32 protein-coding genes and 1 pseudogene are annotated in these 48,155 nt (G+C 36.2%); 21 read left to right on the top strand and 12 right to left on the bottom strand.

The genetic code is table 11. The features are described from left to right. Positions 1-323, bottom strand: a pseudogene (pyrH, locus tag ACJAT0_RS04580) (UMP kinase); the annotation flags it as partial. Between the two features lie 483 nt (positions 324-806). Between pyrH and ACJAT0_RS04585 the strand changes: the two are divergent. The 10 genes from ACJAT0_RS04585 to ACJAT0_RS04630 all read left to right on the top strand — a co-directional run bounded on the left by ACJAT0_RS04585 (position 807) and on the right by ACJAT0_RS04630 (position 16,684). Further along, positions 807-1,370, top strand: a complete 564-nt coding sequence (locus ACJAT0_RS04585; protein WP_415180707.1) for a DUF3109 family protein — start codon at positions 807-809, stop codon at positions 1,368-1,370. A gap of 1,419 nt (positions 1,371-2,789) precedes the next feature. Beyond that, complete coding sequence (locus ACJAT0_RS04590) at positions 2,790-3,782, top strand: ribonucleotide-diphosphate reductase subunit beta (RefSeq protein WP_374003444.1); 993 nt, start codon at positions 2,790-2,792, stop codon at positions 3,780-3,782. A gap of 144 nt (positions 3,783-3,926) precedes the next feature. After that, positions 3,927-6,536 (top strand): ribonucleoside-diphosphate reductase subunit alpha, encoded by a 2,610-nt coding sequence (locus tag ACJAT0_RS04595; protein WP_415180708.1) that lies wholly within the window; start codon positions 3,927-3,929, stop codon positions 6,534-6,536. Between the two features lie 488 nt (positions 6,537-7,024). Further along, positions 7,025-7,474 (top strand): ferritin-like domain-containing protein, encoded by a 450-nt coding sequence (locus ACJAT0_RS04600; RefSeq protein WP_415180709.1) that lies wholly within the window; start codon positions 7,025-7,027, stop codon positions 7,472-7,474. 251 nt (positions 7,475-7,725) lie between these two features. Beyond that, positions 7,726-12,078 (top strand): DNA polymerase III subunit alpha, encoded by a 4,353-nt coding sequence (gene dnaE, locus ACJAT0_RS04605; protein ID WP_415180710.1) that lies wholly within the window; start codon positions 7,726-7,728, stop codon positions 12,076-12,078. 166 nt (positions 12,079-12,244) lie between these two features. Continuing rightward, a complete protein-coding gene (gene mgtE, locus ACJAT0_RS04610; protein ID WP_374003440.1) occupies positions 12,245-13,594 on the top strand; it encodes a magnesium transporter in 1,350 nt (449 codons plus the stop codon). Between the two features lie 153 nt (positions 13,595-13,747). Next, positions 13,748-14,224: a hypothetical protein gene (locus ACJAT0_RS04615; RefSeq protein WP_374003439.1), complete on the top strand. Its 477-nt coding sequence runs from the start codon at positions 13,748-13,750 to the stop codon at positions 14,222-14,224. Positions 14,225-14,361: 137 nt separating this feature from the next. Beyond that, the gene (locus tag ACJAT0_RS04620; protein WP_415180711.1) at positions 14,362-15,345 is read left to right on the top strand and encodes a 2-hydroxyacid dehydrogenase; all 984 of its coding nucleotides are present in this window, start codon (positions 14,362-14,364) and stop codon (positions 15,343-15,345) included. 367 nt (positions 15,346-15,712) lie between these two features. After that, positions 15,713-16,123 carry a TM2 domain-containing protein gene (locus tag ACJAT0_RS04625; RefSeq protein ID WP_374003437.1) on the top strand — a complete coding sequence of 137 codons (411 nt, stop codon included), beginning with the start codon at positions 15,713-15,715 and terminating at the stop codon, positions 16,121-16,123. Positions 16,124-16,249: 126 nt separating this feature from the next. After that, positions 16,250-16,684, top strand: coding sequence for a low molecular weight phosphatase family protein (locus tag ACJAT0_RS04630; RefSeq protein WP_374003436.1), 435 nt, complete (start codon positions 16,250-16,252; stop codon positions 16,682-16,684). Here the strand turns inward: ACJAT0_RS04630 and ACJAT0_RS04635 are convergent. Further along, positions 16,681-17,727 (bottom strand): carboxypeptidase-like regulatory domain-containing protein, encoded by a 1,047-nt coding sequence (locus ACJAT0_RS04635; RefSeq protein WP_415180712.1) that lies wholly within the window; start codon positions 17,725-17,727, stop codon positions 16,681-16,683. The two genes, ACJAT0_RS04630 and ACJAT0_RS04635, sit on opposite strands and share 4 nt — an antisense overlap. A gap of 7 nt (positions 17,728-17,734) precedes the next feature. Then, positions 17,735-18,085 (bottom strand): hypothetical protein, encoded by a 351-nt coding sequence (locus ACJAT0_RS04640; RefSeq protein ID WP_415180713.1) that lies wholly within the window; start codon positions 18,083-18,085, stop codon positions 17,735-17,737. A 518-nt stretch (positions 18,086-18,603) separates the two neighbouring features. Here ACJAT0_RS04640 and ACJAT0_RS04645 point away from each other — a divergent pair. After that, complete coding sequence (locus ACJAT0_RS04645; protein WP_415180714.1) at positions 18,604-18,765, top strand: hypothetical protein; 162 nt, start codon at positions 18,604-18,606, stop codon at positions 18,763-18,765. 49 nt (positions 18,766-18,814) lie between these two features. Here ACJAT0_RS04645 and ACJAT0_RS04650 read toward each other — a convergent pair whose 3' ends face one another. From ACJAT0_RS04650 to ACJAT0_RS04660, 3 genes are read right to left on the bottom strand one after another with little or no spacing between them, the layout of a single operon-like run. Then, positions 18,815-20,644, bottom strand: a complete 1,830-nt coding sequence (locus tag ACJAT0_RS04650; protein WP_415180715.1) for a GNAT family N-acyltransferase — start codon at positions 20,642-20,644, stop codon at positions 18,815-18,817. A gap of 49 nt (positions 20,645-20,693) precedes the next feature. Continuing rightward, positions 20,694-21,980: an aspartate kinase gene (locus tag ACJAT0_RS04655; protein ID WP_415180716.1), complete on the bottom strand. Its 1,287-nt coding sequence runs from the start codon at positions 21,978-21,980 to the stop codon at positions 20,694-20,696. Next, a complete protein-coding gene (locus ACJAT0_RS04660; RefSeq protein WP_415180717.1) occupies positions 21,981-22,454 on the bottom strand; it encodes a GNAT family N-acetyltransferase in 474 nt (157 codons plus the stop codon). Positions 22,455-22,569: 115 nt separating this feature from the next. On the opposite strand from ACJAT0_RS04660, the gene fbp reads away from it, so the two are divergent. From fbp to ACJAT0_RS04675, 3 genes are all read left to right on the top strand, one after another. Further along, a complete protein-coding gene (gene fbp / locus ACJAT0_RS04665; protein WP_415180718.1) occupies positions 22,570-23,580 on the top strand; it encodes a class 1 fructose-bisphosphatase in 1,011 nt (336 codons plus the stop codon). Positions 23,581-24,671: 1,091 nt separating this feature from the next. Further along, positions 24,672-25,088 carry a Rab family GTPase gene (locus ACJAT0_RS04670; protein WP_415180719.1) on the top strand — a complete coding sequence of 139 codons (417 nt, stop codon included), beginning with the start codon at positions 24,672-24,674 and terminating at the stop codon, positions 25,086-25,088. A gap of 54 nt (positions 25,089-25,142) precedes the next feature. Further along, complete coding sequence (locus ACJAT0_RS04675) at positions 25,143-26,645, top strand: response regulator (RefSeq protein WP_415180720.1); 1,503 nt, start codon at positions 25,143-25,145, stop codon at positions 26,643-26,645. 186 nt (positions 26,646-26,831) lie between these two features. On the opposite strand, the gene ACJAT0_RS04680 is transcribed toward ACJAT0_RS04675, so the two are convergent. After that, positions 26,832-27,257, bottom strand: a complete 426-nt coding sequence (locus ACJAT0_RS04680) for a TerB family tellurite resistance protein (protein WP_374003426.1) — start codon at positions 27,255-27,257, stop codon at positions 26,832-26,834. Between the two features lie 53 nt (positions 27,258-27,310). Further along, positions 27,311-28,249 carry an NAD-dependent epimerase/dehydratase family protein gene (locus ACJAT0_RS04685; protein ID WP_374003425.1) on the bottom strand — a complete coding sequence of 313 codons (939 nt, stop codon included), beginning with the start codon at positions 28,247-28,249 and terminating at the stop codon, positions 27,311-27,313. Between the two features lie 501 nt (positions 28,250-28,750). On the opposite strand from ACJAT0_RS04685, the gene ACJAT0_RS04690 reads away from it, so the two are divergent. The 3 genes from ACJAT0_RS04690 to ACJAT0_RS04700 all read left to right on the top strand — a co-directional run bounded on the left by ACJAT0_RS04690 (position 28,751) and on the right by ACJAT0_RS04700 (position 32,284). Then, positions 28,751-29,254 carry a hypothetical protein gene (locus ACJAT0_RS04690; RefSeq protein ID WP_374003424.1) on the top strand — a complete coding sequence of 168 codons (504 nt, stop codon included), beginning with the start codon at positions 28,751-28,753 and terminating at the stop codon, positions 29,252-29,254. A 283-nt stretch (positions 29,255-29,537) separates the two neighbouring features. Further along, positions 29,538-30,677, top strand: a complete 1,140-nt coding sequence (locus ACJAT0_RS04695) for a ligase-associated DNA damage response exonuclease (RefSeq protein ID WP_415180721.1) — start codon at positions 29,538-29,540, stop codon at positions 30,675-30,677. Further along, positions 30,674-32,284 carry an ATP-dependent DNA ligase gene (locus ACJAT0_RS04700; protein ID WP_415180722.1) on the top strand — a complete coding sequence of 537 codons (1,611 nt, stop codon included), beginning with the start codon at positions 30,674-30,676 and terminating at the stop codon, positions 32,282-32,284. The genes ACJAT0_RS04695 and ACJAT0_RS04700 overlap by 4 nt, the downstream gene beginning before the upstream one ends. A gap of 486 nt (positions 32,285-32,770) precedes the next feature. On the opposite strand, the gene ACJAT0_RS04705 is transcribed toward ACJAT0_RS04700, so the two are convergent. Next, a complete protein-coding gene (locus ACJAT0_RS04705; protein ID WP_374003421.1) occupies positions 32,771-33,772 on the bottom strand; it encodes a polyprenyl synthetase family protein in 1,002 nt (333 codons plus the stop codon). Between the two features lie 116 nt (positions 33,773-33,888). On the opposite strand from ACJAT0_RS04705, the gene ACJAT0_RS04710 reads away from it, so the two are divergent. From ACJAT0_RS04710 to ACJAT0_RS04725, 4 genes are read left to right on the top strand one after another with little or no spacing between them, the layout of a single operon-like run. Further along, the gene (locus tag ACJAT0_RS04710; RefSeq protein ID WP_415180723.1) at positions 33,889-34,506 is read left to right on the top strand and encodes a TetR/AcrR family transcriptional regulator; all 618 of its coding nucleotides are present in this window, start codon (positions 33,889-33,891) and stop codon (positions 34,504-34,506) included. Beyond that, positions 34,507-35,880, top strand: a complete 1,374-nt coding sequence (locus ACJAT0_RS04715; protein WP_415180724.1) for a TolC family protein — start codon at positions 34,507-34,509, stop codon at positions 35,878-35,880. Between the two features lie 22 nt (positions 35,881-35,902). Further along, complete coding sequence (locus tag ACJAT0_RS04720) at positions 35,903-37,078, top strand: efflux RND transporter periplasmic adaptor subunit (RefSeq protein ID WP_415180725.1); 1,176 nt, start codon at positions 35,903-35,905, stop codon at positions 37,076-37,078. Between the two features lies 1 nt (position 37,079). After that, the gene (locus tag ACJAT0_RS04725; protein ID WP_415180726.1) at positions 37,080-40,640 is read left to right on the top strand and encodes an efflux RND transporter permease subunit; all 3,561 of its coding nucleotides are present in this window, start codon (positions 37,080-37,082) and stop codon (positions 40,638-40,640) included. A gap of 914 nt (positions 40,641-41,554) precedes the next feature. On the opposite strand, the gene ACJAT0_RS04730 is transcribed toward ACJAT0_RS04725, so the two are convergent. The 3 genes from ACJAT0_RS04730 to ACJAT0_RS04740 form a co-directional block, all read right to left on the bottom strand. After that, positions 41,555-43,816 (bottom strand): inorganic phosphate transporter, encoded by a 2,262-nt coding sequence (locus ACJAT0_RS04730; RefSeq protein ID WP_415180727.1) that lies wholly within the window; start codon positions 43,814-43,816, stop codon positions 41,555-41,557. Between the two features lie 226 nt (positions 43,817-44,042). Continuing rightward, positions 44,043-46,859, bottom strand: a complete 2,817-nt coding sequence (locus tag ACJAT0_RS04735) for a TonB-dependent receptor domain-containing protein (protein ID WP_415180728.1) — start codon at positions 46,857-46,859, stop codon at positions 44,043-44,045. Positions 46,860-46,940: 81 nt separating this feature from the next. Beyond that, on the bottom strand, positions 46,941-48,155 hold a 1,215-nt coding region (locus ACJAT0_RS04740; RefSeq protein WP_415180729.1), incomplete at its 5' end, for a hypothetical protein.

The following is a 48,155-nucleotide window of genomic DNA, read 5'->3' on the forward strand; positions in this document are numbered from 1 at the left end:
GCAACTTCATTGATTTTAATGGCACTTTGCAATCTAGTAGGCACTCCAGCGTCTTCTAGAGCACTTTGTAATGCCAGACCATTAATGACCGTAGCCAACATTCCCATGTGATCACCTTGGACCCGATCCATTCCATTACTAGCACCTGCAACTCCTCTAAAGATATTTCCTCCACCTATAACCACAGCAACTTCAACACCTAGATCAGTTACTTCTTTAATTTCCTGAGCATATTCTGCTAGGCGTTTTGGATCGATACCGTACTGTCGCTCACCCATTAAGGCTTCTCCAGATAATTTTAATAAGATGCGGTTGTATTTCATAAGATAATTGTGTGTTTTGCAAATATAAATGAATTAGAAATCCCATTAAATTTTTTATTTTGTTATCGCAGGAAGTTGTTTAAAGAAACCCGACGTTTCTACTGGAATTGATTCCGTTCGAAAAACAGTCGTTTTCGTGTTTCTAGATCCTTGTAAGGTTTCTGTATTTATTTTAAAGTTGATGGTCGCAGTTGCTCTAATGGGACGGTACACTGAAAATGGTCAACCCAGAATCTCCGTAAACTTTTGTTTTCAAGACCTTGTTTTTTCAAATTTGTCAACGACCAGTTGCTGTTTTATCCTTTTATGTTGTGAGCTTCATTCTGTTCCAAATGTTTCCTAGATCTCTTTACTATTCTCCAAGAATGATTGAATCATAATTTTTATCCAAAATTTGTTTGGAGTTTGCCCTTTATTAAGTGGTGTTATGTTGACTTTGTTTTCATTTTGGAAAGGTATCTTTGCATACTAACACCTATATATATGTTCCAGATTGGAAAAACCATTGTTTCTGATGATCTTCTTGAAAAAGACTTTGTATGCAATCTTACTGCCTGTAAAGGGGTTTGTTGTGTCGCTGGAGAAGCTGGCGCACCGCTAGAGCAAAAAGAACTCGATATACTGGATCGCGAGTTTGAAAATATAAAACCCTTTTTACGTCCAGAAGGTATCGCTGCAATCGAAAAACAAGGTACCTGGGTAGAACGTGAAAACGGCGATCTAGAGACACCTCTTGTAAACGATGCAGAATGTGCCTATACCACTTTCAAGGAAGATGGAACAGCACTTTGCGGTATAGAATCTGCTTATCGAGATGGTAAGACTGCTTTCTACAAACCTATTTCTTGTCATTTGTATCCAGCGCGTATTCAAGAATACACAGATTTTAAGGCGGTAAACTACCACAAATGGCAAATTTGTGATGACGCGTGTGCATTAGGGGAAGAATTAGGTGTTCCCGTGTATAAGTTTTTAAAGGAGCCCTTGATCAGAAAATTCGGTCAAGAATGGTATAAGGAACTCGAGGAAATTGCCAAGGACTTTTAATGGGACCTCCTATTACATCCTTTACGCTACTTCCAAACAATTTAAAAAATCCTTTGCTCATTCGTTTTTTTTATTTTAATATATTGCTAACCTAAAGCACTATAATTAGTAATCATAAAACATTACGTGTCAGTTTTATCGCGAGTTTTTTACTGTCAGATGTTTTGGATATGGATCTTTGTCCCCTGGGACTAAAAGAACGTATGCGGCAGCCGGAGAGGATTGTTGTAACAGCTCGATTGATAATGAATATAGCAGTCCTCTTTTATCTTGGGAACCTACAGGAAAAGAAGGGGTTTATAAGTTAACAGATGCTAGCGTACATCATCATGCTGCGAATCATCTTAACCTACATTTTTAAACTCAAAACAATAATCCTGTAAAAACTTATATGCCTATTGCTTATCGTTCTAGCCATTTCTTGCTCTGATGTGACAGAAAATAATCAGGTTACAAAAGAATCTAATATCTAATCTGCCACTATTATCGATACCAAGAGGGTAGATTTTAGGATTTTTGATCTTCTTGTAAACCAAAGGAACTATTCTTCTAATGAAGTTTTGATATTTATTAAGCTGTATCCTTTAATGACAATCATATAACACGGAATCACTCAAAGGCTATCGCTCTTCTACAATTAAATCAAAAAGGTTTTTTAAATAGTGCTGCTCCAAGTGACATAGATTATTTGATTATCCATCAGTCTAAACAAACCTATAACACCAGTACGATAGATATAAATTGTTTTTTAAAGCATAAAATAACAACCCCTCATTGAATTTAAATTCTATTCTGAATGAGTTTGCAACTAAAAATTCTTGGGAAATTAATTCCCTAAGAAAAAACATTCCAGAAGATAAGTCTGCAAGATTGATACGTGCGACTCAATTTTTTAATAGGACATTAGCAGGAATTTAAATTAACTTACTATTATTTTCCATAGCACTATTACGTCAAAAAGTCATTTAGAAATAGTTGCTGTTTTTAAATGACCTTTTTCACGTTTTGATGTATATTTTTTGATCCATCCATCGTGAATTTGGTGTGAAAAATTGGTATGAAAATGCAAAATATGCGTTTATAAAAATATTTTTGTGGTATTCCGCTTTCGCAAAAGCGTGGATAACTTCTAAAAAAAATAATGTAACTCTCTGTAGGAAAATATATCAAACACAAGCTGAGTAGTGATGGAAACTATGACTTCAAAACTCTAAGCCTATAAATAATACAAAAAAATCATTAAAACATCAACAACTTGTTTGCTAAGATATTAGAAATGATTTTGGCATTTTGTTAAGAATTTTCTTATGTTGAAAACTTGTGAAAAAGCCAAATGATAAATCCCCAAAATAGCATCAAACATTTGCCATCTTTGTTAACCAGAGTTTTAAAAACTAATAAATATAAAATAAACAACGCATGCAAACTACACAAGAACCTATATTACAGGACAACCCAAACCGATTTGTCATTTTCCCCATTCAACATGCTGATTTATGGGAATGGTATAAGAAACAGCAGGCATGCATCTGGACCGCTGAAGAAATAGACTTACAAGTAGATATAACAGATTGGGAACAATCTCTTAATTCGGACGAGCGTTATTTTATCAAACACATTCTTGCTTTTTTTGCTGCGAGTGACGGTATTGTAAATGAAAACCTTGCTGAGAACTTTGTAAATGAAGTTCAATACTCTGAAGCTAAGTTTTTCTATGGTTTTCAAATCATGATGGAAAATATACATTCAGAAACTTATTCTTTATTGATTGATACCTATGTAAAGGATGATAAAGAGAAAGATCAGCTTTTTAAAGCTATTGAAACTTTTCCTGCTATCAAATTAAAAGCTGATTGGGCAATGAAATGGATCGATAGTCCTTCTTTTGCTGAGCGACTTATTGCCTTTGCAGCAGTAGAAGGAATTTTCTTTTCTGGAGCATTTTGCTCTATCTATTGGTTAAAGAAACGTGGATTGATGCCAGGTCTTACATTTTCTAATGAATTGATTTCTCGTGACGAGGGAATGCATTGTGACTTTGCAGTGCACCTTCACAACCATCACTTAGTCAATAAAGTTCCCAAGGAACGTATTACAGAAATTATCGTAGACGCCTTAAATATTGAGCGTGTGTTCATTACAGAATCCTTACCTGCCAGTTTGATAGGTATGAACGCAAAATTAATGACACAATATCTTGAGTTTGTAACAGACCGTTTATTAGATGAATTAGAATGTGAAAAAGTTTACAATGTGACCAACCCATTTGATTTTATGGACCTTATCGGTATGGAAGGTAAAACCAACTTCTTTGAGAAAAGAGTGGCTGAATATCAAAAAGCAGGTGTAATGAATAGTACTAAAGAAGATAAGAGTACTATGGATTCTTTTGCCTTAGACGCTGACTTCTAAAAGGCAACCATTTAATTGCAACAGCATTATACGCTGTTTTTATAGAGTATTGAAAATATTTCAAGATGTTTTCACAAGTGTTTACCCAATTAGTTGAGATAGGGATGAAAATCCCTTTCTCTAAACCCAAAAACCCAGTTCAATATGTTTGTATTAAAAAGAGACGGCCACAAGGAGCCAGTAATGTTCGATAAGATCACAGCGAGAGTGCGTAAATTATGTTATGGTTTAAGTAATCATGTGGATCCTGTAAAAGTTGCTATGCGCGTTATTGACGGTCTTTATGATGGCGTGACTACAAGCGAATTGGATAATCTTGCTGCAGAGACAGCTGCTACTATGACAACAGCGCACCCAGATTATGCACGTCTAGCCGCTCGTATTTCTGTTTCTAATTTACATAAAAATACCAAAAAGACTTTTACTGATGTAGTAACAGACCTGTATGAGTATGTAAATCCTCGAACAGAGAAAAAAGCACCAATGATTTCTGATGAGGTGTATAAAGTAATACAAGATAATGCTGACCGCTTGAACTCGGCCATTATTTATAATCGTGATTTTGGGTACGATTACTTTGGGTTTAAAACATTAGAACGCAGCTATTTATTAAAAATTAACGGTCAGATTGCAGAGCGTCCACAGCATATGTTGATGCGTGTATCTGTGGGGATTCATATAGATGACCTTGATGCAGCGATCGAGACGTATGAGTTGATGTCTAAAAAATTCTTCACTCATGCCACGCCTACTTTATTTAATGCAGGTACCCCTAAACCCCAGATGTCTTCTTGTTTTTTGTTAACCATGCAAGACGACAGTATTGAAGGTATTTATGACACATTGAAACAAACCGCTAAGATTTCTCAAAGCGCTGGTGGAATAGGACTATCTATTCACAACATACGCGCAAGGGGTTCTTACATAGGTGGCACTAATGGTACTTCTAATGGTATCGTTCCAATGTTAAAAGTGTATAATGACACCGCACGTTATGTAGATCAAGGAGGTGGAAAACGCAAAGGCTCTTTTGCTATTTATATGGAACCATGGCATGCAGATATTTTTGATTTCTTAGACCTAAAGAAAAACACTGGAAAGGAGGAAATGCGTGCACGCGATTTATTTTATGCGATGTGGATGTCAGATCTTTTTATGAAAAGAGTAGAGACAAACAGCACATGGACCTTAATGTGTCCTCATGAATGCCCTAATCTGTACAATGTTTATGGAGATGAATTTGAAGCACTTTACACCAAGTATGAAGAAGCAGGTAAAGGACGCAAGACTATTCAAGCACGTGAACTTTGGGACAAGATTTTAGAATCACAGATTGAAACCGGTACCCCTTATATGTTGTATAAAGATGCCGCGAACCATAAATCCAACCAAAAAAACCTAGGTACCATTAGATCTTCTAACTTATGTACGGAGATCATTGAGTATACCTCTCCAGACGAAGTTGCCGTTTGTAACCTTGCCTCCATCGCACTACCCATGTTTGTGAAAGATGACGCTTTTGATCACAAAGCTTTGTATAAGGTAACCAAAAGAGTTACTCGCAACTTGAACAAAGTGATCGACCGCAACTATTACCCGGTTAAAGAAGCAGAGAACTCCAACATGCGTCACAGACCGATAGGGTTAGGAATCCAAGGTCTAGCAGATGCATTTATAATGCTCCGACTACCTTTTACATGCGATGAAGCAAAAAAATTGAACTCAGATATCTTTGAGACACTTTATTTTGCAGCTTGTGAAGCTTCTATGGAACTGGCTCAAGAAGAAGGTCCTTATTCTACATTTTCTGGTTCTCCTATGTCTCAAGGAGAGTTCCAGTACAACATGTGGAATGTAAACGATAGTGATTTAAGCGGTCGGTGGAATTGGGCCGATCTAAGAAAGCAAGTCATGGAGCACGGTGTGAGAAATTCTTTACTTGTAGCACCAATGCCTACAGCAAGTACTTCTCAAATTTTAGGTAACAATGAGGCCTTTGAACCTTATACATCTAACATTTATACCAGAAGAACACTCTCCGGAGAATTTATCGTGGTAAACAAACACTTATTAAAAGACCTTGTTGATCTAGGACTTTGGGATGATAACCTAAAGAATGCAATCATGAGGAACAACGGTTCTATTCAAGCCATAGAGGGAATTCCAGAAAACATCAAAGAACTGTACAAAACAGTTTGGGAATTGAAAATGAAAGATATCATAGACATGTCTCGTGCAAGGGGTTACTTTATCGACCAGTCTCAATCATTGAACTTGTTTATGGAAAACGTGACCACTTCTAAGTTGACCTCGATGCACTTTTATGGATGGAAAAGCGGTTTAAAAACAGGAATGTATTATTTGAGAACTAAAGCAGCTGTAGACGCAATTAAATTTACGGTGACTAAAGAAAAGAAAGCAGCACCCGTACCAATTACGCCTGCTCCTGTAGAGCTTCCAGTAATGAATACAACAGCACCTGAACAAGCTGCAAATATGCTTAGAACACAACAAAAGGCGCAACCGACTGTTTCCGTGCAGCCAGAAGATCAAAAGCTGGGACAAACACAATCGCTGTTTGTCGATGATAGTGCTGCTTCCTCAGCAAAAGTGATGAATCAAACCACACCGATTGTAAATACCAACGTGATTATAGAACATGAAGAAATGAGTACAGAAGAGTATAAAATAATTCTTCAGCGTGCCAAAGAAGCAGCTAGCAATGGTGATGACTGTGAAATGTGCGGTTCATAACGATCGTTTTTTAATCAAAGCTAAAAAGCTCTGTCGTAAGGCAGGGCTTTTTTTATACTCTGTAAATCTGATGCAGTTTAGGTAGATTTTATCGAAATGTAAAAGGAAGAAAATAAGACCTAAACATATGAAAATGTGAAACTTCGATAAAGATCTACAACAGCGATAAAACACCTGCTTAGAAATATTAAAGGTTCTATCCTTTAACGACATTTTTGAAGAATAAAGAAGATGGAGGCCTATTATAGGTTTTATAAAAGTGAAAAGTCATTCTACTTTCTAAGACCCCTTTAAAATGAATTTATCAACACATCCATTATTTTAAGTCTCGGTTCTTTTAAAAGTTAATTCGGTTCACAAATTACCTCGTCTTATACCTGCATCCTTAAAACTATACCAAACTATACTTAAACCTATCACAAACAATCTTTTACAACTTTCTCCTAGGGGTATATTGAAAAATATATAAACCTTCACAACTAATAGTTATGACTTACAATGAAGAAGTATCTAAAAAATTAAATGATTTACTAACTAGAAATTACGATGCAGCTGCTGGCTACGGATTAGCTTCAGAAAAAGTAAGAAGCCGTGAATTAAAACATTTCTTTACACTTCAAGAACAAGAGCGCTATAAGTTTGGGCACGAATTAAAAAAAGAAATCTCATATTACGGTGAAACACCAGATGATGGAACCAGCTGGCAAGGAGATACACATCACGCCTGGATGAACATCAAATCAACACTTCTATCAAATAATGAAGAAGTAATTTTAGAGGAAGTAGTTCGTGGAGAGAGAACAGCAGTAAAAGAATACAATTCTATTATAATGGAAACCACTTTACCGCCGTCGACAAAAAACATGATAGCCGCTCATAGAAATAACATATTAAATGCCCTTACTAGAGTATATACGGAGATAGAAATAGCATCATAAAGAATCTACAAGAATTCTTTTAAGCCTGATCATGTTTTGATCAGGCTTTTTTTTTGTTAGAAACTTTCTTTGAACTGCAGCTATTATTCATAAAAACATTTTTAAAAAGGAGCTCAATAACCTATATTTAAAGTCCTAAAATAAATTTAGAACTATAATTTTATACTTCTATTAATCAGTAATTTATAACTGATTATAAGTTCCTTTTAGACTCTTATAATTTTGCTTTTAACGCCTCATAATTTACGCTTATGTATCTCATTTTTGACACAGAAACTACTGGATTACCAAAACGCTGGGATGCACCCTATACAGATACAGATAACTGGCCTAGAGTCATTCAAATAGCCTGGCAACTGCACGATGAAATGGGTCATCTTATAGAGGCGCAAGACTTTTTAGTGCAACCAGATGGTTTTGATATTCCGTATGATGCAGAGCGCATCCATGGAATCTCTACTGCGCTGGCTCAAAAAGAAGGTATTCCTCTTGTAGAAATGTTGGAGAAATTCAACATAGCATTGAGCAAAACAAAATTTGTCGTTGGTCAAAATTTGAAATTTGATCTGAATGTTACTGGTTCCGAGTTTGTACGAGCTCAAATAAGTAACGATTTACAGGAATTACCCGTTCTGGACACCTGTACAGAACACACTGCAAATCTTTGTAAAATTCCTGGAGGTCGTTACGGTAAATTTAAATTACCCACTCTTACCGAACTACACCAGTTTTTATTTAACCAATCTTTTGGAGAAGCACATAATGCAACCGCAGATGTAGAGGCAACAACTCGTTGTTTTTTAGAACTGCTTAGGAAAGGCCAATACGCTTCAGAGAAATTAGGTTTTGAAGAGGGATATATGGCACGCTTTCGCGAAAGCAACCCTACAACCATTCCACCGGTAGGGATAAAACATATCAACCTTAAAAAAGCATCAGAAAGACTTCATACTGATGATAGCCCAGAAATTTCTAAGGAAGAAATCAAAGAAAATCTAAATGAATTAAGTGATGCAAAATTTGCACATCTTCACAGCCACAGCCAGTTTTCTATCCTACAATCTACGGCAAGTGTAAAAGACTTAGTTGAAGCCGCAGCAGCAAACAATATGCAGACAGTTACCATGACTGACCATGCAAACATGATGGGTGCGTTCCATTTTGTCAGAGCCGTAAAGGCCTATAATGCAAGTCTTGCTGATGGGATAGAAGGAGAAAAAAAAGAACCCATTAAACCGATTATAGGTTGTGAATTTCAGGTATGCGAAGACATGCACGATCGCACACACAAAGACAACGGTTACCAGATTGTAATTCTTGCCAAAAATAAAAACGGCTACCACAATCTAGCAAAAATGGCAAGTAAGGCCTACACAGATGGGTTTTATTATATGCCTAGAGTGGACAAAAATCTAGTTGAAGAATACAAAGAAGACCTGATCGTACTCACTGGAAATACGTACGGCGAAGTACCTTCTAAAATCTTGAACTTAGGGGAAAACCAAGCAGAAGAGGCTTTGTTGTGGTGGAAAAAACACTTCGGCGATGATCTTTATATAGAAGTGATGCGTCATGGTCAAGAAGATGAAAATCGTGCTAATGAAGTATTGATCAATTTTGCTCGTAAACATGCTATTAAAATAGTGGCTACTAACAATACCTACTACATCCATAAAGAAGATGCAAATGCACATGATATTTTATTGTGCGTAAAAGATAACGAAAAACAAGCAACACCCATAGGTCGTGGACGCGGGTACCGCTTCGGTTTGCCTAATCAGGAATACTATTACAAGTCCACACAGGAGATGAAAGAACTCTTTAAAGACTTACCAGAAGCAATTTTAAATGTCCAAGAAGTAGTTGACAAGGTAGAAACTTATGAACTCGCTCGCGATGTACTGCTTCCAGCCTTTGACATTCCCGACCAATTTGTAGATAACAATGATGCCACCGCTAAAACCAAAAATGGAGAAAATGCTTACTTGAAACACCTTACCTATGAAGGTGCAAAAATGCGTTATGGAGAAGATTTTGGAGATGACATTAAAGAACGTCTGGATTTTGAATTGAGTGTCATTCAGAAAACTGGATATCCAGGTTATTTCTTGATCGTTTGGGATTTTATAAAAGCAGCCAGAGCAATGGATGTTGCCGTAGGACCTGGGCGTGGATCTGCTGCTGGAAGTGCTGTAGCGTATTGCTTGAGAATTACAAATGTAGATCCTATTCACTACGACTTACTATTTGAGCGTTTCCTAAACCCAGATCGTGTATCGATGCCAGATATTGATATTGATTTTGATGATGAGAATCGGTACAAAGTAATGGATTATGTAATTAATAAATATGGCTCTTCCCAAGTAGCACAAATTATTACCTATGGTACCATGGCGGCAAAGTCCTCTATAAGAGATACAGCAAGAGCACTGGATTTACCCTTGCAAGATGCCGATAGAGTTGCAAAATTGATTCCCGATTTTGCCAAGTTAAAGAAGATTTTTGCATTAGAGGACAATGAAATAAGTGGTAATTTCCGTGGAGAGGATGCTGATATGGTTCGTGAACTGAGGAGTCTCGCTGCCGGAAATGACCTTACCGCAGAGACACTTAAACAAGCTAGAATTCTAGAAGGCTGTGTTAGAAACACCGGTGTCCACGCTTGTGGGGTAATTATAACGCCAGATGACCTTACTAATTTTGTTCCTGTAGCAACAGCAAAAAATTCTGACCTTTATGTAACACAGTTTGATAACGAAGTAGTAGAAAGTGCTGGGTTATTAAAAATGGATTTCTTAGGATTAAAAACCTTAAGTCAGATCAAGGATACCGTTGCAATTATTAAAGAACGTCATGGAATAGAGGTGGACATAGAGTCCATTCCATTAGATGATGAAAAGACCTATGAGTTGTTCCAGCGCGGAGAAACAACCGCTATATTCCAATATGAAAGCGTGGGAATGCAGAAGTACATGAGAGAACTCAAACCTACGCAGTTTGCTGATCTTATAGCCATGAACGCATTGTACCGTCCAGGACCTTTAGAATATATTCCAGAATTTATTGATCGCAAACACGGCCGTAAAAACATCATCTATGACCTAGATGCCATGGAAGAATTCCTAAAGGAAACCTATGGAATTACCGTGTATCAAGAACAAGTAATGCTGCTGTCTCAAAAACTAGCCAATTTCTCAAAAGGAGATGCTGATGTACTCAGAAAAGCGATGGGTAAAAAGCAAATTGCAACACTTCAAAAGATGAAACCGCAGTTTCTGGATGCAGGAGAAGCAAATGGACATGATCGCTCCATTTTAGAGAAAGTCTGGAAAGACTGGGAAGCATTTGCATCCTATGCCTTTAACAAATCGCACTCCACTTGTTATGCATGGATTGCTTATCAGACGGCTTACTTAAAGGCAAACTATGGTGCTGAATTTATGGCAGCCACATTGTCTAATAATATGAACCAAATCAAAGATGTAACAAAATTCATGGACGAGTGCCGTCGCATGGGACTGGATGTATTAGGTCCAGACGTAAATGAGTCTAATTATAAATTCACGGTGAATCCTAAAGGAGCCATACGTTTTGGAATGGGCGCTGTAAAAGGGCTGGGTCATGGAGCCGTAATGACTATTATAGATAATAGAAAAGAAGGTGATTACAAAAGTATCTTCGATATGGCAAAACGTGTAGACTTACGAGCTGCCAGTAAAAAATCATTTGAAGCGCTGGCGCTCAGCGGTGGCTTTGATAGATTGGGTGGAGAAAATAGAGCGCAGTTTTTCCATCAATTTGATAACGGTCAGATTTTCTTAGAACAAGTAGTAAAGTATGCTCAAAAGTTTCAGGAAAATGAAAACAGTGCACAAGTGAGTCTTTTTGGAGAAGCAAGTGATGTTCAAATTCCAGAACCACAGTTGCCTATTTGTGAAGATTGGGGAACCATGGAAAAACTCAAAAGGGAAAAAGAAGTTGTAGGAATATACCTTTCTGGACATCCTCTAGATGATTATAAAAAGGAGATAAAGTTCTTTTGTAATGCAAATCTCGCTGCTATGAAGGAACTAGAACCACTAGTCAATAGAGAGCTTAGCTTCTGTGGTGTTATTACGGAAGCGCGACACATGATGAGCAAGGCAAATAAGCCTTGGGGAATTTTTACTATGGAAGATTATGATGAAACCCTAGAATTCAGAATGTTTGGTGAGGATTATTTAAAATTTAGGCATTTCTTAGTTCCCAATAGCTTCTTACATGCCAAAGTGAAAATACAACAAGGCTGGATCGATAAGAACACAGGAAGACCTCGTGATCCACGTATTTTATTCACTCAAATGGCACAATTACAAGATGTGATGGCAAGTGCTGCTAAAAAGTTAACTATTGAATTACATGTGAGTGAGGTTTTAGAAGAACGTATTGAAGTTTTAAAGGAGGCTCTGGATCAACATCAAGGAGATCATCGTTTATATTTTAACATCAAAGATCATGAAGAAAAGATCTCCATAGACATGTCTGCTAGATTACAAAAAGTGAATGTGAGTGGAGAGCTGCTGGCATTGCTCGATGAGCACGAAATCACTTATGGTGTAGGTTAAAGTTGCAAAGATTGCTTTTTTTATAAAATATACAATTTTTGAAATAAATTGAAATCGCAATTCTGACTAAATCGCATGTCAAAAAATCTGTTCATCGCACATTTCGCTTTGAAAACTTCCATTTCTCTTATTCAAAAAATTATATTTGTTCCATTAATAATCCATCATGCAGTTTAACATCACAAAAGACTTTATAGAAGAGGTCCAATCACTGATTGAAGCCAGTAACAGCAAACAGCTAGAACATATTCTGGAAGAGCTTCACTTTGCAGATATTGCAGAAATTATTGAGGAGCTCAATCTCGGGCAAGCTGTTTTTATTGTAAAACTTCTTGATTCAGAAAAGACTTCTGAAGCCTTAATGGAGCTGGATGAAGACCAACGGGATCGCATATTAAATGAACTTTCTCCAAAGGAAATCGCTGAAGAGCTGGAAGAAATGGATACGGATGATGCTGCCGATATCTTAAACGATCTTCCTGATAATATTGCTCAAAAGGTAATTAACGAAATAGAAGATGAACAACATGCAGAAGATATTGTCGACCTATTGCGTTTTGAAGAAAATAGCGCGGGTGGACTTATGGCAAAAGAACTCGTTCGTGTCAATGAAAACTGGACCGTAACAGGATGTGTAAGCGAGATGCGAGCACAAGCCAAAAACGTAACCCGTGTCCATTCTATATACGTAGTCGATAATAACAATAAACTCAAAGGAAGACTTTCCTTAAAAGACCTTCTTACTAATAAAGAATCCACGCCTATAAAAGACGTCTACATTCCTAAAGTAGATTTTGTCACTGTAAACACACCTGGTGAAGAAGTCTCGCGCATTATGCGTAAATACGATCTTGAAGCCATTCCAGTTGTTGATGAACTAGAACGACTTGTAGGACGTATTACCATCGATGATATTGTAGATTTCATTACAGAAGAAGCAGAGAAAGATTACCAACTAGCGAGTGGTATTTCGCAAGATGTAGAAGCAAATGATAGCATCTGGGAGCTTACTCGAGCGCGTTTGCCTTGGCTGGTATTGGGCCTTCTAGGCGGTGTAGGAGCCGCTGCTATTATGGGTAACTTTGAGGAGACCTTTGAAAAACACGCCGTATTATTTTTCTTTACACCATTAATCGCTGCGATGGCAGGAAATGTAGGAGTACAATCCAGTGCTATCATTGTACAAGGTATTGCAAATGACGATCTAAGAGGAAGTATCGGTAATCGTTTGATTAAAGAGGTGTTACTGGCCATGTTAAATGGAATTATTCTAGCCCTTCTTTTATTTGCCTATACCTTTGCTGTTGACGGCGATATCCTTACCTCGCTTGCCATTTCTACATCGCTGTTTGCGGTGATTATAGTGGCTGGTCTGGTAGGTACTTTTGTCCCTTTAGCATTACATAAACGAGGTATCGATCCAGCACTGGCGACCGGCCCATTTATAACTACTAGCAATGATATTTTTGGAATATTAATTTATTTTTTAATCGCAAAAGCTATTATTGGCATCTAGATAGATGATTTTACTTTCACTTTTTCTTTACTTAAGAAAATGGAAGTTTATCTTGAACTAGCTCAAGGCGAAAGCGGAAACTGTACAAATACATAAACACTTTTCTAACTTTTGATTTATTAAAAGCTCTCTTCCAATGCGTATCTTCACTCTATGAAAACGGCCACGGTTAAAGAAGTAAAGGAAGAACTCAAATTCAGATCTGATGAGGACTTGATGAAGATAGTCCTGCGACTTTCTAGATTTAAAAAAGAAAATAAAGAACTCCTCACGTACCTGCTATTCGAATCTACAGACGAAGATGAGTACGTAGCAAACGTGAAAACGCTGCTAGATAATATGTTTCTAGGATTAAATACCGCAAACAATTACCGCTTGCAAAAAGGAGTTCGCAAAGTACTGCGTGAAGCAAAAAAATACGTGCGCTATTCTGGAAGTAAGGAAACAGAAGTTTCTGTATTGATTCATTTCTGTCGCTTAATGAGAGAAACACATTCTCAGGTATTACACAGTAAAACCATGCGTGACTTAATGGATAGACAGCTCATTCTTATAAAAACCCGCATCTCAACTTTACATGAAGACTTGCAATATGATTTTGAACAAGAACTAAATATGGTAGAGTTCTAATGAAAAAAATGACAATAAGGAGCCTCAGAACTTGATTTTTATATCAACCTAAGAATTTTATAGTTGTAAAAGAACCTATAGCTTTAAAACACCCCAGTTTTGAAACGTTTGTAACACAAAGATATGTATCAGTACTTATGAAAATACTTCACCTCGACAGCAATCATGCTATTCTTACAGAAAAACTAAAACAAGCTGGTTTTGAAAATTATTTTGATTTCACCTCCTCTAAGGAAGACATCATGCCACTAATTAAGAACTATGAAGGCCTTATCGTGCGCAGTAGATTCCCAATAGACAAAGAGTTTTTGAAGATGGCCACTTCCTTAAAATTTATAGGACGTGTAGGGGCTGGCCTTGAAAACATAGATGTAGCATTTGCTAAGGCACAAGGAATATCTTGTTACAATGCACCCGAGGGCAATAGAAATGCAGTTGGAGAGCATGCATTAGGAATGTTACTTTCTATTTTCAATCATCTCAATAGAGCTGATAAGGAAGTGCGATCTGGTTTATGGCGCCGAGAAGAAAACCGCGGAATAGAACTCGAAGGGAAAACTGTGGGACTTATAGGTTATGGTCACATGGGTAAAGCATTTGCAAAAAAACTATCTGGATTTGATTGCAAAGTAATTTGTTATGACATTACAGAAGGTGTAGAAGATCAATATTGTGAGCAGGTAAGTCTACAGGAATTACAATTACAATCAGATGTTTTAAGCCTTCACATCCCTCAAACTGAACTTACTATTAAAATGATTGATGCTGAATTCATTGCGGCATTTGAAAAGCCTTTTTACCTCATCAACACCGCGAGAGGAAAGTCTGTTGTCACAGAGGATCTCGTAGCTGCAATTAAATCAAATAAAATTTTAGGAGCTGGACTTGATGTTTTAGAGTATGAGAAAGGCTCTTTTGAATCCCTATTTCGCCCGGAGCTACCTCAAGATAAACTTCTATCTAAAAAAACAGCAAGCGTGATCCCTAAAGCATTTAAAGAACTGTTAGAAATGGATCAAGTCTTGTTGAGTCCGCATGTGGCTGGATGGACCTTAGCATCAGCATATAAGCTTGCGGCAGTCATCGCAGATAAAATCATCACTAACCAAAAAACACAATAAAAAACGAACCCGAATAGAGGACGTTTTAGTTGAATGAAAGATACTGTTGTAACAAAAACTTCATGTGAAAACATTATAGCCGCATCTCCTAGCAGCAAAAGAGCCTTTATAAAACGGACACCAACTATTTTGATCTAAGCAAACAAGAATTCCTAATTAATTACCGCATCGCTAATTCAAGAGGTTTACGCAAAGAACTGATAACAAATGAAATAAAACAATCAGTACCGTAGAAATGTTGATTATAGGAAATTTAGCTGGATGTAGAGATTGCAATAGTCGCGAAGTAAAGCTTTGGAAACCTAGTAAGGAGTACCTATTTGAAAAATTACATACATTTACAGCAACTAATCTAACATGTTAACCAATGAGTACCGAAGAAAACGAGAGCGAAAAGAGCAACTTTGACAGTGCTAAAGAAAAAGCAAAAGAAACATTTAACGATACTGCTCATAACGCAAAGGAAAGTGCCAAAGACTTTCAACAATACTTTAATCAAACTGTCAATAACCGAGATAACAAAAAGGTTCTAGCAGGAGTTCTTGGAATATTTTTAGGCGGATTTGGGGTTCATAAGTTTATTCTAGGTTATAATCAAGAAGGTATCATACTAGCAGCGGTAACATTACTAGGAATTATTACCTCTTGTATTTTTGTAGGAGCACTATTTGTTTGGATTCCAGGAGTAATAGGGTTGATAGAAGGCATCATCTATCTCACCAAGTCAGACGAAGAATTCTATCACACATACCAAGTTAATAAAAAATCTTGGTTTTAGATTACTCATTATCAAATATTTAATGTCTTTAATGTTAAGTTTAAGGACTTTTATTGTGATCTAATATTATTGGTCTTAACTTTGCCTTAACACAGTCATGCTTATTTATGATTGTTGTTAAAACCAATGGCCTTAAAAATTTTAATTCTCAGTACTACCAACTCCACCTTAGGTCCAATGACTCAAGGATTCCTAGACTATTATAGCTCCAAGAAAACACAAGTTCTAAGCGCTGGGATAAACTCCTTGCCCATACATCGCATGGCCTTAAAAGTTATGGATTCTTTAGGCATACCCGTAGAGACATCTAGAATGAACTTTACAGATGTCGAAGAAATAACATTTGATTACATCATTACTTTTTCAGATAAAGCACATCAACTAGCTAATGAAAAAGCTAAAAAAGCTAAGGTTTTTCATATAAAAATGGATAATTTAGATAAAACTCATGGAACGGATAAAGAATTGAAAATTGCCTTTAAATCTTGCCGCAAGGAGTTACAGGAATACTGCACAGAATTTGCAGAGCAATACCTACAGAAAAAAACAAAAAAGTCTTAACGTTTCTCAGGATCATAATCTAAAGGCAGCATACCAGACACCTTTAGATTAGATACAAATCCGCCCGTTTTCAAAACTTGATAATTGAGAACATTTCCAGCCTTTGAAATCACTAATTTTGGAATTTCAAGATATATAGCTGATCTAAAATTCTTGGAATCTAAGATTTCGTATGTTTTTTCTCTAAAATCAACCACATAGAATTCTCCTTTTTTCCTGCTTCGTATATGATCTTTTACAGCTACTTTTTTGCTGTCAAAAACAAGATGATACCCTTCTTCTTCAAATCTATTTTCGGCAATTAGTATAAATAATCGCAATTCAGAGACTTTATAAGCACGCTTGCGATGCCGCTTTACCCATCCTTTTTTAGCCTCTTTTTCATTTAACTCTTTAAAAAAGGCACTCCCTACAAAGTAGGATGATACCATACGGTGAGTAGGAATCTCTAGGCTTTCACTAATTTGTATATGTTCTAGGCTTAGCTCTTCAAAAGTGATTTCAAATTCTTTAAGATCGTAAGCTACTATATAATTTAAATCTCTATTTTCTATCAGCACAGGCTCTTGAGAAAAGGCACTCATTACGCTGGTAGTTAGGTTAAAATGCATTCTCACTTTATCGAGATTGAGAATTTTACATTCCTTTGCAATTAAAGTTGTTCCTAAAAACTGTTTTATAAAATACCGCTCCTTTTTCTCACGACTCCATGGATCTGATTTTATATAGACGGCTGGCAACTCTCCTACTTTAGGTTGTAATTTGAGTGAAGAGAAATCGGTATTTAAAGGGTCATTAAAAAATTGAGATTCATATCCTAAAAGGCTTACCGTGAAAACACTCTGACTATTTTCATAATTAAGTATCTCAAAATTCCCGTCCAGATCTGATATAGTTCCTTTTGAAGTGCCTGAGAAGTATACATTTACAGAAGGTAATGCTTCATTAGTAACTGCGTCCACAATGCTTCCATTGATTGATTGCGCTCTAGCAGATACAGGAATCAAAATAAGAAATAGAAGTAATATGATTATTTTTTTCAAAACACATTTATTTATAAGGAAGATAATCTGAAAGACATAAACCGCTTTTTCCTAATCGAGCAAAATAACCTTTAAATATTAAAGAAGTCTTATTCGTGGCAATACCATCTACTCCTATGGCTTTTCCATTATTATTAATAAGTATAATCTGTGATAATGGAGCTATTCTAGATATGCTTTTACAGGGGTCTATAGGAGTATACACCTCATTTCTAAAACGTACTTTATAAAACTCTCCTTTCTTCCTAACCCTTATATGTTCCTTTATTGCCACTTTCTTAGCATCGTATAAAAGCTGAAAACCAGAGCTGTCTAAACTATCCGTACACAATAATCTATAAAAATAAAGACCTGACAATGGGTAGAATTTTTACGGTTTTTAATCAGGCATTTTAATTTACGCTCTTTAAAACAATTCATTAACCTTTGATGTACTGGCACCTTATGTTAGAAAAGGAGACAAGGAGACAAGGAGACAAGGAAATTAAAAAAGGCTTTCCTTTACCTCAGCTTCTTAGGCGAAAAACATCCGTTTTTTTTAAATGAATATCAAATAACTCAACCTCTACTTCAATCAAATACTCAAATTCTTTGTACTCGACTTTTATAGAGACTTTAAAACGAGCAGATAACATGGCGATAGACAGATGAAATCTAAATTTAACTCTATCAACGTCAACAATCGTAGAGCTTTCTGCTAGTTCTGTACTACCTAAAAAATATCGTTTAAAATAGTTTTCTTTTCTAACCCTAGTCCATGGATCTGGATCTATGTTTACAGCACCTCATTCATCCACCTCTTAAATTAATAGAATCCCACTCAAATCTACCTTTGCAGGATTTCTAAATAGCAATGATAGATAACCCATTATTCTTATGACCAACCTAGCAACTGTATTTACAGATAATTTAGGAGTAAAATCAGCGTCAAAGTTGGTAATTACTCCTATAGTTGTGCCGTCTGCATATACAGAAGCACTGCTTATGGATTCTGGTGTTTTACTATCTATTAAATTACCAATTAATTTTTATCCATGAGAGATAGTTGTTAAAACAAGGAAGTAGTAAAAATCCCATCTTTTATATATTATTCCTCTTCTTTTGCATCATCTTGTCCATTGAAATACTTAGATTCCATCTCTGCTTGGAACTCTTCTAAGACTGGTTTTACAGTGCTTTCTGGAAGATCTGCGATGCGTATATACATCAAACCGTCTACTGCATTATTGAACAAAGGATCTACATTGAAAGCAACGACTTTAGCATTTTGTTTTACATATTTTTTAATCAAAACTGGCAACCTCAGCTCATTAGGTTCCAGTTCATCAATAATTTTATCGAATTTATTTAAGTCTGCCTCGCTTTCATCAAATATAAAGTCCTTGTCAGCATCTTCCAGTTTTACTTTAAAGTCTTTCTTAGGCGTTATGTATTGCGCCACATAAGGGTCGTAATAATTGCTCTTCATAAATTCAATCATGAGTGACTTAGAGAAATTAGAGAATTTATTACTAATGCTCACACCACCTATAAGATACTTATGTTCTGGAAACCTTAGCGTACAGTGTACGATTCCTTTCCACAATAAGAAAAGTGGCATAGGCTTTAATTGATATTCTTTAATGATAAATGCGCGTCCCATTTCTATGGACTCACTCATCATTTTGTGTAATTCTGGTTCAAATTTAAAAAGTTCATTTAGGTAAAACCCGTCCAGACCATACATCTTACTGATTTCACTTCCCATACCCATTCGGTAAGCTCCCGCAACACGATTTGCGTCGCGGTCCCACAAAAACATTTGATGGTAGTAATCGTCATAACGATCTAAGTCAGTAGCATTATTTGTACCTTCTCCTATAGCCCGAAAAGTTATTTCTCTTAACCTTCCTAATTCTATTAAAACATTAGGAATATGTTCTTTCTTAGCCAGAAACACTTCATAATTCTTTGATTCCAGCAAACGCTTATCTCCCATTTCACGCAAGGCGTCTACTTCATGAATCATCGCATTTTGATCTCCTGTATCAATAATTTTTTTAGGTGACTTCGGTATTTTGATCGAGTTAGGAATATCACTCAATTTCTTTGCTTCCTTCTCATAAGGCTTAGAAAGCATATAGGTTTTTTTACGTAGGAACTCTGTAAAGTCATCCAAAGATTCGTGCTCCTTTTGCGCTTTCAAAGATATAGGCTTACCAATCCTTACTTTTACTACACGCCGTTTTTGAGATAACACTTCAGAAGGTAATTTGGCCGTTCTAAAAACATCACTAAGCTTTGCAAGCCTGTAAAACATGTTGCTGTTTTTTGCATGAAAATAAATAGGAATGACTGGAACTTCAGCACGTTGCACTAATTTCATAGCACTTTCTTCCCATTTTTTATCTACTACTAGCTTACCGTCTTTATAAGTAGAAACTTCCCCCGCAGGAAAAATACCTAATGGCAAGTCACTTTTAAGATGTCTAATTGCCTGCATAAAACCTGCGGTACTAGATTGAGCATCTTTGCGATCTTCAAAAGGGTTTACCGGCATGATATAAGGCTTTAAGGGCTCAATACGATGCAATAAAAAATTTGCGATAATTTTATAGTCAGGTCTGTGATCTAAAAGAAGTTTGAGCAGTAATAATCCATCTACTCCACCTAAAGGATGATTAGATATAGTAATAAAACCTCCTTTTTTAGGAATCCTTTTTAAATCTTCTTCTGGAATTTCAAATTCAATTTGAAGATCTTCTAATAAGGCGTTTAAAAATTCTGTAGTATTCTTATCCTTATGCCTATCGTACAATTTATTGAGAGAGGAAATGCGCAAAACCTTCATCAATGTCCAACCACCCAGTGTACCTAGAAAGCCATATTTATCTATGTTGATAGCTTTTGCTACCTCTTTTGCGTTGACTAATCCCATAAATATTGATTGGTTATAAGTTTACAAATATAATGTAATTGTAAACTGACTATTCTTTAACGACTAATTGCAGCGTTTCTTGTGCACGTTGCTTTAATAATACGCTTTTTCCAGACTCTATAAATTCAATCGCATCTCCGTCATAATGCCTTACCGTGTATAAAGCAACACCTTCTACATGACTTACTTTGTAACGCAATTCTAAATCCTTAAGGAGCTCGTTTATCTTAGCATATTTATCCTCAACACAAAGAGAAAAGCTTATCGCACTATTTTGTATCAAGCCAACTTGCATTTTATGACTGCTCAACTCTTGGAAAATATCCGAGATGTTATTTTCTCCTATAAAACTGAAGTCCCTAGAGGAAATCTTAAGGAAAACCATATTCTTTCTCACAATATAGCATGGTGTCAAGGGCTCGATAGTTTCTACGGCAGTAATCACCGTACCTTCATTCCGGGGATGTATGAATGACTTTACATAAAGAGGGATTTCTTTTCCTTGAAGCGGTTGTAACGTTTTAGGGTGAATGACAGAAGCTCCATAAAACGCCAGCTCAATTGCCTCGTTGTATGGGATTTTATTTAATAAAACAGTTTGCTCAAAAACGCGTGGATCTGCATTAAGAACACCAGGTACGTCTTTCCAGATAGTTACTCCAGAACCATTGAGACAATACGCTAGAATAGCCGCCGTATAATCACTTCCTTCTCTACCTAGAGTGGTTGTAAAACCATTGTCATCAGATCCAATAAAACCTTGTGTAATAAATAATTGACCCTGACAAGAATTAGCTATCAATTTCTCGCTTTCTAGCCAGTTCACACCGGCATCACGGTATTTACGATCTGTTTTTATGAGCTGCCTGGCATCTTTCCATAACACAGGAATCCCGCAAGCATTAAAAAAAGCAGCCACTATTTTGGTTGAGAGCAACTCTCCATGACTCACGACCTGATCATAAAGAAAACTATAATTTCTACTTTGATTGCGTAGCATTTCACCTTTAAGGGATTCCATAATGGATTTAATGTCCTTTTTAATTCCGCTTTCGCGAAAGCGAGACAAGCATAACTCTTCTATCCCTTCAACAGGCATTTCTAGACCCTCAATAATTTGCTCATGTTTGTGGTGTAAATGATCAATAAGATCGAGGTACGCTGGATCATTCTTTTGATAGCTGTAAATAATATCTTCTAAATCATTTGTGGTTTTTCCCATAGCCGAAACAACTATTCCTAAGTTTTCATAGCCCATGGTCTGTAATACTTTCAACACATTACGTACCCCAGCCGCATCCTTGACTGACGCACCACCAAATTTGTATATTCTCATCTATCTATTAATGTAATTATCTAATGACTTTTGATCCATTTGAGCAAGATACCAATCCTTAGCGATAGTCGCTCCAGTACTTTCATAAAACTCCACTGCATTTTTATTCCAATCCAACACAACCCATTCCACACGTCGTACTTTTTGATCCTGTGCATACTTCAATACTTTATCATACAAAGCCTTTCCTAAACCTTTGCCACGCATTTTTTCTGTCACAATAAGATCTTCAAGATGAATAGTCTTGCCTTTCCAAGTAGAAAAACGTGGATAACACAAACTTATACCTTCTATCTTACCATCGTATAAGCCCACAAAACAGATAAAAATAGCTTCTGCACCTAGTCCATTTCTCTCCAGTTCTTCCATAGTAACTTCTACCGCATCGGGTTCTTTTTCAAAAACAGCTAGCTCTGTGATGAGCTCTAAAACTCTGGGATAATCTTTTTTTACAGCTTCTCTTACCTCTATCATGGAATTAATTTTAGGTAAATATAAATGACGTTGTGTAAAGAAATGTAAAAAGTATCTAATACAAGGTTATAGTTGCTGGCCTTTTATTTAAGATATTTGCACAACTAATCTTATTATGGCTACAAAGAATCAATCCTTAGGAGAATTTATTATTGAAAACCAATCTGATTTTCAATACAGTAGTGGAGAGCTTTCGAGACTGATTAACTCGATAAGACTGGCTGCAAAAATGGTCAATCATGAGGTTAATAAAGCTGGTCTAGTTGATATAACAGGTAGTGCTGGCGAGATCAATACTCAAGGTGAAGATCAACAAAAACTTGATGTTTTTGCAAATAACACCTTTATTAGAACACTGACTAATAGACAAATCGTTTGTGGTATCGCTAGTGAAGAAAACGACGATTTTATAACTATTGAAGGAGAACGTAAAGACCATGGTAATAAATATGTAGTTGCAATGGACCCTCTAGATGGTAGTTCTAACATAGACGTAAACGTTTCTGTAGGAACCATTTTTTCCATTTACAGAAGGATCACCCCGGTAGGTACTCCTGTGCAATTAGAAGATTTTCTACAGCCAGGAAACATGCAGGTAGCAGCTGGATACATTATTTATGGAACTTCTACCATGTTAGTATATACCACTGGTAATGGAGTAAACGGCTTCACACTTAATCCTGCACTAGGAACTTATTACTTATCGCATCCTAACATTACAGTTCCAGAGGATGGCAATATTTATAGCGTTAATGAAGGAAATTATGTTCATTTCCCTCAAGGTGTTAAGGACTATATCAAGTACTGCCAAGAAGAGGAAGGAGACAGACCTTATACCAGCCGTTATATAGGTAGCCTGGTGAGTGATATCCATCGCAATATGATTAAAGGTGGCATTTACATGTACCCTAAGAGCTCTAAAGCTAGAGAAGGAAAATTAAGACTGTTGTATGAATGCAACCCTATGGCGTTCATTGTAGAGCAGGCTGGTGGAAATGCGAGCGACGGGCATCAAAGAATTATGGATTTAAAGCCCACAGAATTACATCAACGTGTTCCTTTCTATTGCGGAAGTAAAAACATGATTGCAAAGGCAGAGGAGTTCATGAGTAAATATCCCAAATAATTTATTTTGACTTTGCTTTATAACAGAACTTAAAAGCTATTCTAAAATAGAAGAAGCATCAAGTTCTATCCATAGCTTCTCGAAGCCAAAGGGGGTTCAATGCTTGGTTCTTTAGAGACCCAGCAGTGAAACGATTTAAGCCTTGATCTATCACAATAAATCTCATTGCAAAACGCTAAGTGATCTTTAATGATATGCTAACGTATTGAAAAGGTTTCCACACTAGTATACTCAAGTAGGTAGCACATTTAAACCATCATACTGCAACGTTGGTATATAAATTGATCCAAGACTTAAAGGCATAGGCAGTGTCAACGCACGTCACTCTATGCTCGTAAAACTGTTCCACAACTAAGTCTCGTAATTACTGTAAATAATTAAACTGAACCACATACGGGACATCTTGCAAACCCATTGATCACCAATAACAACCACCTAAAAGAAGCTTTATAATACTTGCCATTTTAAAAAAATGATCGATAATTGAAACAGATATATTGCAACGCGATCCTAATGACTTAACAAAGCTTATAGATTTATATCCACAAACACGAATCATGCCCCATCAGATTTATTACAAATTTAAATAGAAGTGGCATAATCCGATATTTTGTATGAATTGTAACCTATATTAACACAATAATTAAAAAATAAACTTTTGTTTAACAAAACAAAAAAGATATACATTAGCAAAACGTAACCTGTAAAAGCAGACACAAAATGAACATTTATTATTAAAAAATCCTCTGTGATCTTATTAGTAATCGTACCAACTAAAAAGCGTCAGATAAAATGTGATAAATGGCATGATTAATTCCAAAAAAACATATAGAAAAGGTACCTTTAAGCAAAAGAGAAATGATATTCTAGCTAGAGATTAGATCGTCTAGAAAATCTACTTGTATAGCTTCTAAACATTATCTGTTTGGACAGGAGGAAGGGCTCGTTTTACGGAAATGCTTGAAAACGAGCTTTAATTCTAAGTTTGAAATAAGTAATCATATTATAAAAAACGATTTTCCTTCATCCTGCTGCGATAGCATCAATAGTATTAGAATGATTCTAAATATATAAATTCACAGAAGAAGAAAATGACATCAAAAAAAATAGTAATACTCGGAAGTTTTGGAGTTGTTAAAACTTCATTGACACGACGTTTCGTAGAGCACACTTTTTCTGAAGACTACCACGTAGCTATAGATATTCCTAGCTTAAAGGAAGCTGTAAAAATAAAAGCTAACATATTAAATCTCATTATTTGGGGTACAGAAGGAACCGATAATATGGAGGAAACAAGAAAAGCTTATTTACTGGGATCGCAGGGTTTTGTCAGCAAGACTGATGTTATTAGACCTAAAACTGATCCAAACCATATTAAACATAAGGACTATTTAAAAACCCATTTTGGCAATGTGCCTATTATTACCATAGGAAATAGAAGTAATTTATTACCTAAAGGAAGCCTCTCCAAAAAAAATGAAATTTTTAGACATGCTCCTCAGTGCTGAAAAAAGAAATAATGTGAAACGCCTACTGGAAAGAATGGCAAAAAAACTCCTCTCATGACATCGTATGATTCAACTAATGACTTTGTTGTACCTATTCAATTTATTTCTATAAACGCTAAAGGTTACATCAAAAAATCCGATCAAAATTTATTGCGATTCGAAGAAGAAACGCCACTTAAGGATGCACATCCATTCTTTAAATCAGTTCTTAGCTTATTTGATTCTAAAGCAGATCATATCAAATTGGACTGTGTAAACCTATTTGAACATTATTTTGATATAGAAGTAATAACGCGAAAAGATAATACTGGTGTGATCGTTTTACGTGATCGCACAGGCTTTTATAACCGTTTTCAAGAAATGGCGCAAAAACCTGATGAATCGACGATTTTTAAGGAGGTTCTAAATTTGAAAAACGAATTACTCCAAGAGAAAGAAGTCTTCAAATATAAATTTATAAATAATTTTTCTCACGAAGTAAAGGGACCACTTAACCTAATTAATGCTTTTTCATCACTTTTATTAAAAGGAGCGCTAGCTTTAGAACAAACTAAACTGGTAGAAGCTGTAAAAGAGCAAAGTGATACCCTAGGAAAGTATCTGGACAATATTGTGGAGCTTTCACAGCTTAAAAAGGAAAAACCAGAGTTAGCTAATGCTCCTTTTTCATTTAAAGATTTGCTGAATCACATTCATTTCCGTTTTAACGCAAAAATTAATATCTCTAACAACACCTTTGAAATGCTAATTTCAAAAGATGTCCCAGAATTCTTAATAGGAGATAAAGGAAGAATCGAACAGATGATCAACAACCTAATAGAAAACGCGCTTCTTTACAATAAAGGCAATCATATAAAACTAGAAATTACTGAAAATAATAGAAGAGCCGGTAAATCAAGTCTAAGATTTGTAGTGCATCATGAAGGAAGTATTCCAGATTATCTAGAGGACAAACATTTACTTCGGGATCTAGAAAAAATTGAACCAGAAGGCTTGTACTTTTCTATAATTAGAGAACTGGTAGAGGTTTTAAACGGTACTATTTCTATTAGAAAGATTGATGATAACAGTACCCAGCAAATCATCAACCTCAAGATTTCTTTTCCTTTGCATCACCTTCAATTAAAAACCAAGCCATCTGAATATATAGAAAAACACCATTTTGCCGAAAAAGTAAAAGTACTCGTTGCAGATGAAAACAACACCGCTCAGCTCACCACTCTTAAAACACTAATAAGCTCAAACAACTTTGATACAACGATATACAACGACCCTAGGGAATTACTAGAAGCAGTAGAAAAACATGAGTACGATTTAATCTTAATGTCTTCGAGTATTTCACAAGTAGACTCCATAGAACTTATAGGCATCATAAAACAATTTGCAAATACAAACAATAAGAATATTCCAATAATAGCTCTTACTGTACACACAAGAAAGGAAGATCTGGCAACCTATCGCCGTGCGGGATTTAAAGACATCATAAAGAAACCCTATACCGATGATGAGCTATTAAATTCCATCTATAAAATGCTCGATTTAAAAAAATTCCTTTGATAGAGTATCCATTTAGATTAAAAATAGTTGAACGTGAATTTGCATAATCTTACGGCAAGCACACTACAAATATGTTCATCATATGAGAACGAGTCCCTATAGCTTTTGGGATCATCACGAGTTTATTTCCTCAGAGAAATAGAACCCAATGTAATCAGTCATTTTAATGTCAAATTGATGCAAAACCTACCTGTCTTTATTAAGAAGGTGTCTGTAATCTTCTAAATTCAAATGTCCACTAAAAATTTCAATAGAGCGCTTTACAAGGTATTCAGCATCATCATCATTATATCCTAAGGCAGTGGCGTACTTTCTTAATAACTTATGCTCTGACTCATCCATACGATGATCTGCAAAAACTATTTTAAAAAGATCATGCAGCCACTGCATGCGCTCGTCGCTAGTAATGGGCGGTGCTACGGGATACAATTTTGGATCTTTCATAATTTGATCAAAATCAGCATCTGAAATATCCAGAACAGCCTTGAACCGATTGAGAACAATCTCTTCTTCCTCCTGCATTCCAGAAACCTGTGCAAGAGCAACTAAAGTTGCAAAATGACTTTTATTTCTGGCACTTTCTCCAGATACAAATAAACTTGAAAACGACATAATCTTTATTTAGTTATTGCAAATATAAGAATAGCTCCTCTAGTAGGAATTAATTATTTGAGTTGAGATAACATTTCTGCAACCATGTTACTTAAGTCGTATTCATGCTTCCAATTCCAGTCATTTCTCGCGGCGATATCTTCCATGGAACTGGGCCAGCTGTCTGCAATTTCTTGTCTAAAATCCGGTTCGTAAACCATAGAGAAATCTGTTATATGCTTCCGTATCTCAGCAGCAATTTCTTTTGGTGTAAAACTCATTCCAGCAAGGTTATAAGAAGATCTCTCTTTAATTTCATCTTCTGGAGCACGCATAATTTCTACCGTTGCTCTTACCGCATCTTCCATATACATCATGGGCAAGGCTGTATCCTCCTTAAGGAAACAAGTGTAGTTTCCGTCTGCAACAGCTTTATGGAAAATATCTACGGCATAATCAGTAGTTCCTCCACCAGGCAATGTTTTCCATGAAATCAATCCCGGAAATCTTATGGAACGAACGTCCACTCCATATTTTTGATGGTAGTACTCACACCAACGTTCCCCTGTTTGTTTACTTATACCATAAACCGTTGTAGGCTCCATAATCGTGTGCTGCGGTGTATTCTCTTTAGGAGTCGTTGGGCCGAAAACAGCTATACTGGACGGCCAGAAAATCTTATCCACTTTTCCATCCTTGGCAATATCTAACACATTCATTAAGGAGCCCATGTTTAAACTCCAGGCTTTTTTAGGAAACTTTTCTCCGGTAGCACTCAACATCGCAGCCATAAGATAGACTTCGTTAATCTCATAATGCAAACAAACGTCCTCAATCTGGCTCTTATTCATTGCATCTAGTGTTTCAAATGGTCCAGAAGCCATTATCTCTTCACTTCCTTCTCGTATATCACTAGCAATCACCTGCTCACCACCATAAATCTCTCTCAACCTCATGGTAAGTTCGGTTCCTATTTGTCCGCAAGCGCCTATTACTAATACTTTAGTTGCCATTTTGTTTCTTTGTTACAAAGATAAGAAGACATTTCAAGGGTAAATGTTAGTTTCCTTATAGTTTTAGCATCCTTACCTAATTAACGAATAACAAACTCATTAATACGATTGCTTTCTGCTCTTCTAAAGTCCAAGAATTGAACTCTACAAGAGATGTGTTCCTATCTTAAATCTTAATGCAGCAAAAATAATTTTTTATTCAACCGCTTTCGCGAAAGCGGAAATCACAGTAGTTCATAGATCGCATGAAATATCTTCCTTAAAAAGCAACAAAAGGAAATTCCCTAGGCTTCCTTTTGTCGTGTTTGCTAAAATTTTGTGATCTACTAGTTTAATTTTTAGCAACATAGATTAGGCTTATAGTTTTTTTTATCAAGGTAAATTTTTCAAAATTGGAATACCTGCTTTTTACATTTTTGCCTCATACAAAATAAAATAAATCCTAAAAAGCCCTTTAAATTATGCACTTTGAGTATGTTTGTACCTCATTTATAAACATATATGCGACCATCTGTTTTTTTACTTTTACTCGTCCTTGCTTGTAAACCAGCAGTAGTTGATGATGCTTCAAACACTGAAAGAACAGACTATTCTACCCTTATTTTGCAAGATTCAAAAACGACTCTAATAGGTGAAGCACAAAAAAAAGCCTTAAAGTGGCAAGCTTTTCAAGACTTACTTACCGGGCTAGAAAATTACGATCACTCTATAGCAACCACAAATAGTTTGATATCACATGTGGATAAAATGTTAGAGAATCCAAAAGAATCTTTTCAAGATCAATCCATCACATCACGTATAAAAGTCCTAAAGACCAGACTTCATATTTATAAATCATATTTAGGATACCGTATAAAAACAAAGGAAGCTCAAGAACTAAAATACAACTATATAACCATTGCCCTAGACGAATTGACACTCCAAATTAATTTGAGAGTCAACCAATTAGAAAAAAGTAATGAGCAACTTCTAAAAGAGCTCAAAGAAGGTCTTGACCCAGAATAGGTATACCAGTGTATGTGCAACTACCTTATAGATTCTTGTAAAAAACAGGAACTAAGATTGTTTTAATTTATAAGAAAAACCTCTCTAATACCCACATACCTATCAGAACTCTAACAATCAATTACTCTTCGATAAAATGAAGTTGTTGCTAAATAAAGATCTTTATTTCATAAATTTATCCTGCCTTATACTGTGCTGCTCAAAAAGAGTGATCACTAGGCTTTTTATGGTAAAATTCTCTTAATCCATCGAGAATAAAACTCTGGTCATTTAATTTTATGACATGGCTCAACCATTACTTCAATTTACCAATAAAGGAATTTATTGCAAACCAGCTGGCGTCTATCTAGATCCTTGGAAACCTGTACATAAAGCATTAATTACACATGGCCATGCAGACCATTCGCGATGGGGCCACAAAAAGTACATTACTCACAATGATAATGTCCCCATAATAAGTCACCGACTGGGGGATATCAATGTGTCTGGAGTTCCTTATAACGACTCATTTTCTATCAATAATGTAAAGTTCTCCTTTCATCCAGCGGGTCATATTCCCGGTTCTTCACAGATACGAGTAGCGCACAAAGGAGAAGTTTGGGTGTTTACTGGAGATTACAAAACAGAAGATGATGGGATTTCTGCCGTTTACGAACCTGTACAATGTGATACCTTCATCACAGAATGCACCTTCGGTTTGCCAGCTTTTAAATGGAGAGATCAACAACTGGTCATGGACGACATCAATATTTGGTGCGCACAAAATCATATAGAAAAGAAAACATCAGTCCTCTTTGCGTATTCCTTAGGGAAAGCGCAACGCGTGATCAAGCATCTCGACACCTCTCAAATGAAAATTTATTGTCATGGAGCCGTTTATAAAATGACAGAAGTGTTGCGACAGCAAATTAATTTTCCTCCTACTCATTTGATCACCAGAGAAACCACCAAAGAGGAGCTAGCTGGCCATATAGTTATTGCACCACCAGGAGCACATGGAAGTGCCTGGATGAGAAAGATGGTTCCTTATGTAACGGCAAGTGCCAGCGGCTGGATGACCTTCAGAGGTGCGAGGCGTAGAAAAGCCATAGACAAAGGATTTGTACTTTCTGATCATTGCGACTGGGATGGATTATTAGAAAGTATTGAAGCCACTGGTTGTGAAAATGTGATTACAACTCATGGATACCAAGAGATTTTTGCCCGATTTCTTCGAGAGGAAAAAGGACTTAATGCGATAAGTGAAAGAACACAATACGAAGGGGAGAATTCAGAATTAGAAGCTGAAGAAAAAAATCAAATAGAAGAGGTTGATCCAGACGCCGATAACAACATCGCAGAGCAACCTATTTCAACAGGACAAAGCAAAGAAAATTCTTCTACTAATTCTAGTTCAACTTCAACTTCATTCACAGCGTCATGAAACAGTTTGCAGAACTTATAAGGACCATAGATGGAACTAATAAAACCAATCTCAAAGTAGCCGCTTTAACCGAATATTTCAAAACCGCAGTGGATGAAGATAAATTATGGACCATTGCTATACTTTCTCACAGACGTCCTAAAAGACCGGTAAACACGACCTTAATGAGAGAATGGGCCACACAGATAAGTGGCGTACCTATGTGGCTTTTCGAAGAAAGCTACCATATAGTAGGCGATCTAGCCGAAACCATTGCGCTCATTCTTCCTACCGCAAACGAGTCCAGTGATAAAAGCCTTTCTCAAATCATCAAAGAAATTATAGCTTTAAGGGCTACAGATGATTTGGATAAAAGGGCGTACTTACAAAGGAACTGGCTTCAACTCAATTACTACGAACGATTTGTCTTCAATAAAATCCTTACCGGTGGTTTTAGAATAGGAGTTTCTCAAAAGTTAATGACTCGAGCGTTAGCAAACGCAACGGGTATTGATAAAGATACTCTTGCTCATAAACTCATGGGAAGCTGGACAGGAGAAAACATTACTTTTCAAGAATTGGTTTATGAAGATAATGAAGTAGCGATGCGTGGTAAGCCTTATCCCTTTTATCTCGCCTATGCCATAGAAGGAGAGGTGAGTGACCTAGGAGATATATCGCAGTGGAGTGCAGAACACAAATGGGACGGAATCCGATCACAGACTATCATAAGAGGTAATGAAATTTTTGTATGGTCCCGTGGTGAAGAACTAGTCACCGATAAGTATCCAGAGTTTCAGAAGTTTTTAGATGTCATTCCAGATGGAACTGTAATCGATGGTGAGATTTTACCTTTTAAAAATGGCGAAATCATGAATTTTAAAGATCTGCAAACTAGAATAGGTCGTAAAACTGTTGGTAAAAAACTTCTCCATGATGTTCCTGTAATCATCGTAGCCTATGATTTACTAGAATGGAATAGTAAGGATTTAAGAACACTACCTTTTGAAAAAAGAAGAGCGATTCTAGACGATTTAGTTTTAAGCCTTCAAACAAAAGAAGAAGCTTTACCACAAGAAGAAAAAACACCCTTGCTTTTATCAGAAACGATGCGTTTTAATTCTTGGGAAGAACTGGCAACAGAACGTGATCTAGCGAGAGAAAAACGATCTGAAGGCTTGATGATCAAACGCAAGGACAGTCCCTACTTAGTGGGGCGTAAAAAGGGCGACTGGTGGAAATGGAAAACAGATCCTTTTTCAATAGATGCAGTGCTTACTTATGCCATGCGAGGTCATGGAAGAAGAGCAAATTTGTTTACCGACTACACCTTTGGACTATGGCAAGATGGTGAACTAGTCACCTTTGCAAAAGCCTATTCAGGACTCACCGATGCAGAATTTCGCAAGGTGGATGCTTGGATTAAAAAAAATACGCTGGAACGCTTTGGACCAGTAAGGTCAGTAACACCACATCATGTTTTTGAAATTGCTTTTGAGGGCATCGCTCCCAGCAAAAGACATAAATCTGGAGTGGCCACCAGATTCCCAAGAATAGTAAGATGGCGCACAGATAAACCTATGGAAGAAGCAAATACGCTCGACGATCTGAAAGCTTTGATACCATAACTTCAGAGATTTACTAGAGCAAAATATCAGGGAACCCGTGGAAGCATTCCATAAAAACCGCTATCGTTAAAAGAGTCCAGAGTCAAAAACCACCTTAAACAATAACAACACCTCGATAAAAATTATACAATGCCCGTGCAAATAGTATGCCTGTCAGAACTCAAAAATTTGTGGTTATTTTCATAGGCTCTTTAACCGTCCCTGCATAGCAAACACCAATTGCATATGAGCATTTGCCGCAAGGAAGACCTATAATTTATAGCTGTGGCTACCCATTAAAGAAATGCTCAAAGTACCGCTTTCCACAGCTGTGTAACGCTGAGCTCGTCGAGGCAGAAAATATTGTATCGCATCGTTAGCTACCGTTTAAAATGTTAACTTGAAAAAAGGGGAAAAAAAGTATAAAGGTCTGTAAAGCTATATGTTTTTAATAGGCGATAAGAAGCAAAATTAAGTCGGTCTGTTTGGCTGTAAATATTGTGCTCTCTAACTTACACGACTCATCAAATCCACAGAAAAATCGTGCAATTCTTTTTTATTCTCATCGCTTATAGAAAGCTGCTCAACAATCGCAAGCGCCTTTACTGTATAGTGTTTAATTGCTTCTAAGGTTGCTGCTGCTCCACCACTTTCTTCAAAAAATATTTTTACAATCTCTTTCTTTTCTTCGATTTGATCTTCATTCATTTCTTCGTGATCGAGAGCAAACCACTCTTTTAATTCAGTCGCACAATCCTCGTTTTCTATACTTCTTAGGAATAAATAGGTCTTCTTATTTTCTCTAATATCGCCACCTACTTCTTTACCGAAAGTTGCTAGATCGCCGAATGCATCTAAATAATCATCCATCAATTGAAAAGCGAGTCCCAAATGAATTCCATAATTATAAATCAATTCTTGCTCCTTCTTGTCTACGCCAGCGATAATGGCACCCATTTGAAGTGCACAACCCAATAGAACAGAGGTTTTTAGTTGAATCATCAACAGGTATTCTGAAACCGTGACGTCATCACGCGTTTCAAAGTCTACATCGTATTGTTGTCCTTCACATACTTCAAGGGCTGTTTTAGAAAAGATTTTATGCAGTTGAAAAAATTGCTCCCTATCGCATCCTTCAAACAATCGGTAAGCCATAATCAACATCGCATCTCCAGAAAGAATTCCAGTATTGGTATTCCATTTTTTATGTACGGTTGCTTGACCACGACGCAGATCTGCTGCATCCATGATATCATCATGTAGTAAAGTGAAATTATGGAATACCTCAACAGCAACAGCGGCATCTAAAGCATCCTGCACTTGTGCTCCATACATTTTTGCGCTCATCAAAGTGAGTAAAGGTCTTAATCGTTTACCACCTAATTCTAGAATATAATGCACTGGATCGTATAATCCAGCAGGCTCACTCTCTGTGATGCGATTCTTGAGGTGTTGTAAAAAGGTACTTCTTAGTTGGTCGATTGCATTCATGCGGTAAAAATAATCCATGAAGTTAATAATTTGGTACGAAAAAGAAATAGTCTTGTTAAATCTTTTAAAACTTAGGAAACTTTAAGAGTTTCTAAAGTTTCCAATAGTTATATTTGCAGCGATTTATTTCAAAAATGACAAAAATCAAAGAACAAATAATAGCAACCTCTCTAGAACTTTTTCTCACATTGGGCTTTAAAAGCGTCACAATGGATGAGATTGCTTCTAAGTTAGGCATGAGCAAAAAGACGTTATATACTCATTTTAAAAACAAAAGCAAACTGGTAGAAGAGTCTTCCATTCATCTTTGTAATCATATTTGTAATGGCGTAGACCATATTGTAGACAAGGAAAATGAAAATGCTATTGAAGAGCTTTACACGGTAAAGAAATTTGTAATGCTGCATTTAAAAGGGAATGAAACATCGCCAGTTTATCAGCTCCACAAATACTATCCAGAAGTTCATAAAAAAATTACTGCTTTGCAATTCAATCACATGGAAGATTGCATCAAAAAGAATGTTACTAGAGGAATAAAAAAAGGGCTTTACCGCGATAATATCGATATAGATTTTATTGCACGCATCTACTATATAGGTATTCAAGGCATTAAAAACCTCAGTATTTTTCCTAAGCAAAAATTCCCAATGAATGAACTAAACGACCAGTATTTAGAGTACCATCTCAGAGGAATTGTAACGCCACAAGGACGTAAAATTTTAAATAAAATAACCAACACAAATCACAATTAGATGAATTATAAACCTCTATGTATATGGGTATTTAGTGTTCTCGCTTTCGCGAAAGCGTACACACAACAAACGGACAAACAGGACTCCTATAGTTTTACATTAGAAGAAGCCATCAACCATGGGCTGGAGAACAATTACCAAGCCATTAACGCAAAAAGGGACATTGCAAAGGCATTGAAACAAAAGTGGGAAACCACAGCTACTGGACTGCCTCAAATTGATGCTGATGCAGATTATCAATACCAAATCAAACAACCGGTTACTCCTTTGCCAGGAGAAATACTAGGTGGCCAGCCAGGAACATTTGTGCCTGTAACTTTTGCCCCTAAACAAAGTGCTGCTCTTACGGCAACTTTAAGACAGCTTATTTTTGACGGTTCCTACATTGTAGCCTTAGAAGCTTCAAAAACTTTTTTGGACTTTTCTAAAAATGCAAATAATAAGACCAAACTTGAGGTACGAAAAGGAATTATCAATGCCTATGGAGGTGTTCTTCTTACTCAAGAAAACATAACCATCATTGAGCGCAACCTAACTACCTTAACTAAAAACGTTAACGAAACCAATGAGATTTACGAAAACGGACTTGCTGAAGAAGAAGACGTAGAACAATTAAAGATTACCAAATCTCAACTCGTCAACCAGTTGAACAGCGCAAAACGTCAAGAAAGTATTGCCGTTGATATGTTGAAACTAGCTTTAGGGATTGAATTACAAACCCCGATTTCACTAACCGATGATCTTGCTGCCTTAGCCATCAAGAATATGGATCCTAGCATGACCAACAACTCTTTAGAATTAGAAAAAAATACAGATTTCCAAATTGCAACTAACTTTACCGAACAGCGCCGTCTAGAATACAAACTCGAAAGATCAAAAGCACTTCCTAAACTTTCTGGATTTATTAATTATGGGATCAATTCTTTTAATAACGATTTTACCTTTTTAGACAGTGATAATAAATGGTACGGTCAGTCCATTGCTGGCGTGAGTTTATCGGTACCTATTTTTAGTTCCTTAGGAAGACAGGCAAGAACAGATCGTGCAAAAATTGCTTGGGATCAAGCACTTACCGACTTAGATCGTACTATGGAAGAAATACGATTGAGTTACCGCTCTTCCCTTAATAATTATCGAACCGCTATAGGGAACTACAAGACCAGCAAAGAAAACTTACGGCTTGCCGAACGTATTGAAAATAAAAATCAAATCAAATTCAAAGAAGGTATCGCTACCAGCTTTGATTTACGACAAGCTCAAACACAATTATACACCACACAAGCTTCCTATTTACAAAGTATGTATAAAGTCATTAGTGAAAAAGCAAATCTAGAAACGATTATGAACACTCCAGAATATATCAATCAAAAATAAAATTACAACAGAATATTATATCATGAAAAAAATAAGCCTATTATTATTAAGCCTTGTTCTTCTAGCTTCTTGTGGTGGAAAAGAACCTACTATAGATGAGCTCATCTCAACAGGAGATGTAAAAGTGATTTCTCAAAAGAAAACCGAATTGCTGAATGAAAAAAAAGAATTAGAATCCGAAATTACAGCTATTGAAAAATACTTGGATGAAAATAGCATAAAAAAAGATGGAACTCTTGTTACTATAAAAACCCTAAATGATACCATTTATAATCACTATATCGAGTTACAAGGTAGTGTGAATACAAAGCAAAACATCACTTTAATGCCAGAGATGTCGGGCATACTGACTCATGTTTATGTAAAAGAAGGACAGCGTGTAACTAAAGGACAAGTCCTTGCCAGAATAGATGATGGTGGAATGTCTCAAAGTATTGAGCAAATGAAAGTGCAAGCACAACTAGCCAAAACTACGTTCCAAAGACAGGAGAGACTTTGGAATCAAAAAATAGGTTCTGAAATTCAATACTTACAAGCTAAAGCAGGATATGAATCGCAGCAAAGTGCTATTAAGTCCATGCAACAACAATTAAGCAAAACACTAGTCACCGCTCCTTTTTCAGGAGTTATTGATGACGTGATTACGGAACGAGGTAATACCGTAAGTCTAGGAGCTACTCAAATCTTAAGAATTGTAAATCTAGATGACATGTACATTGAGGTAGAAGTTCCTGAAAACTATATCACATCTGTGAGAAAAGGAACGCAAGTAGATGTAGAATTTCCAGTACTAGGAGAAATCGTAAAAAGTATAGTAAGACAAACCAGTTATTTTATCAACCCTGCAAACCGATCTTTTAAAATTGAGATTCCGGTAGATAATATAAAAGGAAACATAAAGCCTAACCTTACCGCTAGATTAAAGATCAATGACTATTCAAGTGCAGCAGCTATTTTAATCCCTCTTGCCGTAATTAGTGAAAATCAAAATGGAGATCAGTATGTCATGGTTGCATCAGACTTACAAGAGGGCGGCCTATACAAAACTGCTATTACCAAAAGAATAGTGATTACAACTGGTAAAACTAGTGAGAACATGATAGAGATAACCAGCGGCCTTGAAGAAGGTGATAACGTAATCGTAGAAGGAGCTCGTAGTGTTAAAGAGGGACAACAAATTAGAATTAAAAAAGTTTAAAATGGGAAAGAAAAGTGAAAAAGAATTTGGTTTTTCCTCCTGGGCGATCAATAATTCTACGGTAATTTGGGTCCTAATAAGTTTAGTACTTGTTTTGGGAATCTATGGCTATTTTTCCATGCCTCGTGAAGATTTTCCAGAAGTAAAGGAAACTAAAATATACATATCCAGTGTTTATCCAGGAAATACTGCTGAGGATATAGAGCGTTTGATTACGGATCCATTAGAAGAACGTTTGAAAAATATTTCTGGTGTTGCAGAAATTCTTTCCACATCTCAAGAAGATTATTCTATTATAACCGTAGAATTTGAAGAAGGATCCATAATAGGAACTAGCATTACCGTTGAAGCTGCAAAGCAAAAAGTCAAGGATGAAATTGATGTAGAAACATCTAACGAAGACTGGCCCACGTTTAATGGAGCTAAAATTGAACCTAACGTTTTTGATCTCAAAATGAGTGAAGAAGTGCCTATTATGAATATCAATTTACGTGGCGAGGCTTATACCGTTCGAAAGTTAAAGGAATATGCCGAGTACCTACAAGATGAAATTGAAGGCCTTCCAGAAATAAAAGAAGCCAGTATACGGGGAGCGCAAGAGCTGGAAGTAGAAGTTGCTGTAGATATTTACAAAATGACCGCTGCCAAAGTAAACTTTGATAACGTTATCAATGCAATACGTGGTGGAAATGCTACCATGAGTGCTGGTAATATAAAGACAGAAAACCAGCGTCGTACCCTTAGAATATTAGGCGAAGTTACAAATCCAAATCAGTTGGATCGTTTTGTTGTAAAAAATGAAGACGGGCCTATTTATCTTAAAGACATTGCTCAAATTAGTTTTAAGGAAGAAGATAAAACCACATTTGCAAGAGAATCTGGAGATGCAGTTGTTATGATCGATGTGAAAAAGCAATCTGGTAAAAATATGATTACGGCATCTGAAAGTATTCGGAAAATATTAATCGAAGCAAAGGAAAATGGTAAAATACCAGATAATGTAGATGTTAGTATTACCAACGATGGATCTAGCCGCACGCTGAATCAAGTAGACGATCTAGTAAATAATATCATTTTTGGTGTTATTCTGGTAGTGGTTGTATTGATGTTCTTTCTGGGGTTTAGAAATGCTCTATTTGTAGGTTTTGCAATTCCTATGTCCATGTTGATGAGTTTTATCATTTTAAATTTACTAGGATATACCTTAAACACTATGATTCTTTTTGCCATGATTATGGGTCTAGGGATGCTGGTAGACAATGGAATTGTGGTTGTTGAAAATGTTTATCGTTTAATGGATGAAGAAGGCATGTCCCGAACAAAAGCGGCAAAAATTGGAATTGGCGAGATTGCTGTTCCTATTATTATTTCTACACTAACAACAGTTGCAGCCTTTATACCTATAGGTTTATGGCCTGGTGTAATGGGAGAATTTATGAAATACTTCCCTATAACTTTATCTATAGTATTAGGCAGTTCCCTTGTGGTAGCGATTTTCTTTAACTCCATGTTAGTTTCTAAATACATGAGTATTGATGAGAAAAACATACCCCTAAAAAAGCTGATGATAATCACCGCATTTATGGGTGGAATAGGTCTTTTAATTCTATTATTTGGTGGTGCCATAAGAGGTCTAGGTTCTGTGATGGTCGTAACGGTTATTCTTTTATGGTTGTACAAATACTTGATTAAAGGAGCTACGTTATTCTTCCAGCGTACCATGTTGAGATGGCTGGATGAGGCTTATGCTCGGTTTTTGAAATTTGCGTTAAGTGGCAGGAAGCCTTATTTCTTTACCGCTGGAATGGCAGTGATGTTCCTTGGTGTATTAGCACTTTACTTTGGATGGTCTGTAAGAACGGGTCGTACGGAAGTTCAGTTCTTCCCAGAGAACAAGCCTAATCAGATCATTGTTTATATAGAATATCCTCAAGGAACCTCTATTGCCAAAACAAACAAGACTACTAAAGATATTGAAAGGGTAGTCTTTGATGTGATTAATCAAGACATATACCTAGAAAAAGATAGGAATTTCCTTGTTGAAAGCATTGTTTCTCAAGTGGGTGAAGGAGCTGGAAACCCACAAACAGATGGTGGTAGCGCAGCAGAAATGCCTAATAAAAGTAAAATCACAGCTTCCATGCGAGAATATAAATACCGCAATGGAGCTGACAGTGAACTGTTGCGTAAAAAAGTTCAAGAGGCCGTTCAGGGAAAATTTCCTGGTATTGCTATAAGTGTTGAAAAAGATGCTGCTGGTCCACCTTCAGGTTACCCCATCAATGTAGAACTTCAAGGTGATGATTATGAAGAGTTGATCGTTACTGCAGAGCGTATGGTAAAATTCCTGAACGAGAAAAATATTGCTCCTGTGGATGAGTTAAAAATAGACGTCAATAAAAGTAAACCAGGTCTGCAAGTAAAAGTAGATCGTGAAAAAGCTGGTGAGCTAGGAATTACGGCTAGCCAAGTAGGTATGCAATTGCGTAGATCCATTTTTGGAGAGAAAGCTGGAGTTTATAAAAATGATGGTGAAGATTATGACATCTATGTTCGTTTTAATGAAGAGAATCGTTACGATCGCAGTTCTTTATTCAATCAACGCATTACGTACAGAGACATGGCCTCTGGTGATGTTCTGGAAATACCTGTAAATGCGATTACTACTCAAAACAATGTTTCTGGATTCAGTGCCATTAAGCATAAAGATAATCAGCGGGTCGTTACTGTTTACAGCGCTCTAAAACCTGGATTTACTGATGCTGGAGCAGCTGTTGCACAAATTCAAAATGAAATGTTAGATTTTGAAGGATTATCAAATGATATCAAAATTGATTTTACCGGACAACTGGAGGAACAAAATAAGCAACAAGAGTTTTTATTGACAGCACTTGTGGTGGGGCTTGCATTAATTTTCTTTATTTTAATCTTTCAATTTGGTGGAATTTCTAAGCCTGCCATTATCATGATTTCCATATTTTTAAGTTTTATAGGTGTGTTTTTAGGACTTATGATTACCGGCGATCCATTTGTAATCATGATGACCATGATGGGAATTATTTCCTTAGCCGGTATTGTAGTAAACAACAGTGTGGTATTGATAGATTATGTAGATATTCTAAAGTTACGTAAAAGAGAAGAGTTAGGAATTGATGACGATAAACATCTTATTAGTAAAGAAGATTCCTTTGCTGCAATTGTACAGGCAGGAAAAGCACGTTTACGTCCTGTATTGCTTACCGCAATAACAACTGTTTTAGGTTTGATACCGCTTGCAATAGGTTTTAATATTAACTTCTTTAGCTTATTTAGTACAGGCGATCCTAATATATATATGGGTGGTGATAATGTTATATTTTGGGGACCTCTAGCATGGACCGTGATATACGGTTTGTTATTTGCTACTTTCTTGACGTTAATTATCGTTCCTATTTTATTATACCTTGTACATAGAGCAAAACTCAAATTCTTGCATTTCACTAATCCTGAGCTTGTTGAAGCTAGTGAAAAAGCTCCTTTAGAAGTTGATGAGTTTGGTGAAAAAGATGGTCGGGTAGCTTAACACCTGTAATTCAATATTAGAAAGGCATTTATCTATAGATAAATGCCTTTTTTTATGCATAAAACCGAAAGGTAACTCTACTGTATTTCTATTGCTTGCTTTTAAACACCACATATACTCAAAACACCTAGGTTTCCGAATTTTGTACTCTTTCTTTTTCCTTTTCTCTGCGTTAAAATTTACAGGACTAACATAAGCTATGCTAGAAAATTTATGCCTTAACAAAAGAAAATATATAGCCGCTAAATTCTCCGAAAACCTAAATGCTTTGAATATATAATCAGCTTCTCTCTTCCTATCCTTTTACAAATAAAGTCAAAACGCTAGATCCGACTAAATTCAAACATTTTTATTTCACCAGCGTTAGATAATTCAGACTCTTTTTATTTTATGCTCTATTGGACGGTATTTATTTTTTTTTTTACAAAACGATACATACCAGTATAGCCACCTTTACAATGCTAAAACCCAGTATAACTATGGTTAGAGTTTTTTGATCAAGAAAGTAAAAATTAATTCAGATTCTTTAACGACGTCTATAAGCAAACTGGTATAAGTTTAGAAAGGCAAGGTTTTATAGCGACTTAGTGTATGTACTCATTCTATAAAATAAAAAAGGTATACAGCACTTTACGGCACTAACGACATCAACACCCAGCACCATCCTGTCCGAATAACGAAGTGTCATCCTATGTAGGATCGCCGCATCATTACATTAAACATGTAATAGTCTTAAGACTTTTTAAAAATTAATTAATGAAATCCATTGACCCTTGTTTTGATGCAATAATTGTAAAGGTTACGCTTTCGCAAAAGCGCAACACAGAAAGCTAAAAAAATGCGAGCGACAGAAAACAAATCCAATAAAAAAACCGACTCATAACAGTCGGTTTCGTTAATGAAATGGTATCCATCTACTTTACTGACCTAGATTTAGATGCATCAAACTCGCGATAATACTCTTCCACGATCTGAATGGTTTCCCTCATCAAATCTCTTGTTTCTAATAAAAGACTGAAGTAAAGCGTCGTGTTTTTAGGGGACTCTTCATCATTCTTTGTACGTTTCACTTGTTTATCAATTTTTTCATCCACCAGAGTGATGAGTTCTCTCTGTTCAAGAATGATCGCTTCTAGACTGTTGAAGTCTTTGGTTGCAAAAATTTCTTGTGCGTCATTAAATATCTCATGAATGCGCAGGATAACCTCTTTAAGGTCCTTAATTTGAGTGAATTTAAGGCTCTTATGGTTATTGCTTATGTGAGTAGTGCTGGCTTTAGAAATATAATCCAAAGACTGAGATACGTCTTGAAGATTCCCCAATACATCTATATAGAATTTACTGGCGCCCAGATTATTTTCATCTAGACTTTTAATGAAGAAAAAGAGGTTGTTGCGTAAATCGTCTATCTCTCCTGCCAGTTTTTTACTTTCTTTTTTTGATGTTTTGAGAATAGCGAGATCCTGTGCAATTAGACCATCGAGCGTGTTTTTATAAATGCGCTTGGAACGTTTAAAAACGGTCGCTACATTATCAGAGCTTTCATGGATGATGCCTTGTATGGTTTTACTTTCCGTTTTTTGAAGCTGGTCGGTTACTTGTTGTTCTTTCTGGGATTTTTTATGTCCTATAAAACTGCGTATAATAAGTAAAACGGCAAGAGTAACTAAAGCTACAACCGCATACATACCTCCTATATAAATGAGATAAGCAAAAAAAGCTGCAGCTGCAAAAGCACTAAAAGCTGTAAAGAACCATCCTCCTATGACATTTAATACACCTGCGATTCTATATACGGCACTTTCTGTTCCCCAAGCTCTGTCAGCTAGTGAGGTTCCCATGGCTACCATAAAAGTTACGTAAGTAGTAGAAAGAGGTAATTTATAAGAAGTCGCTATAGAAATCAACACACTAGCTACCATAAGGTTTACGGACGCTCGCACATAATCAAATGCAGGTTTGTCAGCATATTTAGGAACAATAGCTGGTGCTGGCAATTTTTCAAATCTGGAACTGATAAAGTCTGCTGTTTTTTCTGGGACAATACGTTGAACACCTTCAGCGATCATAAGAGAATATCGCACTAGAAATCTAGAAATAAGATTGGACTGAAAACGCTCTTTGCCAGAATCTTGACGAGCGAGATCTACAGATGTTTTTACAACCGCTTGTGCTTTTGAAGAGAACCATAATGTCGCTACCATGATCAATCCAGCGGCCACTAACAGTAATTTATTAGAGGGTAATTTCCCGCTAAGGAAACTCATACTTATTTCATTTGCTTTAAGTCCGGTCCCCTCAGCATATTCCCAAGCTTGATAAGCGCCTATAGGAACCCCTATAAAGTTGACCAAATCATTTCCTGCAAATGCCATAGCAAGACCAAATGTTCCCGCTATGATAATAAGCTTATAAATATCCCATTTTATGCTATACACATAAATAAAACTAAAAATAGTCCAAAACAATAAAGCCACACCTATAAACGTGTACACATTTACATTTCCTATAAACTCCATTACAACACCTAAGTCTGCTCCTTTAAGACCTTTAAAGATGATAAAATAAAACAAACTGGTAAGAGATAGTCCACCAAAAATAGCCGCTAGAAATGGAGGTCTTCCTTTGTAATTAAAGGTGAGTAACAATCTAGAAAAGAACTGTACCACACCACCTATCACAAAAGCTATAACTACAGATAACAGAATCCCCTGTATAATATCTATCGCTGTATCTGAAGCGATATATTTTCCTAAATCCAATAAGGTTTCTGAGTCACTTTCATTGATCTTGATGATAGACATACATACAGCAGCGCCTAGTAATTCAAAAACGATAGAAACTGTTGTAGAAGTGGGTAATCCCATACTATTAAAGAAGTCTAACAGCAAAATATCAGTAATCATGACTGCCATAAAAATGATCATGACCTCATCAAAGTAAAATTCCCCTGGAACAAAAATTCCTTTACGCGCTACTTCCATCATACCACTAGAAGAAAGTGCCCCAAAGGCTATTCCCACACTAGCGATAATCATAATCGTTTTAAAACTGATGGCTTTAGAACCTATAGCACTATTTAAAAAGTTAACGGCATCGTTGCTCACTCCTACTACTAGATCGGTAACAGCGAGTCCCGCAAGAATGATAAGCATGTAAATATAAATATCTGACATTTCCTTTGTTTAATCAATTTGCAAAAATCGGCTATCTGCTTCTATTAAATGTTATGCTACTGTTATCAATAAAGCTGTTGCACCTGTTTTCTCTTTCTAATTTATTATTTTAAGATAGAAGTTTATGCTGTGGCAGCTCCAGGCGAAAGCGGAATAATTAAAGAGCTGTAAACGCAAAAAAGGCCACTCGATAGAGCGGCCTTTTAAAAAGATCTTGAATTTTTTATTAAAATTTAATCCCATAACTTAAAGAGAACGATGTCTCTGGACTACGGAATGAGAACGTTTTGTTTTCTGCACCAAAAAACTCATATTCACTCTCTACGTCGTCTCCTAGTATATTTTCAACTTTAATACCAAAACTATGCTTGATTTTATCTCCAAACGTTTTGTTTGCCGTTAAATTCAATGAGTTAAAAGGTAGTGTGTACACATCAGGTATATCACCAGATCCTACAATCTGTAGGGTTCTTCCTTGGACATTAAAAAATGCTCCTACTCTTAAATTATTTTCTGTTTCATAAACTAAACCAGCATTAATAAGATAAGGCGATTGACCTTGGAGCGGGCGTGTATCATCTAATGTCTCACCATCACGTAAGGTATCTCTTCTATTTGCCTCTTCATCCTCACTATAATTTTGTTGTGAATCGATGACGGAAACATTTAAAGTCGCATTGAAATTCTTAAGGCTAGAAGTTAAAAAACCTAGGTTCTTTCTCACCTCAATCTCTGCTCCTAAAACTGTTGCATTACCTAAGTTCAAAGGTGTGAACTGACCTTCAGCTTCTCTAATAAAACTAAGTTCTATAGGATCAGTAAAGGCTTTATAAAAAGTACTGAATGCAAAGAAATCACTTCCTACTCCATACTTTTCAATTCTTAAATCAATATTATTAATATAAGTAGGCTGTATGTCTCTATTACCAATAAAGAAAAAGTTGGAAACTGGATCAAAGATCTCTGCATCAGATGCCTCTTTAAAAGATGGTCTTGCCGTAGTTCTAGAATAAGAACCTCTTAGCTTAAAACTTCTAGCCTCATTTAAATCATAGATTAAATTAAGGCTTGGGAAAATATCTGCCTTATCAATGAATTTTGCATTGTCAGAGATTTCTCCTTGTTGGTTCTGTCCGGTATAATTTAAATCAAATTTCTCAAATCTTAAACCTACAATCGATTTTAGACGTGTAGTAAGTTGAAATTCGTCAGAAACATAAGCACTACCGATGGTAATTTGAGAATCAAAATTATTAGTAATATTAAAGTCTGATCTTACCGCAACACCAGACCCTGTAGTAGGATCATAAATATTTGCTGGATCTAAAATTTGATTTGGATCACCATTAAATTCGGAACTTTGAAAGTCTTGAAGGATAAAAGAATATTGATCCACAACAAAATTTCTATTCTTATAAATATAACCTGCACCAAATCTTAATTTTGCAGATTCAGAAAACAAACGATGCTTTTTTGTAAAGTCTAATCTCGATGCTAGATTGATTTCTTCTAATTCTCTGAATAATCGAGTAGGGTCGCCAGCTTCTGAAGGCTCAATAGTAGGAGTACCTCCATCTATTCTAAAAGGCGTAGTCCTAAAATCTTTATCATTAACTCTAGAAAGAGTAGGAGCTATTTTCCATTCTGTATTCCAAGAGCCGTCTTGATTTGCATGCTCTCCAGATATCAATACGTTGGTTAAAGATCTTTCTGTATAAGTAAGTACATCTTTTTTAATCTGGTTAGAAGAACGCTCTGCATTTTCTTGAAAAATAAGTGCTGCATTAGATTCTCCATTTTGAATATGAAGTAAGTTAATACGATACTTAGAAAATTCAGTTTTGTAGGTTAATCCAAGCAATCCATTTAATAAAACATTGTTTGTCCCTATAGACCCTTGCTGAGTTCTATCTACTCGAGGGTCATTATTTGAAGTGTCGGCTCTTTTTCTAAATACTTGACCGTCTACAAAGTTGTCGTAAAACTCCGTTTCATTCTTGTAAGCAAGAGAAGCTGTAAAACCTAATGCATTACCACTTTTAAATTTATACTTATTTCCACCAGCAAAACTAAAACCAAAATCCATAAAACTTTTTTCTCTCATAGCAGCAAGCTCTGGATTAAAACTCTGGGTAAGTGTTCTTACGAAAGCTCCATCTGTTTGTAACAATGGTATGGTCGTACCTATCGCAATTGGCGAATCTCTATCACCATTATCAAAGCCTAAAAAATCAGTACTACTACCATTGTAGCTTAAATAATCATCGTTAAAATGCATTTGCGGATTATAACCTAGACTTAAATTAATGGAGTATTCCTCACTAGAAGGGATGTCTTTAGTTAGAATATCAACAATACCTCCAGTAAAATCAGAAGTTAAGTCTGCGGTTGCAGATTTTTTAACTTGAATATTTTCAATAACACCTGTAGGGAAAATATCTAATTGCAAAGCATTTCTATCAGGATCTAGTCCAGGAACTTCCATCCCGTTCAGTAACGTTTTAGTATATCGATCCCCTAAACCTCTTACATAAACAAATTTTCCATCTTGAACAGATACACCAGGTACTGCCTTTACAGCACTAGCTACATTTGATGAACCAGATTTTTTGATAGATTCAGAAGACAATCCATCAAGAACCACTGTTGCGTTCTTTTGAACGTCTAACACTGCCTTTTCAGAGTTTTGCCTTTTGGTTACAATAATAACAATACTCTCTAGAGCATCTGCTGCAGAGCTTAGCGTAACCTCTAAGTTAGTGACCTCGCCAGACTTTATTACCACGTCAGTTATCTGTTTAGTGCTATAACCAACAAAAGTGAAAACAACTGTGTAAGTCCCTGGAGCCATTTGAATGGAATATTTTCCGTCAAAATCTGAAGCTGTTCCGTAATTGCTGTTTTTTACAGCAACGTTTGCAAAGGCAAGCGCATCGTTAAAATCACCATCAATAATTTTACCTGATAATGTACCGTTTTGAGCAAATGAAGATAATGAACCTATCAAGAACATAACCAGTACTAAAAATTTAGAATTTTGCATTGTAAAAAAAATTTCTTTAAATTGAAAAAATGCTCACCATATTATTTATGATGAGCATTATTATTATTTTTATGGCTATCCTTAGAAACCTAATCCAGCAGTAACGTTAGAATAAGTCCATGAAAAAGCAGATAAATCAGCTCCACCACTTGTACCAGCACTTGCCCAATCAGTAGCATCTGTTTGGAATGAGGTTATTGTTAATTCATCAATATCATTTGAATCATCACTATCATCACAATTTGTAGCACAACCTACTTTTTCAACAAACACTTCATTTGCAGCAGTAACACCACCTGCTGGTAAATTAATCACCCAATTCGTAAAAGTAAGGTTACCGTCTAGGTAGTTTTGAGAAACACCATTGTTATCTAGCTCTACATCACTAGAAACTTTAAAACCTGTGGCATACACATTATTTGTAGCTCCTTGTGCTCTACTTCTATAATCTGCATATTCACCATTAGGCGTATTTGCATTTCCAAAAATGGTAGCATTGTTGATTGTAAACGAACCTAAAGCAGATCCTTCTGGACCATCAATTTCAAATGCGTGGTCAGAAATATCACCTAAAACAACTCCTGCATTAGTAATAGTACCTGAATATGCTTGATCGATGTCGATAGCGTCATCTCCCACTGCCCAAACGAATAAGTTACTTGCATTGACGGTACCACCGAAAAATTCGATGCCATCATCCACATTTGCAACCACTTCAATATTTGAGATAGTAGTACCAGAACCAACACCACCTAAAGTTAGACCGTTAATTTCATTTCCTTCACCTATATTAGTACCTCCATGACGAATGGAAACATAGTTTAAAACTCCAGAATTATCTGCGGCGTTAGTACCACCGTAAAGTCCGTTAGTATCACTTGCAGGAATACCTTCAATTTGAGCAGAAGCAACATCTCCTCTTAATGAACTAGGTGCATTACCTAAAACGATTAATCCACCCCAAAGACCACGATCATTTTGAGTTAAGTTAGAACCATTAGACTGACCTAAAGCAATATCGTCTGCAATACTGGTGAAAACAATAGGGTTACTAGCTGTTCCATTTGCTTGGATGGAACCACCTCTAGCAATAATCAATACAGAAGCATTTGCCCCTTGACCTGGCAATCCTTTAATGATTGTTCCTGGCTCTATTGTTAATACTGCACCACTAGCGACTGTTGCTCTTCCTTGTAAGTTCCAGATACGATCGTTTGTAAGTGTTTTACTTTCTGTAATTAATCCAGAAATTTGATTGTCTGACACATCTGGGCCAGAAATCGGATTATCATCATC

The sequence above is a fragment of the Nonlabens sp. genome (assembly GCF_047636915.1).
Lineage (GTDB): Bacteria > Bacteroidota > Bacteroidia > Flavobacteriales > Flavobacteriaceae > Nonlabens.

What these genes read in the sequence shown, in the direction of transcription:
- ACJAT0_RS04585 (WP_415180707.1), top strand. Translation starts at nt 807, where the DNA reads ATGTTCCAGATTGGAAAAACCATTGTTTCTGATGATCTTCTTGAAAAA.
- ACJAT0_RS04590 (WP_374003444.1), top strand. Translation starts at nt 2,790, where the DNA reads ATGCAAACTACACAAGAACCTATATTACAGGACAACCCAAACCGATTT.
- ACJAT0_RS04595 (WP_415180708.1), top strand. Translation starts at nt 3,927, where the DNA reads ATGTTTGTATTAAAAAGAGACGGCCACAAGGAGCCAGTAATGTTCGAT.
- ACJAT0_RS04600 (WP_415180709.1), top strand. Translation starts at nt 7,025, where the DNA reads ATGACTTACAATGAAGAAGTATCTAAAAAATTAAATGATTTACTAACT.
- dnaE (WP_415180710.1), top strand. Translation starts at nt 7,726, where the DNA reads ATGTATCTCATTTTTGACACAGAAACTACTGGATTACCAAAACGCTGG.
- mgtE (WP_374003440.1), top strand. Translation starts at nt 12,245, where the DNA reads ATGCAGTTTAACATCACAAAAGACTTTATAGAAGAGGTCCAATCACTG.
- ACJAT0_RS04615 (WP_374003439.1), top strand. Translation starts at nt 13,748, where the DNA reads ATGAAAACGGCCACGGTTAAAGAAGTAAAGGAAGAACTCAAATTCAGA.
- ACJAT0_RS04620 (WP_415180711.1), top strand. Translation starts at nt 14,362, where the DNA reads ATGAAAATACTTCACCTCGACAGCAATCATGCTATTCTTACAGAAAAA.
- ACJAT0_RS04625 (WP_374003437.1), top strand. Translation starts at nt 15,713, where the DNA reads ATGAGTACCGAAGAAAACGAGAGCGAAAAGAGCAACTTTGACAGTGCT.
- ACJAT0_RS04630 (WP_374003436.1), top strand. Translation starts at nt 16,250, where the DNA reads ATGGCCTTAAAAATTTTAATTCTCAGTACTACCAACTCCACCTTAGGT.
- ACJAT0_RS04645 (WP_415180714.1), top strand. Translation starts at nt 18,604, where the DNA reads ATGACCAACCTAGCAACTGTATTTACAGATAATTTAGGAGTAAAATCA.
- ACJAT0_RS04650 (WP_415180715.1), bottom strand. Translation starts at nt 20,644, where the DNA reads ATGGGATTAGTCAACGCAAAAGAGGTAGCAAAAGCTATCAACATAGAT.
- ACJAT0_RS04655 (WP_415180716.1), bottom strand. Translation starts at nt 21,980, where the DNA reads ATGAGAATATACAAATTTGGTGGTGCGTCAGTCAAGGATGCGGCTGGG.
- ACJAT0_RS04660 (WP_415180717.1), bottom strand. Translation starts at nt 22,454, where the DNA reads ATGATAGAGGTAAGAGAAGCTGTAAAAAAAGATTATCCCAGAGTTTTA.
- fbp (WP_415180718.1), top strand. Translation starts at nt 22,570, where the DNA reads ATGGCTACAAAGAATCAATCCTTAGGAGAATTTATTATTGAAAACCAA.
- ACJAT0_RS04670 (WP_415180719.1), top strand. Translation starts at nt 24,672, where the DNA reads ATGACATCAAAAAAAATAGTAATACTCGGAAGTTTTGGAGTTGTTAAA.
- ACJAT0_RS04675 (WP_415180720.1), top strand. Translation starts at nt 25,143, where the DNA reads ATGACATCGTATGATTCAACTAATGACTTTGTTGTACCTATTCAATTT.
- ACJAT0_RS04680 (WP_374003426.1), bottom strand. Translation starts at nt 27,257, where the DNA reads ATGTCGTTTTCAAGTTTATTTGTATCTGGAGAAAGTGCCAGAAATAAA.
- ACJAT0_RS04685 (WP_374003425.1), bottom strand. Translation starts at nt 28,249, where the DNA reads ATGGCAACTAAAGTATTAGTAATAGGCGCTTGCGGACAAATAGGAACC.
- ACJAT0_RS04690 (WP_374003424.1), top strand. Translation starts at nt 28,751, where the DNA reads ATGCGACCATCTGTTTTTTTACTTTTACTCGTCCTTGCTTGTAAACCA.
- ACJAT0_RS04695 (WP_415180721.1), top strand. Translation starts at nt 29,538, where the DNA reads ATGGCTCAACCATTACTTCAATTTACCAATAAAGGAATTTATTGCAAA.
- ACJAT0_RS04700 (WP_415180722.1), top strand. Translation starts at nt 30,674, where the DNA reads ATGAAACAGTTTGCAGAACTTATAAGGACCATAGATGGAACTAATAAA.
- ACJAT0_RS04705 (WP_374003421.1), bottom strand. Translation starts at nt 33,772, where the DNA reads ATGGATTATTTTTACCGCATGAATGCAATCGACCAACTAAGAAGTACC.
- ACJAT0_RS04710 (WP_415180723.1), top strand. Translation starts at nt 33,889, where the DNA reads ATGACAAAAATCAAAGAACAAATAATAGCAACCTCTCTAGAACTTTTT.
- ACJAT0_RS04715 (WP_415180724.1), top strand. Translation starts at nt 34,507, where the DNA reads ATGAATTATAAACCTCTATGTATATGGGTATTTAGTGTTCTCGCTTTC.
- ACJAT0_RS04720 (WP_415180725.1), top strand. Translation starts at nt 35,903, where the DNA reads ATGAAAAAAATAAGCCTATTATTATTAAGCCTTGTTCTTCTAGCTTCT.
- ACJAT0_RS04725 (WP_415180726.1), top strand. Translation starts at nt 37,080, where the DNA reads ATGGGAAAGAAAAGTGAAAAAGAATTTGGTTTTTCCTCCTGGGCGATC.
- ACJAT0_RS04730 (WP_415180727.1), bottom strand. Translation starts at nt 43,816, where the DNA reads ATGTCAGATATTTATATTTACATGCTTATCATTCTTGCGGGACTCGCT.
- ACJAT0_RS04735 (WP_415180728.1), bottom strand. Translation starts at nt 46,859, where the DNA reads ATGCAAAATTCTAAATTTTTAGTACTGGTTATGTTCTTGATAGGTTCA.